This window comes from uncultured Aggregatibacter sp. (assembly GCF_938046485.1).
Lineage (GTDB): Bacteria > Pseudomonadota > Gammaproteobacteria > Enterobacterales > Pasteurellaceae > Aggregatibacter.
This window is the reverse complement of record NZ_CALIWN010000066.1, coordinates 1-53,118: the sequence shown is the minus strand read 5'-3', so window position 1 is coordinate 53,118 and position 53,118 is coordinate 1. Positions and strand designations below refer to the sequence as shown.

Genomic DNA, 53,118 nt, shown 5'->3' with positions numbered 1-53,118 from the left:
CATCGAGGTTAATTATTCGTGCAACAAGTTGCACGCTACGAGGGGTTAAATAATCATTCTATATGTTGAGTTTCGGTTGTCAGCCTTGTTCATTATGTAGCAGGGATTTTTTTCTGTTCATCGCTTAAGCTATTTAGCTCCATACGCATAGTCTTTAGCTGGCTATAATAAAAAGTGCGGTCAGTTTTTTTACGTTTACTTTCTGATATATATCAACGGATAACGGCTTATCACTTGAGCAAATTTTGCTCGACTCTATAATCTTAACGTAAACCTTGTTAAATAAAGGATAATGGATATGGTTAGAAAACAAGCCTGACAAAGAAGAAAAATCAATTTAGTCTTTTTTGTGTAATAGCATATAATTCATCTCCATCTTATTTTTAATTTAAGAGGTTGTTCAAATGCAAAAATGGTTTAAACAGAGTTTAGGTTTGGTGTGTCTTTCGTCTTTATTTTTTAGCCAACAGGTAGCGGCAGAAGGGCGTTTGACTGTGTATTGCACGGTGCAAAATGCCTTGTGTGAAAAAGTGACGACGCAGTTCGGGGAAAAGTATAATGTGAAAACTGAATTCGTACATGGCGGCACGGAAACCATTTTTGGCAAGATCAAAGCAGAGAAAGACAACCCACAGGCAGATTTTTGGTATGGCGGTACCATTGAGCCGCATTTCCAAGCGGGCGAGTTGGGTTTGTTAGAAGCCTACCGTTCGCCAAAACAAGCGGAAATCTTACCGCAGTTTAAGTCGCTCATGGCAGAAAAAGGTGATTTCACGTCTGCTGTCTATATGTTGGTGTTGGGCTTTGGTGTGAATACACAAAAATTGGCACAACTGGGTTTGCCCGCACCGCAAACCTGGGAAGATTTGCTCAAACCGGAATATAAAGGTGAAATTCAACTGCCGGATCCGCGCGCTTCCGGTACGACTTATACGATCATGGCAACCTTGATCCAACTTTGGGGCGAAGAGAAAGCCTTTGATTATTTGAAAAAGCTCAATGAAAACGTCTCGCAATATGTAAAAAGTAATTTGGTGACGGCGAATTTATCTCGTGGTGAAAGTGCGGTGAGTGTCGGTTTTGTGCATGCGTATGCCACCGAAAAGGAAAAGGGTGCGCCGGTGGAAACGGTGATCCCACAAGGAAAAACCGGTTATGCATTGGGTGGTGCGAGTATTATTAAAGGCGCACGCAACCTCGATAACGCCAAACTTTTTATGGATTTTGTGTTGTCGAAAGAGGTGCAGGAAATGCCATGGCGTGAATTTGGCTTATATCAAATCCCAACCAATGCCAATGCGGAATCTTCACCAAAATCCGTTGATCCGAAAAAATTAGATTTTGTTGAATTTGATTTTGTGAAATTCGGTTCTAAAGATGAAGGCAAGCGATTAATTAATAAGTGGCTGGCTGACATCAAATTATCGAAATAACCCATCCTATGCTCGGCATAAATATCGTGCCGAGCAAGATCTTATGCTGACGTATCCATGCTAAAACACCGCTTTCACCACCCCATCATTTGGATTTTGCTCGCTTTTCTGGCATTTGCCTGTTTGCCGGTACGTGCCTTGGATTATGGTCTTTTCGGAGCAACCGCCAAAGAATATTTTGCTGCGATGGGATGGGCTCAGGTCAATATCAGTTGGCTGTGGTTTGGTGCATTGTGGATTTTCCCCTTGTTTCAGCGACAGCCTGTTTCTCGCCACTCGGCAAAAATAACTGTTATTTTGACCGCACTTTTGGTCGCGTTTATTTGGTTCTCGGCGGAGGCCTATGCTTTCCGTTTCGGCTATGCGGTGATTTTCCTGTTTATTGCCATCGGCGCAGTATTCGTCAATGCCTTGGCGCGGTTAGGTTTTTTGCGTGGAGATCGTTTTTTATTGGCGGTCGCTACAGGGCTTGCCGTCTTGGTTATCGGCTTTATTTTTTATCCGATAAGCGCATTATTTACGATCTTTTTTACCGGCGAATCCGGTGAGTTTGGCAATGTTTTTACGTTATTAAACCACCTCGGCTTGTGGAAAGTCATTGGTAATTCCTTGGCGGTGTCCTCTGCCGTCGGTTTGTGTTCTGTTGCCTTTGCCCTTGTTTTGGCGTTATACACCACAAGAATCGCCAAACGCAGTTTGTTTATCAGTAAGATCTTTTCTTTATTGCCGATGGTGACGCCGCCATTTGTGGTGAGTTTAGGCGTGATGTTGATGTTTGGGCGCTCAGGCTATGTCACTCAATTTCTCGGGCAACATTTTGGTGTGAGTCCGAATTGGCTTTATGGCTTTAACGGTATTCTGATTTCCCACACGTTGGCACTCACGCCAATGGCCTTTATGTTGTTGGAAGGCGCATTAAAAAACCTTTCCCCAAAATTAGAAGAGGCCGCCGTCATGCTCGGCGCAAATCGTTGGCAGAGTTTCCGTTTTATCGTCTTGCCTTTATTAAAACCGGCACTCGCCAATGCTTTTTTAATTGTCATGGTGCAATCCTTGGCGGATTTCAGCTCGCCTTTTGTGTTAGGTGGCAATTTTGATGTGTTGGCAACGCAAATTTATTTTTACATTGTGGGGGCACAAAACGATTATTTCTCCGCAAGTGCCTTGGGGATTATTTTGTTAAGCATTTCCCTCGGGATTTTCTGGCTGCAATATCATTTTATCGGGCGTAAAAATTACGTTACGCTCTCGGGCAAAGGGTTTGAAGGTCGAAGCACGCCTTTATCTTTCGGTTTAAAAATTACCGTTGTGAGCATTTTTGCTGCCTGGGTTGGTTTCAATGCGTTATTGTATGGCAGTATTTTTTACGGCAGCGTGATGCAGAACTGGGGTGTTAATCACACCTTTACTTTACAACATTACATCACGTTATTCGGACAAGGCTGGAAGAACGGCGCGATTCCGTCTTTAATGCAAACCGTCTTGTTCGCCGTGATTGCTGCACCTTTTACTGCCATGAGCGGTTTTTTGTTGGCTTATTTCTTTTCTCGTCATCGCTTCTTCGGACAAAAACACATTGAATTTCTCACGCTACTCAGTTTTGCCGTGCCGGGAACGGTTGCCGGCGTGTCTTACATCCTTGCGTTCAATAATGTCCCGCTTTATTTAACCGGCACCGGGGCGATTATTGTGCTTTCGATGGTCACGCGCAATATGCCCATTGGTTTGCGTGCCGCATTAGTGAATTTTAAACAGTTAGATCCGGCATTGGATGAAGCCGCCTATTCTTTAAAAGCTAGCGCATTTCAGACACTACGTTTTATTACCTTACCTTTATTGAAGCCCGCTTTATTGTCCGCTTTGGTGACGAGTTTTGTGCGTGCCATGACGACCATTAGCGCGATTATTTTCTTAGTTACACCAAGCACCCGCGTGGCAACCTCGTTTATTTTAAATCGGGTGGAAGACGGCGATTACGGCTTGGCGGTGGCGTACGGTGCCAGTTTAATTGTGATTATGATGCTGGTTCTCGGCTTATTCGGTCGATGGGTCGGTGAGACAAAGTTAGGACGATAACATGACACAACATATTGAATTAAAACAGGTTTATAAAGCCTTTGGTTCAACCAAGGTATTGCAAGATTTCAATCTTTCTTTTGAAAAAGGCAAATTTACGACTTTGTTGGGCGCATCAGGGTGTGGCAAAACCACCATTCTGCGTCTGATTGCCGGATTGGAAGATCTCGATCAAGGGCAAATTTTATGTGACGGAAAGGACATCAGTCGGTTACCGCCACAACAGCGTGGTGTCGGCATTGTATTTCAATCCTATGCGCTTTTCCCGCATTTAACCGTCGGGGAAAATGTGGCATTTGGTTTGAAAATGCAGGAACCCCATTCCTCAGACATCGCCGAAAAAGTCAGTCAAGCATTAAAAATGGTGGAGCTCGAGGGTTTTGAACATCGCCGTATCGAACAACTTTCCGGTGGGCAACAACAGCGCGTTGCTTTGGCGCGGGCGTTGGTAATTGCGCCACAAATTTTATTATTTGATGAACCGTTAAGTAATTTGGATACCAATTTGCGCCGCGCCATGCGTGAGATGATTCGCCATTTACAACAAAAACTCGGTATTACGGTGCTTTATGTGACTCACGATCAAACAGAAGCTTTTGCTATTTCTGATGCAGTAGTGGTGATGAATCAAGGAAAAGTCGAACAGATTGGTTTGCCGAATACGCTCTATCATCATCCAACCTCTCGTTTTACGGCAAACTTCATGGGGGAGGTGTCTTTCTTTCCGGTGACGGTAAAAAACGGGAAATATATTTTGGCAGAAAATCCCTTATCGATTGAATCGAATGAGCTACCACAGGATGGAAATTATTTACTCGGTATTCGCCCGGAAGGCGTGTTATTGGCACTCACCGGCGAACCTGCGGAACGTTGTGATGTGCAATCGGCGATGTCTATGGGGAATTATTGGGAGATTCAGGTGCAATGGCATGGTTTCCCATTATTGGTGCATTTAAATCCGAATGATTACATACCAAATCAGCCTGAGTATTTTGTTAAGTTGCGACCTATTGGTTGGTTTGTGTTAGCGGAGGAGAACTTTTAATGCCATAAAAAAGGCGTTAAAATCCACCGCACTTTAAATGTTCCAGCCACAAAAAAAGATACCTAAGTGCGGTATCTTTTTTCAATGTTTTTTAATCTGGTGTTCGAGCCACTATTTCACAATACGTAAGTGGGATGTGGATTTCTCCGCCTTTTTCGGTTTATCCGTTTTATCGACGGCGTTCTCAAATCCAATAGGCTGTTCTTCTGTTTGCTCCGGATGATCATCATAAGCTTCTTCCGGCTCAAACATCACACCATCGCCATTCTCACGTGCATAAATTGCCAATGCTGCTCCCATTGGAATGTAAATATCCTGCGGCACGCCACGAAAACGAGCACTGAATTGAATAAAATCATTGGTTAACTGTAAATTTCCGGTGGCATTGGCAGACAAATTTAACACAATTTGTCCATCTTTGACATACTCTACCGGCACTTTCACGCCCCAATAAGTGGCATCAACCACCAAATACGGTGTGAAATCATTATCGACTAACCAATCGTAATAAGCTCTTAATAAATAAGGACGTTTCGGGGATGATTTATATTCCATTTAGCCGCCTATTATTTTTCATCCATTAAGTTTTTTGGCGCTAATTCGCCTACGGATTGCAAGAAAGAATCACGCGTAAATACACGGGACATATAGCTTTTCACAGCCTTGCTACCGGCACCGCTAAATTCCACACCCAATTCTTGCATACGCCACAATAACGGCGCGACATAACAATCGATAAGACTAAATTCATCGTTCATAAAATAGGTATTTTGACTAAAGATCGGTGCAATCGCCAGAATTTCTTCTTTGAGTTGTTTTAATGCTTGTGCTCGTTCAGCTTCTGATGCGGCATTTTGTGCAGTTTCTAACGTTGGATACCAATCTTGCTCAATACGTAACATCAGCAAGCGGCTTTTTCCGCGAGCCACCGGATAAACCGGCATTAATGGCGGATGCGGGAAACGCTCGTCCAAATATTCCATAATGATGCGAGAATTAAACAGCACTAAATCACGATCAACTAGCGTAGGCACAGTACCGTACGGATTGAGTTCCATTAAATCTTCTGATAATGCTTGCGGATCTACAATTTCCGTTTCATAAGCGACGCCTTTCTCAGCCAACACAATACGTACTTGGTGACAATAAATATCGGTTTTATTTGAAAATAGCGTCATTACAGAACGTTTATTTGCAGAACTTGTCATCTATTCCTCCGACGACTCAAAAATAAGAAAAATATTCGGTTGGTCTCTTGCCATACCAAGAAAAGCGGTCGTTTATTCTATCACAAAGCAAGTGGCTTTTTCCAAGAAAAAGCCGGATTTTAGCTTTATCGCCATAAAAAAATATCCGCTTCAGTAACGAAACGGATATTTTTAACGTTCTTTCTAAACGATAAGAAAGGATTATTTCCACTTATCGGCAGCCGCATAATCACTGTCGCGACCTTCAATCCAACGCTCCCCTTTTTCGGTTTGTTCTTTTTTCCAAAAAGGCGCTTTGGTTTTCAAATAATCCATAATAAATTCATTGGCGTGATAAGCATCGCCACGATGCGCAGAAGCTGTTCCCACTAACACAATTTCATCACCGGTGTTCAATTCACCTACACGATGAATGATGGAAATCTTTTGTAAATCCCACCGCGCTTTTGCCTGTTGAGCAATATCCATCAAGGCTTTATGGGTCATCGCCGGATAATGTTCCAAATACAAACTACTGACTTCATCCCCTAGGTTCATATCACGCACTTTGCCCACAAATATCACCGTAGCACCAACCGAATTTTCTTCGCTCAACCAACGATAAACGGCATTTTGATCGAACGTCTGCTCTTGCACGGAAATTTGAATATCGTTCATTTAGCCTCCGGTCACCGGTGGGAAAAAGGCAATTTCATCACCATTTTTGACCGCACTTTCTAACGGCATTAAAGTTTGATTAATAGCCACCAAAAGTTTATCCGATTGCAATGCCAACGCCCATTTATCGCCTTTCGCCGCAAGATGTTGACGTAATGCTTCTGCCGTGGCGAAATTTTCGTTCACTTCAATGGCATCCAAACCGATTAATTCTCGAGTTTGAGCAAAAAATAAAACACGTAACATTATTTTTCCTCCGCAATAAAATGCCCGGATTTTCCACCGCTCTTTTCCAACAAACGCACCGTTTCAATTACCATGTCTTTTTGCACCGCTTTACACATATCGTAAATGGTTAATGCGGCAACGCTTGCAGCCGTTAAGGCTTCCATTTCTACACCGGTTTTACCGCTTAATTTGCACAGGCTTTCAATGCGCACTTGATGGGTTTCAGGAAGTGCGGTCAAACTCACTTCGACTTTTGAAAGTAAAAGCGGATGACACAGCGGAATCAGTTCCCAAGTGCGTTTTGCGGCTTGAATACCGGCAATTCGAGCGGTAGCAAACACATCGCCCTTGTGGTGTTGTCCGGAGAGGATCATTTGTAAGGTTTCCGGCGCCATACGAATATAGGCTTCAGCACGCGCCTCGCGAACCGTGTCGGCTTTGGCGGAAACATCCACCATATTCGCCTCGCCATTCGCATTAATGTGAGTAAATGTGGTCATGATAATTTAAAAGTGCGGTTGGTTTTCTTGATGTTTTCAGTATCGGCGTAAATTAACCGCCGATACTGGCTAAATGATTACGCACGCCGCTATCGCCGACATGCAGATAATGGTGTTCACGCTTACCTTGTAACGCTGAGAAAATTCTTGATTGCAAAAGCATTTGTTGCTCATCAGATTGTAACAAATCACGCAAATCAATCCCTTCTTCACCAAATAAGCAAAGGTGCAATTTCCCTTTGGCAGAAACTCTCAAACGGTTACAGCTGGCGCAGAAATTTTTCTCATAAGGCATGATTAAGCCGATTTCGCCCATATAATCCGGGTGACGGAAAACTTTTGCCGGGCCATCAGAACGATTTTTTATCTGCAATTGCCAGCCGTCTTGCAAGAGTTTCTGTTCTAAAATCTGTCCCGATAAATGGTGTTTTTGGAAGAAAGAATTCATTTCACCGGTTTGCATCAACTCGATGAAACGCATTTGAATCGGTTTATTTTTAATCCATGCCAAGAAACCGGAAAAGTCCTTGTCATTCAAATCTTTCATTAAGACAGAATTGACTTTGACTTTTTGATAGCCACATTCAAAAGCGCGATCAATACCACGCATAATGTCATCAAACTTATCGACACCGGTAATGCGCTGAAACATTCTTGCATCTAGGCTATCCACACTGACGTTAATAGACGTCACGCCGGCTTGTTTCCAAGCAGCGACATCTTTAAGCAACCGAAAACCGTTTGTAGTCAGTGCGATTTGTTTGATACCGTCAATGCCACGAATGCTTTCGACAATTGGCAGGAAGTCTTTACGTAAGGTCGGTTCGCCACCGGTAATACGGACTTTTTCCGTTCCCATCAGCGCAAAGCTACTGACCAAGCGACGAATTTCGTCCAAGGTTAAAAAACTCGGCTTATTAGGTTCAGGCTGATAACCGTCAGGTAGGCAATAATTGCAACGGAAATTACACATATCGGTAATCGACAGTCGCAAATAATAGTATTCACGCTGGAACGAATCAACGAGTTGAGCCGCGCCAACATTTTTGATTGGAATGGTTTGCATTTGACACCTTTCTAAAAACGGAGAGGATAAATCGTTTCCAACGTATCCCTGAATAATACCGACTTCGTATTATTGGCATTACCACCCTATTTTGTGTTCAACATATTGCGCGCAAAACGTAGGTGAGTAAGCTCGGAGTTATATGCGATAAATAAATTTTGTTGCATTGTAAAAGATTCACGAAAACAAAAGCAATCAATTAATTTGATCTAGGCTATAAATTCATAAAATTCTTTAAAATTAATTATGCATACATTTATATAGCGTTAATAAAACACCCTAAAACAGCGATTCTCATACCCAATAATAATTAGCGAACTGTACTCTCTTTCAAAGCAGGTTATAATTGCGCACGAAAAAATGTAAGGATGTAACATGGCAGATTTTAAAGGCTATCAACAACACGAAAATCTCAACCGAATCAAAAAAATTGTCGCAATTGGTGGCGGGCATGGATTAGGTCGCGTCATGTCTGCGCTGAGTTTTATGAAAGAACGACTCTCCGCGATTGTGACCACCACCGACAACGGTGGATCAACTGGGCGAATTCGCATGGAACACGGCGGCATTGCCTGGGGTGACTTACGTAACTGCTTAAATCAAATCATTACCGAACCCAGTACTGCCTCCGCATTATTTGAATATCGTTTTGGTGGTAACGGCGAATTAGCAGGACATAACCTCGGCAATCTCATGCTCAAAGCCTTAGAAGATATGCATATTCGCCCGACGGAAGCCGTGAATCTTATTCGCGATTTGTTGCATGTAAAATCCTTTATCTTCCCGATGTCGGAGCAACCTATTCATCTCGCTGCCGTATTAAACGGCGGCAGTAGCGTTGTCGGTGAAGTCAGCGTTGATAGCTTAACCGAGCTCCCTAAATCCCTCTTTTTAGTGCCTTATGCCACAGCCACACCGGAGGCGATTCAAGCTTTACGGGACGCGGAAGTCATTTTATTCGGCCCCGGCAGTTTCCTCACCAGTATCATACCGCCGATTCTTTTACCGGAAATTGCCGAACAGCTTAGACAAAGCGAAGCCAAAAAGATCTTTATTGATAATTTAGGTACGGAACTTGGCCCTGCTTCAAGCCTTTCACTCACCGATCGCATTCAATGGATCCATGAAATCGTCGGTCAACCGATCATTGATGGTGCCATTGTGCCTACCGATACTCAACTCAATGAACAACTGAATTGCCGTATTATTGCCGGTCGCCTGAATGCCGATGACATCTCTTATCGTCATGATCGCACCCTCCTCTGCTCCGCTATTGATGAGTTATTAGGGATGTTATTCAAACCGCAAGAAGATGACGTTATGCACGCACTTGCCGAAATGTAACCGCCCACGCAACAATGAAAATCCATTTATTACGACGCCAACAAATTATTGAGCACGATAATCGTCTTCCCTTACTGGCGCGGTTAGAACAGCTCGGCATTCAACACGAATATCAATGCCGCAGCGGTTATTGCGGCGTTTGTCGGGTTAAATTAAAAAAAGGACGTGTTTCTTACAAAGAACCGCCCCTCGCCTTTTTGTTGGAGGATGAAATCTTGCTTTGTTGCTGCCACGTAGAAGAAGATTTAGAAATCGATTTATAAAATACCGCCAAAATCCACCGCACTTTTCAATTCTATCTCTGGAAGAATGTTCCCTCGCCTTTTTAAACGCACCGTGAACCGATTCCTTAACAAAAAATCGATTTCTCCTTGACTTTTAATTTTTGTACTAGTTTAATAGTGCAACTTGATTTTATGTTTTAAGGAAATGAGAATGTCATCTGCTTTTATTCAAACATTCACACAAAACGTTGCTTATCACAGTGACCCTACCGCTATTTTCGCCACCTTATGCGAAAACAAACCGAATACGCTACTGTTAGAATCTGCCGAAATTTCCAGCAAAAACAGTCTGAAAAGTTTATTACTCGTTAACGCAGCCATGAAAATTTCCTGTTTGGGGCAAAGTGTTACTTTTCATGCGTTAACCGACAACGGCGCCGCAGTGTTACCGTTAATTGCGCAAAAACTTTCAGCACAGGTCAACGTAATATCCCAAACAAGCACCGAACTGCAAGTGGAATTCAAACCTGCCGGCAATAATGCGGACGAAGACAGCAAATTATTGGCACCAGGCATTTTCGATGGTTTGCGTTGTTTCACCGATCTTTATCAGACAAGCTCGTTGCCGGTTTTTTTAGGCGGGTTATTCGCCTATGACTTGGTGGCAAATTTTATTCCGATGGAAAACATCACTTTGCAAGATGATGGCATTACCTGCCCGGATTATTGCTTTTATTTAGCGGAACAATTACTGGTGATCGACCATCAATTGCAACAAGCGGAATTACAAACCTTTTGTTTTGCACAAAATACGTTGGCGACATTGCAACAGAACGCCCAAGACATTGCCAAAAAACTCTTGGAAATTCGACCGCACTTGAGCCTCAAATCGGCTTCTACCGAGGTTGCCATTAATTTAGATGATGATAAATTCAAAAAAATTATTGAACGCCTGAAGCAGCATATTTATTGCGGCGATGTGTTCCAAATCGTGCCGTCCCGTCGTTTTTCCCTTGAATGCCCGAATACGTTGGCGACTTATCGTCAGTTAAAACAAAACAACCCAAGCCCGTATATGTTCTTTATTCAAGACGAGGATTTCACTTTGTTCGGCGCCTCACCGGAAAGTGCCTTAAAATATTCGCAAACTACCCGTCAGTTGGAGATCTACCCGATTGCCGGTTCCCGTCCGCGCGGTTTTGATGCCGACGGCAATATTGATCCGGAATTGGATTCCCGTTTGGAACTGGAATTGCGTTTGGATCATAAAGAACAAGCGGAACATTTGATGTTGGTGGATTTAGCCCGTAACGACATCGCCCGCGTGTGCGAAAGTAAAACCCGCCATGTGAAAGATTTAATGCAGGTGGATCGTTATTCGCACATTATGCACCTTGTTTCTCGCGTTGTAGGTAAACTTCGCCCTGAACTGGATGCGTTACACGCTTATCAAGCCTGCATGAACATGGGGACGCTAACCGGCGCACCGAAAATCAAAGCCATGCAGTTAATTTATCAGTTTGAACAACAAAAACGCCACAGTTACGGCGGCGCCGTGGGCTATTTACAATCTGATGGCAATTTTGACACCTGTATCGTGATTCGCTCTGCCTTCGTGCAAAACGGCATTGCCCATGTGCAAGCCGGTTGTGGCACGGTGTTGGATTCCAACCTGCAAATGGAAGCTGATGAAACCCGTCACAAAGCCCGTGCGGTCATCAACGCCATCGTACAAACTAATAAGAAAGCGAATCAATAGGAGTGAGATCATGGCAACCATTTTATTTTTAGATAACTTTGATTCCTTTACTTACAATTTAGTGGATCAATTTCGCGGATTGGGACATCAGGTTCACATTTACCGCAATGATTGCGATTTAGCGATTTTAGAAAAAAATGCTTTAGCACAGCCGGACACGATTCTTGCCCTCTCCCCCGGGCCGGGCACACCGGATGAAGCAGGAAATATGATTCCGTTAATTAAGCGATTAATCGGCAAAATACCGATGTTAGGCATTTGTTTAGGGCATCAAGCATTAATCGAAGCTTTCGGTGGCAAAGTCGTTCACGCAGGTGAAATTTTGCACGGCAAAGTGTCCAGAATTGAACACGACAATGAAGCCATGTTCAAAGGTTTGACTAACCCAATGCCGGTCGCACGCTATCATTCCCTCATGGGCATTAATTTACCCGATGAATTGATTCCGAACGCCTCTTATCATGGCATTAACATGGCAATTCGCCACCGCACTTTGCCAATTTGTAGCTTCCAATTTCATCCCGAATCAATTTTAACGGTACAAGGAGCACAGTTATTGGCACAATCGGTGGAATGGTTGTTGAATCGGAATTAATATCCCACTTCCTCTCTTTAGCAAAGAGGGGTTAGGGGAGATTTGGCAGTCGTCATAAAACTGAGTAAGTTAATAATCAAAATAGGGTTAATTTCATTTGATTTTTATTCAATAACAATATTTTTCCAATCTCCCCAGTTCCTCTTTTCTAAAGAGGGAGATTTTAAATAAAAAAGGACAAAACATGATCACAGTATATGGCTTAAAACGAACCCTCTCCCCGCGCAAATCTGCTGTAGCGGAGGTGATTTATAACTGCCTTGAACTTGGCTTAGATGTTGCCAAAGGCAAGCACGCGCTTCGTTTTATTTGTTTGGAAGACGATGATTTTTACTACCCGCATACCACAAACCGCACCGACAATTACATGGTGATTGAAATCAATTTAATGCAAGGTCGTTTAGAACAAACCAAAAAACGTTTAATTAAAATGTTGTTCAGTGAATTTGAATATAAATTAGGCATTAGCCCGTTTGACGTGGAAATTACCATCAAAGAACAGCCAGCGCATTGTTGGGGCTTCCGTGGCATGACCGGTGATGAAGCACGCGATTTGGATTACGATATTAATAAATAAGGACAAGTATGATGGAAAACCAAGCTCTATTAGAAAAACTTTATGGTGCACAAACCTTAACCGCCGCGGAAAGCGAAACCTTATTTAACGCCATCATGTTGGGGGAATTAAGCAACGAACAAATCGCCGCCATGTTAGTGGCACTAAAAGTGCGTGGCGAAACCATCGATGAAGTCAACGGTGCTGTATTAGCCACCGTTAAAAATGCCAAACCGTTTCCCACACCCGATTACCCCTTTGCTGACATCGTCGGCACAGGCGGTGACGGCGCCAATACCATCAATATTTCTACGGCGTCCGCTATTGTCGCAGCCGCTTGTGGTGCCAAAGTAGCGAAACATGGCAACCGTAGCGTTTCCAGTAAAACCGGTTCTAGCGATTTATTAACCGCACTTGGCGTCAATATTGCCATGTCTCCAGAACAAGCCCGCAAGGCATTGGACAACATCGGCATCTGCTTCTTGTTTGCACAGCAATATCACCCGGGCTTCAAATATGTGGTGCCGGTACGCCAAGCCTTAAAAACCCGCACGCTCTTTAATATTCTTGGCCCGCTTATTAACCCTGCACGTCCGAAACGTCAATTGCTCGGCGTTTATTCTCCTGAACTAATTGATATTTATGCTAAAACTGTTGCTCAATTAGGTCACGAACACACGATTATCGTGCACGGCTGTGGCTTAGACGAAGTGGCAATTCATGGCGCGACAGACGTGGCGGAAGTGCGTAACGGCGAAATTGAACGTTATACCCTAACTCCGCAGGATTTTGGCTTCCAAGTCAAACCGTTGGAAAGTTTGCGCGGTGGCGAACCGACAGAAAATGCTCAAATGATTACCGCACTTTTACAAGGCAAAGGCAAAGCGGAACACAACCAAGCCGTTGCCATGAACACTGCCCTCTTACTAAAACTGTTCGGACAAGAAGATATTAAAGATAATGCACAACGGGTATTAGATGTGATTGCGCAAGGCAAGCCGTTTGAAACCTTACAGAAATTGACGACCTATTAATTTAAAGCCCCGTTTTCAAAAAATAAGACATAAACATGATCATACAAGACTTTTCCAAACCACTTAAAACCGCCACAGTGTTACAAAAAATCGTGCTCGATAAAGCCGAATGGGTAAAAAACAAAGAAGCAGAATTTCCATTAAGTGAATTTGAAAAAAATATTCAAAAATCCGACCGCGCTTTTTATGCTGCGTTAGCAAAAGGCACGCACCAAAAACCGGTGTACATTTTAGAATGTAAAAAAGCCTCGCCTTCTAAGGGATTGATTCGCAGCGAATTTAAACCGACGGAAATTGCGCAGGTTTATAAACACTATGCCAATGCAATTTCTGTGCTGACCGATGAAAAATACTTCCAAGGTGATTTTGCCTATATCAAACAAGTTCGCGACGTTGTCACACAACCGGTGTTGTGCAAAGACTTTATGATCAGCGAATATCAGGTTTATTTGGCGCGTTTTTACCAAGCAGACTCGATTTTACTCATGCTTTCGGTGGTGAATGATGAGACTTATCGTATTTTGGCGGATTTAGCACATTCTCTTGGCATGGGCGTGTTGACCGAGACCAGCAACGAAGAAGAATTTGAACGCGCCTTGGCGTTAGGGGCGAAAATTATCGGCGTGAATAATCGTAATTTGCACGATTTAAGCGTGGATTTAAACCGCGTGGTGGCATTAACCACCCGATATGCCGACCACATTCCTGCCGATGTACGAATCATCAGCGAATCAGGCATTTACCATCATCAGCAAGTACGTGAATTGCAACACGTTGCCCACGGCTTTTTAATCGGCAGCAGTTTAATGGGCAGTCCCGACTTAAACAACGCCGTGCGTGAAGTTATTCTCGGCGAAAACAAAGTGTGCGGTTTAACCCGTACGCAAGACGTAAAAACCGTTTACGAAAGCGGCGCATTATACGGCGGGCTGATTTTTGTCGAAAATTCTAAACGTTGTGTCAGTTTACGCCAAGCCCAAGAATTAGTGACGGCCGCTCCACTTCGTTTTGTGGGCGTGTTTCAAAATCAAGACATTGATTTTATCGTGAAAATCGCACAGCAATTACAGCTCTATGCTGTTCAGTTGCATGGCGATGAAACAGCGGAATTTATCACCGCACTTCGCACCAAATTGCCTGAAAGCATTCGTATTTGGAAAGCCATTTCCGTGGAGGTAACCCATAAAAGTGCGGTGGTTTTTGACGACGTTTCTGCGATTGATCGTTTTGTTTTCGATAGCAAGTCAGGCTCGCAACAAGGCGGTACCGGTGAGACTTTCGATTGGTCATTGATTCCGGCGCAACTAAAACATAAAATCCTGTTGGCAGGCGGTATTAATTCAAATAATATTGACACTGCGTTAGCACAACATTGTGTCGGTGTGGATCTGAATTCCGGCGTGGAAAGCGCTCCCGGTGTGAAAGATGCTGAAAAAGTGCGGTCGATTTTTAAGGCAATTTTATAAAATCGGCAAACGTTAATAAGAATGGGCCACTTTTCAATTCATATCATCCTCAATCAGGAGATTTTATGAAAAAACTTTTTAATTTTTTTATCACGTTTATTCATCCATTTTCTTGCATACTGATGATATATTTTGTTGTGGCCACATTGATGTTAAGCAATGATCTTATCAATGCTGTAAAAGATGATGTCCCTTTAGAAAATTATCTAGAAACTAAAATTTATCACAATGTTAACGTGACAGTAGAAAAAGAAAAAATTTCAGGCAAATTAAATCAATATATTCAAACTAAAAACATGAACGACCGATGCTATGTCGAATATTGCGGTTTTCCCCAAGCCGGAAACTTTCAATTATCCAGCATTGAATTCATTCATGTAGATAGATATACTTTCTTAAATAAAAGCTGTTTAGATGCCGAGGAAAAACATTGCTTTCGTAATATTTCCGAGGCTTATATTGAACAGGCCACAAAACAAGCACGGCAAAAGCATGAAAGAGGCGGAATTTTATGGTTAATCTACAGTGCTTCCGCTTTGATTTTCCTCTTCCTACTAGGAAGAAAATATCGATTACCAGACGAATATAAAATATAGTCGCGGGTAAAATATCGCATTCATCGCTCTAAAAGCACGACACGCCTGATGCGTGCTTTTCTTTTGACTCACCCTGCGCCTCTAAATCCCCTTCCTCCCTCAAAATCTCCTGATAACAACCCAGCAAATGAGAAAGACTCTCAATCACCCACAAAAACAAAGGGTTACATCTTATATTCAGATAAAAAATAGGGATATTCTTGATGACGATCAAATAATGTTCCCCTTGATGAGCATATCATAACGCTGATAACCCTATATAAAATGTGTGATTTGGAGTGAATATATGCAACGAAGTGATGGATTATTTTCTGCCTTAGCCGATGTTTCTCGTCGGGATTTTATGAAATTATGTACCGCACTTGCGGCAACAATGGGGCTAAGTAGTAAAGCCGGTGCGGAGATGACCAACGCCTTAACGGCACCGGCACGCCCACCGGTGTTATGGATTGGTGCACAAGAGTGTACGGGATGTACGGAATCTCTGCTACGCGCGACCCACCCAACAGTAGAAAACTTGGTATTGGAAATGATTTCCTTAGAATACCACGAAACGCTTTCTGCAGCCTTTGGGGAACAAGCTGAAGATAATAAACACAACGCCATGCATAAATATTATGGCAAATATGTTTTAGTCGTCGATGGTTCCATTCCGGTGAAAGACGGCGGCGTCTATTGTATGGTAGCAGGTAAACCGATTGTAGAACACATCCAAGAAGCGGCAAAAGGTGCTGCAGCCATTATTGCCATCGGTTCTTGTGCAGCATGGGGCGGCGTACCTTCTAGCGGTGGTAACCCAACCGGTGCAAGCAGCTTGTCTGAAGTATTACCAAAAGGCACACCGGTGATTAACATTCCGGGCTGTCCACCAAATCCACACAACTTCCTTGCAACTGTCGCTTACATTCTGACTTATAAGAAATTGCCGGCAATGGACAAACTTAATCGTCCGCTATTCGCTTACGATCGCTTAATTCACGAAAACTGCTATCGCAGACCGCACTTTGATGCAGGTCGCTTCGCCAAAGAATACGGTGATTACGGTCACCGAAACGGTTGGTGTTTATATCACCTCGGCTGTAAAGGACCGGAAACTTACGGCAACTGCTCTACTTTAGAATTCTGTGATGTCGGCGGTAATAACTGGCCGGTGGGTATTGGTCATCCTTGTTATGGTTGTAACGAAAAAGGTGTGGGCTTTACCAAAGGTATTTTCCAATTAGCGGGCGTAGAAAACCCTACACCACGCGTTGAAAAACCAGATGTCAACAACACCGAAGGTTCAGGTGCAACTATGACCGCTATTGGTTTATTAGGTGGTGCCGCTGCAATCCTAGCCGGTGTCAGTGTCGTTACCTTACGCGAATTAAGCATTCAACATAAAGCCCGTGTCGAAGCCAAAGCGGCAGAAAAAGAACAACATACAGGTAAATAAGATGGATAGACGAAAATTTCTAAAAGCCGGTGTGCTTGGCGGAATTGCTTCCACCTTGCCTGTGTCGAGTGCACAGGCATCAGAAGCGGTTGAGCCTATTCCCGGTGCGCTTGGAATGCTTTACGACTCTACCCTTTGTGTAGGTTGTCAGGCATGCGTAGCTGAATGTCAAAATGTGAACCATACACCGGTAAACCCAAAAGGCGATCAGACTTGGTCAAATAACGACAAACTTACGCCGTTTACCCGCAATATCATTCAAGTTTGGAGCGATGGCGATGGTAAAAATAAAGACCAATCGGAAAATGGCTATGCTTACGTGAAAAAACAATGTATGCATTGCGTTGATCCTAACTGCGTTGCGGTTTGCCCGGTTCAAGCACTAACCAAAGATCCAAAAACCGGTATCGTGAAATACGATCCCGATATTTGTACCGGTTGCCGCTATTGCATGGTGGGTTGTCCTTTTGATGTACCCAAATACGATTACGACAATCCGTTCGGTGAAATCAGCAAATGTGAACTCTGTAACCAAAAAGGTGTTGAACGCTTAGATAAAGGCGAATTACCGGGTTGCTGTCATGTTTGCCCAACGGGTGCCATTATTTTTGGTACACGTGAAGAGTTATTGGCTGAAGCGAAACGTCGTTTAAGCTTATTACGTGGTACTGAATACGATTATCCACGTCAACACGTCAATAGCACAGATAAATACCGTGCTACCGTGCCGGCATATCAATATCACATCTACGGTGAAAAAGAAGGTGGTGGTACACAGGTACTCGCCTTAAGTGGTGTACCTTTTGCTAATCTTGGTTTACCAGACTTAGATGAAGTGGCGACAGGTTCTCGTGCGGCGCATTTACAACACTTCTTGTATCGCGGCTTGGCATTGCCATTAGTCGCACTGGCTGGTTTAACCTTTATGACTTACAAAAATATGCATGGCGATAAAATCGCTGAGCGTATTGCAGCACAAAAAGAAGCCATGCGTCAGGCACGCAAGGAAATCGAAGAAGCGGAGGATGAACATCATGAGTAATCCACGTCCGGTGGGCGGTCGCCTTGTTTCTGCCGCGATTCTCTTTTTTGCACCACTTGCCGTACTTTGCGTTTTATTAATTTTAAAACGTTTGGTTTTCGGTATCGGTTCCGTGACCGCACTTAATGGCGGTTATCCTTGGGGTTTATGGATTGCCTTTGACTTGCTTGTCGGTACAGGTTTTGCCTGCGGCGGTTGGGCATTAGCTTGGACTGTGTATATTTTCAATAAAGGGAAATATCACGCTCTTGTGCGCCCGGCACTGCTTGCCAGTCTCTTCGGTTATTCCCTTGGTGGTTTATCTATCACCATTGATATGGGACGTTATTGGCATTTACCGTATTTCTACGTTCCTGGCCAGTTCAACACGAATTCCGTGCTATTTGAAACAGCATTTTGTATGACGGTGTATATCATTGTCGTCACCTTAGAATTTGCCCCGGTATGGCTTGGTTTCCTCGGCTTGAAGAAATGGTTTAATAAACTCAATAAAATCATGTTCTTCATTATTGCCTTGGGTGCCTTGTTGCCGATGATGCACCAATCTTCCATGGGTTCCTTGATGATTGTAGCGGGACACAAAGTCCATCCGGTATGGCAAAGCTATGAAGCGCTACCAATTCTCTCCTTGCTGACAGCTTTCATTATGGGCTTCTCTATTGTGATTTTTGAGGGGTCTTTAGTGAAAGCGGGTCTTGCAGGAAAAACACCAGATGAACGTCATTTATTTACTCAATTGGCACGCGTTACCGCAGGATTAATTTTCTGTTTCTTAGCGGTGCGTTTTGGTGAGTTGATTTACCACGATAAACTGCAAATGGTTGTAGGTTTCGATAAATTAACCAAATTTGAAGCATGGATGTTCTGGATGGAAGTCTGGTTGATGGTATTACCATTACTGACCCTCTTCCTCGGTGAGAAAAAATCTGACTCCCGTTGGTTGTTTATTTCGGCACTTAGCATGTTACTCGGCGCCGCATTATGGCGGATGAACTACTCTCTCATCATGTATAATCCGGGCAACGGCTATCAATATTTCCCATCTGCGGAAGAATTGCTTATTTCAATTGGCTTCGTTTCTATTGAAGTATGTGCCTATATTTTAATCATTCGTTTATTCCCTGTATTACCGGTATTTAAAGAAAAACATACCGAAGACTCAGAAAAAATTATTGCCGAAAAAGCGGCATTCAGCAAAAAAGTTAGCGGAGCAGAATAATGTCAGAAAAAAAACGTATCTCAATTGACCCAATTACCCGTATTGAGGGGCATTTACGTATTGATTGCGAAATTGAAAACGGCGTCGTCACCAATGCTTGGTCCTCTGGTACCATGTGGCGTGGTATGGAAAATATCGTAAAAGGTGCCGACCCACGTGATGCATGGATGATTATGCAACGTATCTGTGGCGTATGTACCACAGTACACGCGATTATCAGCGTGCGTGCTGTAGAAGATGCTATCGGCGCTAAAGTACCCGTCAATGCACAGTACATTCGTAACATGATTCTTGCTGCACACAGCATTCACGACCATATCGTGCATTTCTATCAACTCTCTGCGATGGACTGGGTAGATATCACTGCTGCGCTACAAGCTGATCCTGAAAAAGCGGCAGATATGCTAAAAGGCGTTTCTACATGGTCATTAAACAGTGCTAACGAATTCCGCAACGTACAGAAAAAAATCCAAGCATTAGTGGATAGCGGACAACTTGGCATTTTCGCTAACGGTTACTTCGGTCATGCTGCAATGAAACTTCCACCAGAAGTCAACCTCATTGCCGTCGCGCACTATTTACAAGCGCTTGAATGTCAACGTGATGCTAACCGTGTAGTCGCATTACTCGGTAGTAAAACACCACACATTCAAAACTTGGCGATTGGTGGTGTAGCAAACCCAATTAACTTAGATTCCCAAGCGGTACTAAACCAAGAACGTCTCATGTTCGTGAAAGCTTGTATCGACCGCTTAACTGACTTCATTAACCAAGTGTATAAAGTAGATGCAGCAGTATTTGCGGCTTACTATCCTGAATGGTTAAGCTTAGGTAAAACATCTGGCAACTACTTATCTGTACCAGAATACCCAATTGATGCAGATAACTCTAAATTCATGTTAAAAGGTGGTTATATCGAAAACGGCGATTTATCGACTTTCCGCCCAATTGATCAACAAAAAGATGAGTTCGTTGTAAAAGGCATTAAAGAAAGCGGTAAACACGCTTGGTACGAAGACGATGAGCCATTAGAACCTTGGGCGGGTTTAACTCGTCCGAAATATACCGGCTGGCAAGATGATGGTAAATACTCTTGGGTAAAAGCGCCGACATTCTACGGTAAAGTTGTCGAAGTGGGGCCTCTCGCCTATTTAATGTGTGGTTTGGCAGCAAATGACACACCAACCGTTACCCATTTCAATGAATTGAAAGGCATTTATGAAAAATTAACTGGTAACACGTTAACCACCGATCAATTACATTCTACCCTTGGACGTATTATCGGTCGTACCGTGCATTGCTGTGCGATCAACGACATTTTAAGCGCTCAATGGCAAATGCTCATTGATAACATCGCGAAAGGTGATATGACGGCTTATATCAAAACGGATATTCCAGCAAACGGTGAATTCCGTGGTGTTGGTTTCGGTGAAGTACCACGCGGTATGCTTTCTCACTGGGTTGTGATCAAAGACGGTCGCATTGAAAACTACCAAGCGGTTGTACCATCCACATGGAATGCCGGTCCACGTAACGAACAAGACCAAATGGGCCCTTATGAGCTTTCCATTATTGGTACACCGGTGGCAGATCCGACTAAACCATTAGAAGTGGTTCGAACCATTCACTCTTTCGACCCTTGTATGTCCTGCGCCGTGCACGTTGTTAACACAGAAAACGGTGAAGTGACCGAAGTGAAGGTGTTGTAATGAAGCCATTAATTCTTGGCGTCGGCAATATTTTGTTAAGTGATGAAGGTGTCGGTGTGCGCGTTGTGCAGGAGCTTGAAAAACGCCCTGAAATTCAACCGCACTTTGACATCATCGATGGTGGTACTTGTGGCATGGAATTACTGGATGCGATGGCAAATCGCGAGCATTTAATTATTATCGATGCTGTGCTTGCTAACAAACAGCCAGGTGAGATTATTGTGTTACATGACGAACAAGTGCCTACCTTTTTCTCACGCAAAATTTCGCCACACCAACTGGGTATTTGTGATGTACTTTCCGCTCTCAAACTGACGGATGAATTTCCACAAAATCTTTGTCTCATCGGTATCCAACCGGAATCTTTGGAAGCCGGTATCGGATTAACGGAAACGATACAAAAAGCATTACCAAATGTTTTTGCCACTTTGAATCAAGTAGTCAAAGAATACGGTTTGAACTTAAACACCCCTCTTTAGAAAAGAGGGGCTGGGGGAGATTTGACCTAATTAATAATAGAGATAGGTGTTAAATCTCCCCTAACCCCTCTTTACGAAAGAGGGGAACTTTCTTTAAGATTTCACCTTCTATGCTTTAATCTTATTGATATTGACAAACACCCACTGATAGCGCGCGTCTCTGACGCGTGCTTATTTTATTAATACTTCTGGCACACGTTATAGAACGCACGCCACTATTTTGTGAAAAGTTAACCATGTACCGACACGAAAAAATACCTCAAAATGCCACCGCACTTTTAAACTCTGTTTCTGGCTTTGAAGAAAATCCAACGGAGACTTTCCTTGCTGAAATGCAAAAAATTGTTCCTGAAATGCAAGATCTCCCCTTCTTTCATCACAATATTGAATGTTTCTGCCCAAAATTCGCTTTATTTGAAGGACAATGGGTCGGCTCGGTGTTAACCCCATGGATGATTAGCGTCGTTATTCTGCCAGGCCCGCAACAAACGTGGGAACCGCGTGAATTAGGGGATAAAATCACTGTTCAACTGCCTTACAAAGCCCTTACTTTTACGGTCAGTGGCATTGAAACCGTACCGCAATATTTAAGCTGCTCCTTGCATTCCCCGCTTGATCCGAATCTTACCAATGAACAAGCCATCCAACTGACACAGGATTGCCTTCGCATGATTTTATCCATGCCGACCAAACAAACGACGTTTGATCCAGATCGCCGCAATTTATTTAAAGCAATGGTAAAATAAGCGCAAATTTTTAATCGGAGTAAATGAATTATGTGTTTAGGCGTGCCCGGTCAAATTGTCAAAATCGGCGACAGCGCATTACAACTTGCCACCGTGGATGTTTGCGGTGTGCAACGTGATGTGAATATTTCCCTTATCTGCAGCGATGACCCAAAACCGCTACTGGGCAAATGGGTTCTCGTCCATGTTGGTTTCGCGATGAGCATCATTGATGAAGAAGAAGCCAAACAAACTCAAGAAGCCCTTCTTGCTATGAGTCAGCTGGAACATGAAGTGGGGGATTTTAGGGGATTGAATCAGGGGTGATTTAAGGGAAAGTGCGGTCGGAAATTTAAGTATTTTTGTAGAAAATGGTTGGGAATTTGACCGCACTTTGTTAATCAATTAAAGAAGACCAAATCAGATAGCGCGCGTCTCCCGACGCGTGCTTGTAACTCCCTCCTGCTGGCGCAAGCGTCCTTCGCTTGTGCCTTTTTAATTTACACAAATATATATTTTCAGCATAAGCGTGGACGCTTGCGCTATCGTACGGAAGCCAAACAAACCCAGGAAGCCCTGCTTGCCATGAGCCAGCTGGAACATGAAGTGGGGGATTTTAGGGGATTGAATCAGGGGTGATTTAAGGGAAAGTGCGGTTGGGATGAGAAAATATTTTATGTAATTATTGAATATCCAAAGAAAAATTAATGTCCATCTTTCTCTTTATCTCTCTTTTCCTTTTGTAATTCTTTAATTTCCTTTAATTCATTAATAATTTGCTGCTCTGCAGGTGTGGGGCCCCATACAAGATCTGAATACAATGCTAAAGCAACGATGAAAAGGATAAATATTAATAAATAAATGAAAAAATCAGAAAATACAAAAAATATTAAACTTGTTAGTAAAAAAATGTACAACCACTTTAATAGCGTTGGATGTTGCCATTGTTTAAATTTAAGATATAACTTCCCTACTTTATATCCAAATTGCTGTTTATTTACCACAATTATCCTACTTTTCTTACTTTAATAAATGCTCGCCACCCAGTAAAAGTATCACTCGTTTAAGTACTTCATCATAAATCTGTGGCTCGGCTTGTTTGATAAATTTGATATGTCTCTCACGCCAATCCAATGTCTGAACTAATGTAGTTGCAACGACACTTGGACTTTCCAAGCCTTCAATCGGAACCTCGGTTGCTTTACCACGAATACTTGTACTAATAGGACAACAAATAATTAGCCCTGTCGATTTATTATAAATTTCATGGCTTAGAATGAAAGCTGGACGATATTTTCCAATTTCTTTTCCTTTTGTCGGCTCAAAATCCAACCAAACAATATCATTCCTCTTTGGTACATACATCACTAATATTCCAGTTCCTGCGCTAAAGTAGCCACAACTAACTCGTCTGCATGGGCATCATAAGCTGTTATATCTTTTAATAAATCGGCTTCAGTCAATTTTTTTTGGCATTTTGAAATGTATAACCCATTTGGGGATATCTCTATATCCACAGTATCTCCAGCAGAAAATTGAGGAACCGTACGAAGGTTTCCCGTCAATCTTAAGCCAATACATTTTCCCCAAACACCTAATGTAGCTTGTTGTCTTAATTGCATAAATACCTCCTTCATCGTTAAGGATGATGATATTACTTTAATATCACACTTTCAATCTTCTTTATTAAGATTTCCAGCGTGATTTTCCCCTACTGGCGCAAGCGTCTTTCGCTTGTGCCTTTTTAATTTACACAAATATATATTTTCAGCACAAGCGTGGACGCTTGCGCTATCGTATGGGTCGTGTATCAAGAAGCGAACGCTATTTATAAGTTAATCCATATTAAAAATCCACCGCACTTTTTTTAGTGCGGTGGATTTTTCCTCTTTTTTAGATTTCGTGCAACAAGTTGCACGCTACGTTTTTTACTGATTAAAGTGCGGTCGCGATTTTATCAATTTCGGCTTTGGCGTGTGCCTGTGCTTTGGCAATCGAATCAGCACCCAAGCCAATGCCTTCTGAATAAACAAATTGCACGTCGGTAATGCCAACAAAACCTAAAATGGTTTTTATGTATGCCGTAACAAGATCGGTCGATTGATTTTGATGGAAGCCACCAAATGCAGATAACACAATGGCTTTTTTACCTTTTAATAAACCTTGCGGGCCGTTTTCGGTATATTGAAATGTTACACGTGGACGCGCGATAAAATCAAAATAGCTTTTTAATTGTGTCGGGATGTTGAAATTATACATCGGCGCATTAATCACCACGATATCTGCCTTTTGAATTTCCGCGACCAATTCATCAGATAACGCCAATAAGGCATTTTCAGCTTCTGTGCTTGGTTGACCACGAACGGCTGTGGCTGCCGTTGCATCAAAATGCGGTAATGCGTTTTTAGCCAAATCACGCACAACAACATTATTGTTATCGCCAAGCTTGCTAACCAAATAATCGGATAATTGGTTGGTTTGTGAATTGTCTGCCAAAATACTGGATTTTAATACAAGAATATTGCGCATATTTTTTCCTCTTGAAATAGTGAATAAAAAGTGCGGTCATTTTAATGGGTATTTTCGAAAGATAAATAGGGCTTTTAGAAAAGCATTATTCATGATCAGTTAATAATCCGAATGACAATTTAAGAGCTATCATTCCCTCATTTATCACGAAAACTCACCGCACTTTTAAAGGATAGCGACCCTAAAAGATGACATCACACTGTCGTGCTTAGCTCACCATTGGCTTATGCCTTTTTCAAAAACTCTGATTTCAGCATAATTTTGCCGCAATCCACGTTGTGATCGCCGCGGGCGAGGCGGATGCCTTTAAATTTAGTGCCTTTCTTTAACACTTCGGAAGATCCTTTAAGTTTTAAATCTTTGATGAGCAGCACATCGTCACCATCGGCGAGGAGATTGCCGTTACTGTCTTTGACGATGAGTTGATCGTCATCATGCTCCTCGGCTTCATTGCCGGTCCATTCATGGCCGCAGTCCGGGCAGACAAATTGGATGGAATCGTGATACGTATTTTCGCCTTTGCAAGATGAGCAAATTGGATAGTCCATGTGTTTCCTTATTATTTAACAGTGGAATAAAAATTGAAATGCGCGCTATTGTAACGGAACAATACGCATTTTGGGGAATTATTTAGCCCTGCTTTATCTGCGTATTTTTGCCAATAGGCTAACGGAAACAATAATGACCAATGAGCCGATCCAGAAATTCAGCGTCGGCACGTTGTGCCAGAACAACCAGTCGCAAATGCTGGAGAAAATCACGCCGGTGAAAGCAAATGGTGTGATGATATTGGCCGGAGCATATTTGAAAGCGCGGGTCAGCAATAATTGGAAAATCAGGCCGAAACCGCCTACCAATAATAAAAGTACAAAACCCTGTGCGGAGGGGATTGTCCATTGTGTGGCGAAAAATAACGGTAACAAAAGGGAACCTAATAAATGGAAGTAAAACACGATATTTTTCGGCGAATTGTGCTTGTTGAGCTCTTGCAGGCTGATAAATGCCATGGCGGCGAGAAATGCCGCGCCCAAAGCATAACCGATGTGTTGTAGTTCAAAATGCTTGGAAGAATCCGTTAGCATGATAATGGAGACGCCCGCAAAACCAAGGAAACTGCACGCCAGCACTTTTAGCGGGGTTCTTGTTCGTAACACAAACAACAATAAAGGGACGAATAACGCCGAGGTATTCATCAATAACACGGCGATAGAAATCGGTAAGTATTTGATGGCGTAAAACGTCAGCAACATACTGGCAATGCCTGCTAGATTACGCATAACAAGAAACGGCCATTGGCTGAGTTCGACCTTAAAATCACCGTCACGAATCATAAACGGCAATAAAAAAATAAAACCGATCAAAAAGCGGGAAAATAAAATTTCGCTGGATGGCAATTCATCGGAAGCATATTTTACAAACACGCCCATTAAAGCGATGCTGATATAAGCCAACACCATGCAAATAATGGCTTTTTGATATGAAGTGGCTGTGAGTTTTTTCGGCATTGACAACATTCCTTGATTAGTAGCGCCAAAAGTGCGGTCACTTTTTAAAGTGTTTTTTCGTTTTCACTGTGAAGATGTTTTTCAATGTCATGCCAAAAACGTTGAAAAAAATCACCGCACTTTTGTGTATCTTTAAATTCGGGGCGAGTGTTAATTTGAACCGCCTCGCCGAAATAGTCAAATGATAATTGATAGGCGTGCAAATAGGTGCGGTCCGCCACCTCTCCGCCATATAATTCGTCACCTAAAATCGGACTCCCCAAACTTTTCATGGCAACACGAATCTGATGGGTTTTACCGGTTTTGGGATACAGAATGAATAAACGCAAATTCGGTGCCAAGCTGTGCGACACAAAATCGGTAATGGCGGGATTTTCTTTGCTTTGACAGAGTTTCCACGCACCACGACGGGCTTTTTGCATATCGCCGCTAATTCTGCCCTGCTTTTTCTTCGGTTTTTGGGTGGCTAGCGCTAAATAAGTTTTCTGGATCTGATGTTCGGCGAACTTACGCGACAACGTCATAGCCGCCTTTTCGTTTAGCGCCAATATCAACAAGCCGGACGTCACTTTGTCCAAACGATGAACCAACCAAACCTGTGGCACCCCCAGTTGCTGCGCCACAAGCCGAGTTAACCCCACATCGGCATCATCTTTATGTACGCTTATTCCGTTAGGTTTATTTATTACAATAAAATCAGGATGCTGAAATACAATTTGAAACGTCATGACAGAAAAACCTCAAGAAATGATGCGCTGAATGATACCATAAAAGGAACAACGGAAACTGCCTGCAATTAGGTGAGAAAACAGAAAAGTGCTATACTTTCCGCACTATACTCGTTTCATGCTGTCGTCAATTATGTTGGAAAGTTTGCTCATTATTTTAGTGCCGATGCTTATCGGTTACGCCTTTAAAATCAAAAATATAAAAATATTACAACAATTTGGCAAAATCACCATGCTACTGTTGTATATGATCTTGTTCATTATGGGCGTGTCCCTTGGGCAATTAGATAATTTGGCACAGCAATTGCCGCAAATTGGTGTTTATGCCCTGACATTTATTGTTTTCATTCAAGGGCTAACCTTTCTCGGTTTATTTATCTATGACAAACTTTCCCCACAGCCTTTAGCTAAAACAACGGAGAAAATGCCCTCCCGTTGGCGGATTGTGTTGGATTCGTTAAAATTATGTCTGGTGGTGATTGTTGGCTTTTTTATCGGGTTATGGGGCAAAGGTTGGGTGAACCTGCCGTTTGGTTCCAGCACTTATGTGTTAGTCGTGTTGATTTTTTGCGTCGGCATACAATTACGCAATAACGGTATTTCTATTCGTTCCGTGTTTTTTAATCAACGCGGCATGATAACCGGTGCCATTTTTGTTTTAACGTCGCTACTTGGTGGCATTATCGGTGCGCAAGTACTGAATGTGCCTATTGTGCAAGGTCTTGCAGTGTCTTCAGGGTTAGGCTGGTATTCGCTTTCCAGTGTCACCTTAAACAACGCATGGGGACCGATTTGGGGTAGCATTGCGTTTTTTAATGATTTATCCCGTGAATTGATGAGTTTATTTATTGTGCCGTTATTTATGCAACATTACCGCTCCACCGCAATAGGCTACACAGGTGCCACCGCCATTGATTGCACGTTGCCGATCATTCAAAAAGCCGGTGGCGTGGAAGTCTTACCATTGGCGTTTAGTTTTGGCTTTATTACCAATATTGCACCGCCTATTTTATTGGTCTTTTTTACCTCGGTTCCTTTATAGGGTTTTCATTTTTTTATGACAATTGAACAAATTCTCGCTTATATCATCCCCATTTTGGTTTGGATAGTCACCATCACCATCACCTTACGCTTAGTAATAAAAAAACAATCTGTCCCGACCATGCTCTCATGGTTGATTGTCATTTATGTGTTTCCTGTGGTGGGCATTATCGCCTATTTAATTTTTGGTGAAATCAATCTCGGCAAACATCGGGCTGCCATGTTTGAGCAACTCAAGCCTAAATACATGGATTGGTTCAAACACCTTTCTCATTGCGATAATTTGATCAATACGCAAACCAACCTGCTCTACCGCCCAATTTTTGATCTTGCCAATCAACGCCTTGGCGTGCCTTGTCTTTTAGGCAATGAATTGCATATTTTGGATACGCCCGAAAGCATTATGCGAAGCATCATTCATGACATCAATCAGGCAGAAAAATCCATTAATATGGTGTTCTATATTTGGTCTGCTCAAGGCTTGGTGAATGAGGTAACACAGGCATTAATCAACGCTCGACAACGTGGCGTGGCAATTCATATATTGTTGGACTCGGTAGGCAGCCGCCCTTTCTTAAAAAGCGCCGAATGCCAAGCCATGCGTAATAACGGCATTGAAGTGACGGAAACCTTGCACGTGAATTTATTCCGTATGTTCTTTAATCGCATTGATTTACGCCAGCATCGCAAGATTATTGTCATCGACAATCAAATTTCTTACACCGGTAGCATGAACATGGTGGATCCGAAATTCTTCAAGAAAAATAGCAATGTTGGCGAATGGATTGACATTATGGTGCGCATTAACGGCCCGGTATCTTCGGTGTTAAACGGCTTACACGCATGGGATTGGGAAATTGAAACCGGCGTTAAACTTCCGTTAGACGTGCCTGATTGCCCGCTTTTGCCGTTGGAACAAAACAACTCTCATGCAGTACAAATTCTCGCCACCGGTCCTTGTTTTCCTGATGATTTAATGGCGCAATCACTGTCGATTGCGATTTTCTCGGCGCGTAAAAGCATTGTGATCACTTCGCCTTATTTTGTGCCAAGCCATAATATTGCGGAAGCTTTGCGTATTGCGGCTTTACGTGGTGTGGAAGTTTCCATCATTCTACCCAAAGAAAATGACTCCCTCATGGTGCATTGGGCAAGCCGTACCTTCTTCGATGACTTACTCGCTGCCGGCGTGAAAATTTATAATTTCAACAAGGGTTTACTGCATACCAAAAGTATGTTGATCGACAACCGATTGGCCTTGGTCGGCACCGTAAACATGGATATGCGCAGTTTCTTGCTGAATTTTGAAGTCACCATGGTGGTGGAAGATCCGGCATTTGCAAACGAAATTTCTTTATTACATGAAAGTTATATTAAAAACGCGGAATTAGTCGATTATGTTACATGGAGCATGCGCTCCGTTTATCAGCGTATCATCGAAAAACTCTTTTTCTTATTTAGCCCGCTTTTGTAAAACATCGCGTCCAATATCACTTTATTCCGTCACCACGCATAATCTGCGCTATACTAAGCGCCTTTTGAGAAACAGGAGAAGAAAAAAGAATGAAAAGAATAGAACAACTCTTTGCAAACAACTACCAATGGGCTACACAAATGAAAGAGGAAAAATCCACCTACTTTCAAGAACTGGCCGAACATCAACAACCGCACTATTTATGGATTGGCTGTTCAGACAGCCGTGTACCGGCAGAAAAATTAACCAACCTAGAACCCGGCGAACTCTTCGTACACCGCAATGTGGCAAACCAAGTCATTCACACTGATTTCAACTGCTTATCCGTTGTGCAATATGCGGTCGATGTTTTAAATATCGAGCATATCATCATTTGTGGGCATACCAATTGTGGTGGGATCCATGCGGCCATGAATGATCAAGATTTAGGATTAATTAACAACTGGTTATTACATATTCGTGACATTTGGTTTAAACACAGCCATTTACTGGGTAATTTATCACCGGAACGCCGAGCCGATATGCTCACAAAACTAAACGTGGCAGAACAAGTCTATAACCTCGGAAGAACATCCATCATTAAAAATGCGTGGAAAAGCGGGAAAAAACTGTCCTTGCACGGTTGGGTATATGACGTAAATGATGGATTTTTAGTGGATCAAGGCGTCATTGCCACCAGCCGAGAATCCTTAGAGATTTCCTACCGCAATGCCATTTCGCGATTACTCAAATTAAATGAAGATGAAATGCTGAAAAAGCAGCATGAACAAGAATAATCTCTGATTGGGCGGTCTTAGCACGGCTTAAAGTGCGGTCATTTTTCGAGGCAAATCGTGGCAAATTTCAAGAACGGGTATATTCGCTAGAATATACCCAGAATATAGCTTAAAATTTAGCGTTTATTTTCATCTTTTAACTCATGTTTATTATGCGGTATAAAAAACTCGTTATGTCTGTTTGTTGGTTCGCGTTTATGGTGAATACGGTTGTTGCCGCACCGCGCGTGCCTGAAGAACTGACGGATAACGGATTAATTTATTGCACTCACGCTTCCGGTTTTTCCTTCAATCCGCAAACCTCGGATGCCGGCACAAGCATGAATGTGGTAACTGAACAGATTTATAATAAACTTTTCGAGATATCCAATACGGCGATTCCAACGCCCATTTTGGCACAATCTTATTCTATTTCACCTGACGGCAAGATTATTACGATTTATCTGCGCAAAGGCATTAAATTTCATCATACCGATTGGTTTAAACCGACCCGCGATTTTAATGCCGATGATGTGGTATTTTCATTAAATCGTGTGCTAGGCTATGAAACCTATTTGCCAACGCTGGAACAAAGTGCGGTGGACTATAAAAATCCGCAATATCGCATTTTTCATGAACAAGCGAAAAAAGTGCGTTTTCCTTATTTTGAAAGCATTAAGTTAAATCAAAAAATCGAATCGGTGAAAGCGTTAAATCCGCACACCGTGCAAATTACCTTATTTAAACCGGATGCCTCCATTTTGTCTCACTTAGCCAGCCAATATGCCATCATTTTCTCGCAAGAATATGCTGTGCAACTTAATGCGGACGATAATTTGGTGCAACTTGATTTATTACCAGTCGGCACCGGCCCATATAAAGTCAAAAATTATTTCCGGAATCAATATGTGCGGTTAGAAAAAAACGAGGATTATTGGAAAAAAGACGCCAAAATTAAAAATATTATTATTGATTTATCCACGGATCGTACCGGGCGCTTGGTAAAATTTTTTAATGGCGAATGCCAAATTGCGTCCTATCCTGAAGTCAGCCAATTAGGTTTATTGAAGGAAAACGACAAACGCTATTATGTCAAAAGTGCGGAGGGCATGAATTTAGCCTATTTAGCCTTTAATTTTCAAAATGCTGTCATTCAAGATGAACAAGTTCGCCGTGCTATCGCACAAGCCATTAATCGCCAACGCATTATCAAAACCATTTATCACAATACGGCAACTGTGGCGAATAACATTATTCCGAATATTTCTTGGGCATCCAGCGTAAATACGCCAGATTTTGCTTATGATTTTAATCCGAGCGAAGCCAAGAAAGTCTTACAAGATAAACAGCTCCATTTGAATATGTGGGTGTTAAATGAAGAGCAGGTTTACAATCCGGCGCCACTGAAAACTGCAGAATTGATTAAAGAAGATTTAAATAACGTTGGGGTGAACGTAACGATTCGTTCAGTAACGCGGACTTTTCTCATCGACCAGCTGAATAAAAAATCAGAAAACTACGACATGATTTTAACCGGTTGGTTAGCCGGAAACCTCGACCCTGATAGCTTTATGCGACCTATCTTAAGCTGTAACTCGGCCAGTGAAATGACGAACCTCTCCAATTGGTGTGATGAAGATTTTGATCAGTTGATGGATAAAGCATTAGACAGCCCTAATTTATGGGAGCGTGCCCACGCCTATAATCAAGCACAAGAACTTATTCTCTCCAAGCTGCCGATTGTCCCATTGGCGAATATGAAGCGGGTGCTGGTGGTAAATTCACGTGTTCGCCATATTGAAATGAATCCTTTCGGCAGTTTAAATTTCTCGACATTATCATTGCGTAAAGGAGAGAAATAATGTTGCATTCTTTTCTTCGACAAGGTGTTTTCCTGCTGTTAACGGCGTTTATGCTCTCTTTGCTAAGTTATGTGATTTTGATGCAAGATCCATTGAATGCCGAACTGGCTACGCCACACTTTTATCAGGGGTATATTCACTATTTAAACCGTCTTATGCACGGCGACCTTGGCATCAGTTATAACGGCGGTGATCCATTAAAATCCACCATTCTTACGGTGTTGCCGCCCACACTTGAGTTATGTTGTTGTGCGATTTTATTGGCCGTTATTTTTGGCATTCCCCTTGGGATACTGGGTGCTGCCTATCAAACGCATTTTATTGGAAAAACGATCCGCACTTTATCGGCTATTGGCACCGCCTTGCCGGTATTTTGGATAGCACCGATTTTATTGTATTTCTCCGCCATTAACGCTTGGCAAATTTCCGCCATCGGGCAATATAACCTCCTCTATGAAATCAAACCGCTGACCGGTTTCCCACTGATTGATGTCTGGTTTGTTGATGCTCCGTATCGCATTAAAATGATTCAAAACGTCTTACAACATTTGGCACTGCCAACGTTAGTTCTCAGCATTTTACCTATGATGGAAATCGTGCGTTTGGTGCAACAACGTGCCGAAATCGTGCTTCAACAAAATTATGTCAAAATCGTCACCACTCGGGGGTGGTCAAAATTGACCATATTGCGCAAATATGTGTTGCGTAATACGTTGCCCTTACTCATTCCACAAATGACTCGCCTGTTCACCTTGGTCATCACGCAATGTATGCTGGTTGAAAATACCCTCGGCTGGCCGGGCATTGGGCGTTGGCTAATTGATGCGGTCACACAACAGGATTACAACAGCATTTCTGCCGGTATAATTACTATCGGGCTTTGTATTATTTTTATCAAAATTCTTTCGGAAACGCTTATTTTCATTGCTGATCCGTTAAATAAGAAGGGATGGTATGCGAAGTAAAGATCCAAAAGACTTTCGTGAAACGGGCACACTAAAACACATTTGGTCACTGTTCCGCCAAGATCGCATTGCGCTCTTTAGTTTCTACGCACTTTTGTTATTAATTTCGACCGCACTTTTGAGCCCGTTCATTGCGCCTTATTCTGCAGAGACGCAATTTATCGGACAAGAATTAATGCCACCCTCTTGGGCAGCAAACGGAGAAATCGCTTACTTCCTCGGCACAGACGATATTGGTCGCGATGTGCTAAGCCGTATTATCGTTGGAAGTACTTATACTGTGGGGGCATCACTCATTGTGATGATCACAACGGCAATTCTTGGCGGCGGATTAGGCATTTGGGCAGGGATGTCACAAGGAATACAATCACGTATTTTAGGCCATTTATTAGATACGTTTCTTACCATTCCCGTCCTTCTCGTCGCCATTATTATTGCGACATTAATGGAACCCGGTTTGCTCAATGCGATGCTTGCCATTACCTTAGCGCTGCTGCCGTATTTTGTGCATGAAATTTACCGCAGTATTCAACTGGAATTAAAAAAAGAATATGTCTTAATGTTACGCTTAGACGGTATCTCAAAATGGGCTTTATTGAAAAGCACGATCTTGCCAAATATCGCCGTGCAATACATTCAAGAAACCTCTCGCGTCTTCACGATCGCCATTTTGGATATTAGCGCCTTAAGCTTTATCGCCTTGGGTGCTCAACGCCCGGCACCGGAATGGGGCGCAATGATCCGCGATTCTTTAGAATTGATTTATTTAGCGCCATGGACGGTACTCCTTCCCGGTTTTGCGATTATTTTCAGTATTTTAATTGGCTTGATGTTTTCTAACGGATTATGTCGTGCCATTACCAAATATTACGAGTAGGTCATCATGGTTCTTTTGGATATTCGCAATCTTCGGATTGATATTAAAACGTCAAACGGATTAATTCGCATCGTTGATAACGTCAGTTTCACACTGAACGAGGGCGAAATTTGTGGCTTAGTGGGTGAATCCGGCTCCGGCAAAAGCTTAATTGCCAAAGTCATTTGCAATGCCTTTAAAGATTCCTGGATTGTTACCGCCGATCGTTTCCGTTTTAACGATGTTGAACTGCTCAAACTCACGCCGACCCAACGCCGCCAAATTGTGGGCAAAGAAATTTCCATGGTTTTCCAAGATCCGCTCACCTGCCTCGATCCAAGCCAAAAAATCGGCAAGCAGCTGATTCAAAACATTCCGGGATGGACGTTCAAAGGGCATTGGTGGCAACGTTTATTCGGTTGGCGAAAACGCCGCGGTATAGAATTATTGCACCGTGTCGGCATTAAAGAACACAAAGACATCATGCGCAGTTATCCCCATGAGTTAACCGAAGGGGAAGGACAAAAAGTGATGATTGCCATTGCTGTGGCAAATCAACCGCGCTTGCTCATTGCTGATGAACCGGCCAATTCCGTGGAATCCATTACGCGCGTACAAATTTTCAAGCTATTATCCAGCATGAATCAAAACCAAGGCACATCCATTCTGCTGGCCAGCAATGACATCAACAGCATTAGCGAATGGTGTGATGCGTTTGTGGTGCTTTACTGTGGGCAAAATTCAGAGTCCGGCCCCCGAGAAGCGATTTTAGAGAATCCTCATCATCCCTACACACAAGCGTTGCTACATTCGATCCCCGATTTTACGCAGCCGCTGCCTTTTAAGAGCCAGTTAGGCACGTTAAAAGGCTCGGTTCCGCTACTTGAAGAAATGCCGCTGGGTTGCCGCCTTGGTCCACGTTGTCCTTTTGCGCAAAAAAAATGTATTACGAAACCGACCGCACTTCGGGTGAAACAACATGAATTTTATTGCCACTTTCCGATTAATTTACGGGAAAAGAAAATAAAAGAAGCCGAGGTGCCGCAGCCGTTAACGCTCAGCAATGACACGCAGGAATAAAAGAACGAAATGCACTTACTACACGTTGAAAACCTGACAAAAACCTTCAAAAAAGATCTTGACCTGTTTGGTGACGGTTACTTTCATGCCGTGGAAAATGTGAGCTTTACCTTGGATGCAGGCAAAACATTGGCTATTATCGGGCGTAACGGTTCAGGCAAATCCATGTTGGCTAAAATGATTGTCGGCATTACTGAACCCACTTCAGGCAAAATCTTATTTCAAAATCAGCCCTTGATTTTTGGTGATTATACTTACCGCGCCAAGCATATTCGTATGGTTTTCCAAGATCCTAATACCGCCTTTAATCCGCGGCTTAATGTTGGTCAAATACTCGATGCGCCGTTGCTGTTAACCACATCACTTAATGAGCAGCAACGTACTCAAAAAATTTTTGATATCTTAACCTTAGTCGGGATGCACCCTGATCACGTGACGATTAAAATCAATACGCTCTCTATTAGTCAGAAGCAGCGTATTGCCCTTGCCCGTGCGTTAATTCTAGATCCGCAAATTATCATTATTGACGATGCCCTTGGTTCATTAGATGCAACGGTCAAAACTCAGCTCACCAACTTAATGTTATCGTTACAAGAAAAATTCGGACTAACCTATATTTATGTGGGGCAACATTTAGGCATCATCAAGCATATTGCCGATGAAGTGTTAGTGATGGAAGAGGGTAAGATGATTGAATATGGCGACACTTATTCTTTATTTACTTCACCGCAAAGTGATGTGACCAAGCGCCTGATCGAAAGCCATTTTGGCAAAATTTTAGACGAAACCTCTTGGGGAGAGACGTTTTTACCGATGATCTAATCGCAAAGTGCGGTAGATTTTCACCGCACTTTCACTTGAGCCCAAGTTGCGACATCTTGCGCAAACTTAACCTTGCCAATACATCGCTTGCACGTATTAACGCAATAATTCCAAGCCAAACTGATAAAGCTGATTTTTCTTGTAGCCATACAATTCCGCCACAATGGCCGCGGCTTTTTTCAACGGCAATTCTTGGCTAATTAAGGTTAGCGCGTGCATGGCTTGCGAAGAGATCGCTTCCGCTTCATCTTCCTTTGGCGCGCCTTCAACAATAACCACCATTTCGCCTTTGGTACGATTCGGATCTTGCGCCAACCAAGCGATTAAATCGGCTAATTTGTCGCCATAGATTGTTTCCCATGTTTTGGTAATTTCACGCGCCAACACCACATAACGCTCGCTGCCAAAGACACTTTGCATATCCGCCAGACTGTCTAAAATGCGATGTGTGGATTCATAAAAAATCAAAGTGCGGTCTTCTTTTGCCACGTTTTTTAATTTATCCACGCGGGCTTTGCTTTTTGCCGGTAAGAAGCCTTCAAAACAAAAACGATCGGAGGCAATCCCCGAAGCACATAACGCCGTAATCGCCGCACAGGCACCCGGCAATGGCACAACCTGAATCCCCGCTTGCCGGCATTGACGCACTACATGAAAACCGGGATCACTGATTAATGGCGTACCGGCATCAGAAATCAACGCAATATTCACGCCTTGTAAAAGTTTTTCGACTAACGCACCGGCTTTTTGCTGTTCATTATGATCATGTAAGGCAAAAAACGGCTTTTTAATGCCGTAATGGGCTAATAATAAACCGCTGTGTCGGGTATCTTCTGCTGCAATGAGATCGACTTGTTGAAACGTTTCCAGCGCACGTTGTGTAATATCTTGTAAATTGCCAATAGGCGTTGCGACGATATATAAAGTTCCGTTTGAATTGCTCATTTAGACTTCTTTTATTTGCTTTTAGTTAGGGAGATAAGTAAGATCGCTCCAATTGTTTAACCAATGGAGTAATTATGTCTATTCTATTACAACGCATTAATTTAAAAAATCGATTAATGCCTTTTTTGTTCACGCTAATTTTAGCCGGCTGTAATGCCAATTTTATGGGGAATAGCTTCACCAGTGAACTCAAAAAAGATGCGAATGCAAGTTCTGAATTTTATATGAATAAAATTGGGCAAACACAAAAAATCGAAGATCAACAAACCTACAAATTATTAGCCGCGCGTGTACTCGTGACGGAAAACAAAGTGCCTCAAGCCCAAGCGCTATTAAACGAATTAAGCACACTCAATCCAGATCAATTATTGGATAAATCACTTATTGAAGCGCATATCGCTGCCGTACAAGGTAACAATCAACACGCTGAAGATTTATTACGCCGTGTGGATTTAACGCAATTAAGCAGTTCCCAGGTTGGTCGTTATTACGCGGTGAAAGCGCGCATAGCGGAAAACAAAAATGCCATTATTGATGCGGTGAAAGCACGTATTCAAATGGATCAAGTGCTCACCGATGTACCTCGAAAACAAGAAAATAATGACCGCACTTGGGCGTTATTACGTCAAGCGAATCGCGGTTTATTAAATAGTACGCCGGATGAGGGCAATTTAGCCTTAGCCGGCTGGTTGGCGCTCGCCCGTGCTTATAATGATAATTTAAGTCAGCCAACCCAATTAAGCCAAGCTTTGCAAAATTGGAAATCGGCTTATCCGAATCACTCTGCGTCTTATTTATTCCCAACGGAATTACAAGGCTTATTCAATTTCCAACAAACATCACTTTCTCAAGTCGCCTTGCTTTTACCGCTAAGCGGTAATGGTCAAATTCTCGGTAACACCATTAAATCCGGTTTTGATGCAGCCAAAGGCGACAATACCGCTGTTCAAGTGCAGGTTTATGATACCGTTGCGACCCCTATCAACGATATTATTGCGCAAGCTAAACAAGCCGGTGTTCGTGCGATTATCGGACCTTTGCTAAAACAAAACGTAGATAGCGTATTAAATAATCCGTCTGCTATTCAAGGCATGGACGTTCTTGCATTGAACTCTACACCAAATGCCCGTGCTATTGGTCAAGTTTGCTATTATGGCTTATCTCCTGAAGATGAAGCCGAATCCGCAGCCAATAAAATGTGGAAAGATGGCATTCAAGTGCCAATGGTTGCGGTGCCACAAAACGATTTAGGACAACGTACTGCGACAGCATTTAACATTCGTTGGCAACAACTTTCCGGTACTGATGCGAATATTAAATATTACAACCAAACCGGTGATGTCGGTGTCGCGTTACAAGGCCAAAACGTACAAGGCCTTTATGTTGTTGCAAAAAGTGAAGAATTGGCTGATGTAAAATCGGTGATTGATAATAGCGGCAGCAATATCAAATTGTATGCCAGCTCACGCAGCAACTCCTCCAATAACGGACCAGAATACCGCTTGTTAATGAACGGGCTACAATTTAGTGATATTCCGTTCTTCAAAGACACGGATTCTGCGCAATATCAAAAAATTGCCACCAATACTAACGGCGACTACTCGTTAATGCGTTTATACGCCATGGGAGCTGACGCTTGGTTGTTAATTAGTCATTTCAATGAACTACGCCAAGTGCCGGGTTATCAAATTGACGGTTTAACCGGTAAATTAAGCGCAGGTCCGAACTGCAATATCGAACGTGATATGACTTGGTTCCAATATCAAAATGGTGGCATTCAAGTATTAAACTAAGTTAAAAATGTTTTCTCTAAAACGTCAACAGGGGGCGAGATTTGAACACAAAGCTCGCCTCTTTTTAGAATCTCAAGGCTTAACTTTTCTCGCAGCCAATCAGAATTTCAAATGCGGTGAATTAGATCTCGTCATGTTAGATCAAGACACTATCGTGTTTGTCGAAGTCCGCCAACGTAAAAACGATCACTTCGGCTCTGCCATAGACAGTGTGGATTGGAAAAAACAACAGCGTTGGATGGATGCTGCTGCACTTTGGTTGGCACAGCGGAAACAAAGTTTAGAAGATACAGACTGCCGTTTTGACTTAGTCGCTTTCGGCAAAACCGACCAAGATATCCAATGGATCCCCAACTTTCTTGATTAATCACTATGCTAAATAAACTCAATGATTTATATGAGGAAAATATTAAAACTCATATTTACGCCAAAAGCCTGTTAAGTACACAAATTGTCGAGGCGGCACAACGCATGATCAGCTGTCTCTTGCAAGGCAATAAAGTGATTGTGTGCGGAGAGGGGCGTTCTTATATTAATGCCCAATGCTTAGTGGCGAATTTATTAAATCGTTACGAATTAAAACGCCCGAGCTTTCCTTCTGTTTTATTGAGCTTAGATAGTGCGGTCAGTTCTACCTTTATTTCTGATCTAGCCTTAGAAAAATTATATCAACACCAATTTAACGCCACTGCGCAAAAATGCGATATGCTGGTGGCATTCGCGCCTTTAGGTAATGAAAAGAACGTGCTTAATATTATTACGCATGCGGTTAATAAAGACATCACAACTCTTGTTTTAACCGGCAGTAGCCACGATCATATTCAAGGCATTTTGACCGAAAATGATTTACACATCGCGGTGCCAAGCGCAAAAGAAAGCCGATTGTTGGAAAATCACTTATTTATTATTAACAGTATTTGTGAACTTATTGATTTTAAACTCTTTTCTCATTCATAGCTTGACAAAAACCGTCCATTCAAGCCACACTAGCGCATAATTACCACACAGACAAAGGAGACAATGATGCTAACAAGTCCATTAAAAAAACTGGTTCTTGTGTTAACGACAGCCTGCTTACTACAAGGTTGTGTTGCCGCCGCGATTGGTGGTGCTGCGGTTGCCGGTGCGACAAAAGTTGCCACCGATCCTCGCACCATGGGAACGCAAATTGACGATGAAACGTTAGAACAACGCGTCTATTCCGCCATCAAAAAAGATCCTCAAATTAAATCGGAAGCGCGTATTAGTGTCACTGCGTATAGTGGTCGTATCTTATTAACTGGTCAAATACCAAATGAAAGTTTGCGCGACGTTGCCACAGGATTAGCCAAAGGCGTACAAAACGTCAACGATGTTTATAATGAAGTTCGTGTAGGAGAAAAAGTCAGTTTTACTCAAATGAGCAAAGATGCTTGGATTACCAGCCAAATTAAATCCAAAATGCTTGTTGATTCCAAAGTGAAAACCAGTGACATCAAAGTGGTAACAGAAAATAATGAAGCCTTTCTCATGGGCAATGTAACCCAAGATCAGGGCAATGCTGCCGCGGAAATTGCGCGTAATGTTTCGGGTGTAACCAAAGTTGTCAAAGTTTTTAATTACTTAAATTAACATTCAAGGGAACGTTATTTAACCCTTTCGGGCATTCACGATTTCGTGCAACAAGTTGCACGCTACAATTCTTATATGACAAAAAGGTGCATGACGCACCTTTTTATTTGCCTTTGATTTAAGTATTTAAGTGCGGTCAATTTTCGAGGTGAATTTCATTTTTGTGTTTCACAATCACCATATGATGATCCGCAAATTTCTGCGCAAGCGTTTGGATTGATTGTCCATTTGGCAACAGAAGATGCGGGGCGATCTCGACCAATGGAATGATCACAAACTCGCGCTGATGCATATCATAATGCGGCACGATAAGGCGTTCAGACTGAATAATGTGATCAGCGTAAAGCAGAATATCCAAATCTAATGTACGCTCTCCCCAACGGCGCAAACGAACACGCCCTTGTTCATGTTCAATGCGTTGCAATTCATCCAACAATGCCAGCGGCGCAAGTGAGGTTTCCAAACAGGCAACCGCATTCACATAATCCGGCTGATCTTGTGGCCCAAGTGGCTTACTTTGATAAAAAGAACTCACCGCCGTTAATCTTGAATCAGAAAGCTCATTTAACGCCTGCAATGCGGCTGTCAGTTGCGCCTGAGGATGATCAAGATTACTCCCTAAGGCAATATACACCTTATTCATGACTCACCTTTTTCGCAGAATGATGTCGCTTACGACGATGATATTTCCGTTTTTTAGGCTGACTCGGTAACTCTTTTACCAAATCTTGTCGTTGGCTTTCGTTGCTAAATTGGTATTCATGCCACCATGCCGCCAATTCCACCGCTTCACCACCCTCAATTTCTGCGCGTATAACCAATAAATCAAAGCCGGCACGGAATTTTGCTTGCTCAATGGCACGTTGTACAGATTTTGGCGTACGTTTTAAAAACTGTAATTGCAATAACCAAATTTCACGAATAACGGCCGTATGGCGACGCGGTACGGCTAAACTTTTACACAATTGCTCAAGTACATCATTTGAGGCTAACGCATAAGCATCGTAATTATTCAGCCCCCCTTCATTTTTTAACACCTCAACCCGTTCGCGTAAGGGATACCAAAAAAAGGCGGCAAATAAAAATGCCGGATTGATGGGGAGTTTGTCCGCCACGCGCTCATCCGTTGAAGTTAGCGCACGCAAAATCATTTTTTCCGTCATGCTATCTTCATACTCGGTAAAATAGGGCGTTAATAATGGGAAAAGTGGCTCAAACAAACCGTATTGACGTAATAGCCGATAAGTTTTGACACCGTAGCCACTTTGCAATAGCTTCAAGCTTTCTTCAAATAAACGTGCCGGTGGAATATTTTTGAGCAAATGGGCAAGGGATTTAATCGGCGCATCACTGGGTTTATCCAAGAACATATCCAATTTCGCCATAAAGCGAATAGAACGCAACATCCGCACCGGATCTTCCTGATAACGGGTAACCGGATCACCAATTAAACGCAACTTTCCATTTTTTAAATCGTCAATGCCGTTGAAATAATCTTTCAACGTGTTGTCTTGTGGATTGTAATACAGCGCGTTTACGCTGAAATCACGGCGTTCCGCATCTTGCTCTAAGGTGCCATACACATTGTCACGTAACAGCATGCCCTCTTCGCTTTGCTTGGCAAGTTTCTCATTATGATGCTCCGCATGGCCGGCGCGAAATGTCGCCACTTCAATAATCTCACGACCAAACATCACGTGCGCCAAACGGAAACGTCGCCCAACCAAACGGCATTGACGTTGAAAAACCGCTTGAATTTGTTCCGGACGCGCATTGGTCGCCACATCAAAATCTTTTGGTTTTTTACCCAACAATAAGTCACGCAAACAACCGCCGACCACATAGGCTTCATACCCTTGGCGTTGTAATTTTTCCACCACCGTTAATGCATTACGATTAAACATGCGCGGCGTAATGCCATGCACGGATGCCTTAATACTATGTTTGCAATCTGTTTTAGGGGTATTTCTTTTATTGTGGGATGAACCCTGAACCTTGTTTTTTACAGGTTCAGTCACTGTGATAGAGGGTCTTTTAGGTGAGGTTTTAACATCATGTTGAGTAGCCGAATGTTTTTGGCTTTTCTTACTCAAAAGATTTTTAATATAGGTAAAAATAAGACATCTCCGTTTATCAGAAAATAACGTGAAAGTGCGGTCGAAAAATAAGGTGTTTTTTGACCGCACTTTTATCTGTTTTGAGTCGAATTAACCGACCATTTGTTTTTCGCGAATTTCCGCTAAGGTTTTACAGTCGATACACAAATCTGCCGTTGGGCGCGCCTCTAAGCGTTTAATCCCGATTTCTACGCCACAAGATTCGCAATAACCAAAATCGTCGTTATCTAATTTTTTTAAGGTACTTTCGATTTTTTTCATTAATTTACGCTCACGATCGCGAGTACGCAATTCCAAGCTAAATTCCTCTTCTTGCGTTGCTCTATCAGAGGGATCCGGAAAATTAGACGCCTCATCTTGCATATGCGCGACAGTTCGAGACGCTTCATCTCTAATTTGATCATGCCAAGCTTGAAGGATTTTTCTGAAATGCAGCACTTGCTGCTCATTCATATACTCTTCGCCTTTTTTCTCTTTGTACGGCTCAACACCGGCTAACGCTAATAAGCTCAAAGACGCTTTACTCATTTGTATCTCCTAATAAAAAACGCATCCATTTAACACGTCTAAAACGCCACTTATCTGTGTTGCTTTTGCGGATTATCAAAGTAACACCAAAATTAAAACAGACCCTAGTTTTTGAAAGGCGTAATAAATAACAGAACTTCCTCAAATGATCAAATAAATTTACGTTTCATTTCATCGTTTTTACCTTAATTTTTCTAAATTTGCGATCTTGCACGCATTATTGATTCACCGGTTTATCTCGCACCTCGGTTTTCTTTCATATTACGCCTTGAGTTAAATAATAAAGTGCGGTTAAAAACGTGACTATTTCATTGGATAAATTCGCCGGTTGCCTGATTTTCAGCGGATTAACACTGCTCGTTTTACCGGATAATTGGCTTTTATCATGGGAAATGGGTGCCTATATCGCATTTCCGATATTACTTATAATGTTACTGTGTTATCGCCTTAAATTAACGCGTTTATCCACCTTCCTTGCCTATTGTTTATTGTGTTTAGGGCAACTGATTTATGTGCATTACCCTGCCCTGTCACTTCTTCAACAAGCGGATAATATCGCCCATCTGCCGACCCCCCTTCACACCGAATTCACCGTGCAAGAAATATTACATCAACAAGATTTTCAAACACTGGTCATTGTCGCCAAACTCGCTGAGCATTTGCCGGAACAGCGAATTTATGCGCAATGGAAAGCGCCACACAAAGTAAAAATTGGTGAGCGCTATGCAGGAGATTTACGTCTGCGCCCCCTTTCTTCTCGTTTAAATATGCACGGCTTTGATCGCCAACAATGGTACTTTAGTAAACGCATCACTGCGTGGGCAGAAGTGAAAAGTGCGGTCAAAATAGATCACGTTTTTTCATGGAGGCAAAACGCACTTCATCATGCGCTCAAGCAAACAGAACTGTTATCTCAACAAGGGTTATTATTAGCGCTTGGTTTTGGCGAACGGGCATGGCTTAAAAACGCCACATGGCAAATTTATCAAAAAACTAACACAGCGCACTTGATCGCGATTTCAGGATTACATATCGGCTTGGCGATGATGTTAGGCTTTGCCTTGGCACGCTTACTCCAATTTACGTTTCCAACCCATTACATCACCCCAACCTTTCCGATTTTCTGCGGCTTCATGTTAGCCCTGCTTTATAGTCAACTTGCAGGTCTGGCAATCCCCACGCTACGCGCCATCATTGCCCTCGCTTTGCTCTACGCTATTCAGCATTTAAGACTGCATTGGACGGTGTGGCAACTGTTATTACGAGTGGTCGCACTACTGATTTTTATCGATCCGCTCATGTTGCTTTCCACCAGTTTTTGGCTATCCGTGGGCGCGGTCACCTGTTTGATTATTTGGTATCAATGTTTCCCACTCTCCTTATTACACTGGCGCGGCAAACCACTCACGAGTTCCCCTTGGCGAAAAGTGCGGTACGTTTTCGGTTTATTTCATTTGCAACTCGGTTTGCTTTGGTTATTCACGCCGATTCAATTGTTCTTTTTTAACGGCATTTCCTTAAACAGTTTTATTGCCAATCTTATTGCCGTGCCACTTTATAGCTTCATTTTAGTGCCGTTGGTGCTGTTTGCTGTGCTCACACAAGGCAGTTGGAACACCTGGTGGCTTGCCAATGATCTGGCAGAAAAAATCACCGCACTTTTAGCCCCGTTGCAGGATCATTGGCTGGCTATTTCTCTTCCCCACAGTTTATGGATTACGCTTGTTTTAACCTGTCTGTTTTTAGGTTTACTGCATTACGTTTATAAACCCCAGAAACCCCTTTCTTCTACATTGGAATTAGCAAAACTCACTCGTTTAAAGGGATTTCACCTCGCTGCTGAACGCACATTGAGTTTGCCGTTACAAAAGGCAATTTACGGGTTAGGTTGCGGATTGATTGTTTTTTGCAGTACTACATTAGCGCACCACTACCTTTCCCGCCCAAATTGGCAATTGGATACCTTAGATGTCGGCCAAGGGTTAGCCACCTTGATCGTGAAAGATGGCAAAGGCGTGCTATACGACACCGGCTCAAGTTGGGAAAGCGGCAGTATGGCGCAGTTAGAAATTCTGCCTTATTTACAGCGACACGGCATTCAGTTGGAATGGCTGATTTTAAGCCATGATGACAACGATCATTCGGGCGGTGCTCGCGCGATGTTGGCCGCTTATCCCGACATTCAACTGACCACCGCGTCGCAAAAACGCTATGGCGAAAAAAACACAGCAGAAAACGACCGCACTTTTTGCCTTGCCGGCAAACAATGGGCATGGCAGGGCTTGCGCTTAACCGTACTCTCCCCCGATAACATCGTGCCCCGTGCGGAAAATCCCGATTCCTGTACGCTGCTCTTAACTGACGGCAAACACAATATTTTACTGACAGGCGATGCCGATCTCAGCGTGGAATACAACATTTTACCCAAGCTAGATAAAATCCACATACTACAAGTGGGACACCACGGCAGTAAAACCTCGACAGGAGAGGCATTAGTGCGCCACATTCAACCAGATATTGCGCTAATTTCCAGTAGCCGTTGGAATCCTTGGCATTTTCCCCATCAAACGGTTGTTGACCGATTAACACAACATCATGCTCAACTTTATAACACGGCAGAAGACGGACAAATCCGCTTATTATTTGAAAAAAATGACATCAAAATTCAAACGGCACGGGCGGAATTTTCGCCATGGTATCGCAGATTAATTGGCTTGAAGGGCAAATAAAGGTACAATGCGCCATTATTTTTGACCCAACGACAGATATTATGACGCAAGATCAAGATCTTTCTACCCTGCAAACCTTCAAACGATTATGGCCGACCATTAGCCCTTATAAAACCGGTCTTATTGCCGCCGGCATTGCATTGGTGCTCAATGCGTTAACCGATTCCGGTTTAATTTTCTTACTTAAACCCTTGTTAGATGAAGGCTTTGGCAAGGCAGATGCCTATTTCTTACAGCAAATGTCGGTTTTTGTGGTATTGCTGATCATTTTTCGCGGTATTTCCGGTTTTATTTCTAACTATTGTTTAGCGTGGGTATCCGGCAAAGTGGTGATGACCATGCGTCGCCGTTTATTTAAACACTTAATGTTTATGCCGGTCGGTTTTTTTGATAAAAATGCGACCGGAAAACTGCTTTCCCGCATCACTTATGATTCTGAGGTGATCGCCAACGCCTCTTCAGGTTCCTTGGTGACCATTGTGCGCGAAGGCGTATATTTGATTTCCCTATTGGGCATCATGCTTTATACCAGCTGGCAACTGTCGGTTGTGTTGCTGATTATCGGCCCGATTATTGGCGTGTTGATCAGTTTAGTGTCGAAGAAATTCCGTAATCTTAGCCGTAATATGCAAAACTCCATGGGTGATTTAACCTCCACCACAGAGCAAATGTTAAAAGGGCATAAAGTGGTGCTGTCTTTCGGCGGGCAAGTTATCGAGGAAGAACGCTTCAATCAAGTGAGCAACGATATGCGCCGTAAAGGCATGAAAATGGCGGCGGCCGATGCCATTGCCGATCCTGTTGTGCAAATCATTGCCTCCTTTGCCCTTGCCGCCGTGTTATACCTCGCGAGTTTTCCTTCTATCATGGATCAAAACTTAAGTGCGGGCACATTTACCGTTGTTTTCTCTTCCATGCTTGCCTTAATGCGCCCGTTAAAATCCTTAACGAACGTCAACGCCCAATTCCAACGCGGTATGGCAGCCTGTCAAACCTTGTTCGGCATTTTGGATATGGAAACGGAAAAAGATACCGGCACGCATAAAGCAGACAATGTGAAAGGCGACCTTGAATTTAAAAATGTCACCTTTCGCTATGAGGGCAAAGAAGAACTTGCCTTGGATAATATTTCTTTCCACATTCCTCATGGCAAAACGGTGGCATTGGTGGGGCGTTCCGGTTCCGGTAAATCTACCATCGCGAATTTAGTGACCCGCTTCTATGATGTGACTCAAGGTGAAATTCTATTAGACGGCGTGAATATTCAAGATTATCGCCTATCGGATTTACGCGAAAATTGCGCCGTTGTCTCCCAACAAGTGCACTTATTCAACGATACCATCGCCAATAACATCGCTTATGCAGCGAAAGATAAATATAGCCGTGAAGAAATCATCAACGCAGCAAAAGCGGCTCATGCCATGGAATTTATCGACCATTTAGAAAATGGTTTAGATACCGTTATCGGCGAAAATGGCGCCAGCTTATCCGGCGGTCAACGCCAACGTTTAGCTATTGCCCGTGCGTTATTGCGTAATTCACCGGTGTTAATTTTAGATGAAGCGACCTCCGCTTTAGATACGGAATCCGAGCGTGCGATTCAAGCCGCATTGGAAGAAATTCAAAAAGATCGTACCGTTTTGGTGATCGCGCATCGTTTATCCACCATTGAAAAAGCGGACGAAATTCTTGTCATTGAAAACGGACAAATTAAAGAACACGGCAACCACCAAGCCCTATTGGCACAAGGCGGTGCATATAAACAATTACACAGCATGCAGTTCAGTCAATAATTAACCTAAGGAGAAAGTATGCAGTTTTGGTATTCCCGTTCGTGGATCACATGGCTACTCTGCCCTTTCTCCTTGTTATTTTGGCTGATTAGTACTCTTCGTCGAGCGCTCTTTCGCTTTCATGTCTTAACATCCTATCGCGCACCAGTTCCCGTTGTGGTCGTTGGTAATTTGTCTGTGGGCGGAAACGGAAAAACACCTGCGGTGATTTGGTTAGTTGAGGAATTCCGCAAGTGCGGTCTGAATGTTGGGGTGATTTCCCGTGGTTATGGTAGCCAAACGAAAACCTATCCTTTGTTGGTTACGCCGAGCAGTGATCCGGTGCAAGCCGGTGATGAGCCGGTTTTAATTGCCACACGGACCCAAGCCCCGGTTTGCATTTCCCCTAATCGTCAACAAGCCATCGAATGTCTATTACAACATGCGCCTTGTGATGTCATCATTAGCGATGACGGCTTACAACACTACAAATTACAGCGTGATATTGAAATTGTGATCATGGATGCTCAGCGTGGTCTAGGCAACGGTTTCTTGTTGCCGGCAGGCCCGTTACGCGAATTGCCAAGCCGTTTACAATCCGTCGATTTCATTATTACCAACGGTGCAAAAAATCAATACAGCGATGCGGTGATGTACTTAAAACCACAATACGCCGTCAATTTGGTGACCAATGTGCGACGTCCGTTAAATGAGTTTAACCACGCCACGGCTATTGCCGGCATCGGCAATCCGCCACGCTTTTTTGCAATGTTAGAACAACAGGGAATCACCTTAAGCGAAACCCAAGCCTTCCAAGATCATCAGGCTTTTACCGCCTCTTTGTTTGATAAATTCGATAAAAATCAACCGCTCTTCATGACCGAAAAAGATGCGGTGAAGTGTCTCGCCTTTGCGCAAGAAAATTGGTGGTATGTGCCGGTAACCACGGAAATCCAAGGGACTAAAATGCAGCAACTGATTCAAAAAATCGTGCAAAAGTGCGGTCCAAAATCAAAGTAAAATACCATGAACAAACAATTATTGGATATCCTGGCTTGCCCAACTTGCCATGGACATTTGGAATACGATGAGCAACATCAACGTTTAATTTGCCGCGTTGAAAAGCTTGCCTACCCGATCAAAAACGGTATTCCGATATTATTAGCAGAACAGGCAGAAACATTAAGCCAATCAGAGGAACAATAACATGACCCAATTCACCGTAATCATTCCCGCCCGTTACGCCTCCAGCCGTCTGCCGGGCAAACCGTTAGCAGACATTGCCGGCAAACCGATGATTCAACATGTTTTTGAACAAGCTAAGCAATCCGGCGCCAGCCGAATCATTATCGCGACCGACAATGAACAGGTGGCAACCGCGGCTAAAAATTTTGGTGCGGAAGTGTGCATGACGGCAGAAAGCCACAACTCCGGCACAGAACGCTTGGCGGAAGTGGTTGAAAAACTGGTGATTCCCGACAACGAAATCATCGTAAACATTCAAGGCGATGAACCGCTTATTCCGCCGGCGATCGTCAAACAAGTGGCAGAAAATCTCGCTAAATACCCTGTCAACATGGCAAGCCTTGCGGTTAATATCGACGAGCCTGAAGAATTATTTAATCCCAACGTGGTGAAAGTGCTAACGGATAAAGACGGCTATGTGCTTTATTTCTCTCGCGCCGTGATTCCTTGGGATCGCGATCAATTTGCGCAAATGAACGACGTAGCAAAATTGCAACTGAACACACAATACCTACGCCATATTGGGATTTATGCTTATCGCGCCGGTTTCATAAAACAATATGTGCAATGGCAACCGACCGCATTAGAACACATCGAAAAACTGGAACAGTTACGCGTGCTTTGGAACGGCGAAAAAATTCATGTAGAACTCGCCAAAGAAGTGCCGACTGTGGGTGTGGATACCGCCGAAGATTTGGAAAAAGTGCGGTCGATTTTAGCGAAGAAATCGCATTAAAGAAGACATCCCCCTCTTTAGAAAAGAGGGGCTGGGGGAGATTTGACAGACGGAATTAACGGAAAAAATAATGTATTTCTCAACGCAATTAAGTAATTTACAATTTTGTGTTGCTATCAGGAATAACAAATCTCCCCTAACCCCTCTTTACTAAAGAGGGGAATTTGCTTTAAAAAAGCAAAGACGATAATGTTTAAAATCATTTCAATATAAAATCCAACTTAATTATTCATGATGACTTTTGACGCCAAAAAATTCCTCGCTAACGTACCGCACTTACCGGGCGTTTATCGTATGTATGACGATAGCAACACGGTGATTTATGTAGGCAAGGCGAAAGATCTGAAAAAACGCTTATCCAGTTATTTTCGTAAGCAGTTAAACAGCAAAAAAACGGAAGCATTGGTGGCGTCAATTCATCATATTGAAACCACGATTACCACCTCGGAAACAGAAGCACTCCTGCTTGAGCACAATTACATCAAAACCTATCAACCGCGTTATAACGTGTTGCTACGGGATGATAAATCCTATCCATATATTTTATTAACCAAAGAAACGCATCCTCGTATTACGTCTTATCGCGGCTCGAAAAAAATCCAGGGGGAATATTTCGGCCCTTATCCCAATGCCGGCGCAGTGCGTGAGACCTTGTCTTTGTTGCAAAAACTGTTCCCTATTCGGCAATGTGAAAACTCCGTGTATAACAACCGCTCTCGCCCTTGTTTGCAATATCAAATCGGGCGTTGCCTTGCCCCCTGCGTAAAAGGTTATGTGACAGACGAAGCCTATGCGCAGCAGGTAAATTTTGCCCGCTTGTTCTTACAGGGCAAAGATCAACAAGTGTTGGATCATTTAGTCAAACAAATGGAACAGGCAAGTCAGCAACTGAATTTTGAAGAGGCGGCACGGATTCGCGATCAAATTCAGGCGGTGCGCGCGGTAATTGAAAAACAATTTGTCGCCAACGATCGCCATGATGATATTGATATTATCGCCATCGCCTACCAACTTGGTGTGGCTTGCGTTCAGGTGTTGTTTATACGTCAAGGTAAGATTTTAGGAAATCGTAGCTACTTCCCGAAAGTACCAAGCAATACCAATCTGGCAGAACTCACTGAAACCTTTGTTGGGCAATTTTATTTACAGGCACACCAAGGCAGAACCATTCCGAACACCATTATCGTGGATCAAAAACTGGAAGAAAAAGCGGATTTGGAAGTTTTGTTAAGCGACCAAGCGGGGCGAAAAGTTACCATTCAAGATCATGCCAAAGGCGATAAAAGCAAATACCTACAGCTGGCCCAAATGAATGCCAAAGCAGCATTGGTCACCAAATTAAAACAATCTACCTTGCAACATGATCGCTATGCCGCCCTGCAGGAGTTACTCGGCATTGATGTTATCAAACGCATGGAATGTTTTGACATCAGCCACACCATGGGCGAACAAACCATTGCTTCCTGCGTGGTGTTCAATCAAGACGGACCGCTAAAATCCGATTACCGTCGTTTTAACATCAGCGGCATCACCAAAGGCGATGACTACGCTGCCATGGAACAGGCACTGTTAAAACGCTACGACAAAGATCTAGAAGAAGACAAAATCCCCGACATTATTTTTATTGACGGCGGCAAAGGGCAACTCAATCGTGCATTACAGGTGTTTGAAAATCTCAAGGTAAAATGGAATAAAAACCGACCGCACTTAATTGGTGTTGCCAAAGGCGTCGATCGTCGTGCCGGCTTGGAAACCCTAATTTTAAGCAAATGGGACAAAGAATTGCATTTACCATCGGACAGCCTCGCGCTCCATTTAATCCAACATATCCGCGATGAAAGCCACAATCACGCCATCAGCGGACACCGTAAGAAACGCCAACAACATTTCACCCAAAGCGGCTTAGAAAGCATCGAAGGCGTAGGCGCCAAACGCCGCCAAGCGCTCCTCAAATACCTCGGCGGCTTACAAGGCGTTAAAAACGCCACCCTCGATGAAATTGCCTCCGTCCCCGGCATTTCAAAAGCCCTGGCAGAAAAGATTTTTGAGACGTTGCAGCATTAAGACTTGCCACGCAAAATAAAGAATGATTTGCTAAAAAGATAATTTTTATGCAAAATCCGTTTATATTTATCTTGCTGGAATTCGTATGCTTAACAAACCTAACTCGCTTCTACAGGCGTTTAAAGACTTATTGCGTCAAGAAAAATTCGGCTCGCAGAGCGAAATTGTGACTGAATTGCAAAAACTCGGATTTCATTCGATCAATCAATCGAAAGTCTCCCGAATGCTCACCAAAGTCGGGGCGGTACGCACGCGTAATACTCGCATGGAAATGGTGTATTGCCTTCCCACTGATCTCACCGTGCCACAAGCCGCCAGTTCACTGAAAGATTTGGTGTTGGATATTGATCATAACAATATGTTGATTGTGATTCATACCAGCCCCGGCGCGGCACAACTCATTGCTCGTTTATTGGATTCGATCAGCAAAGCCGAAGGTATTTTAGGCAATATTGCCGGGGACGATACCATTTTTGTCACCCCAACCCGCGATACCGACATTCATCGATTATTTGCCAAAATACAGGCATTATTTGATCATTCAAATGAATCCATTTAGACGCTTATGAGAATTCTTATTACCGGTGCAACCGGCTTTATTGGCACAGCCCTCGTGCCGCAACTTTTGGCGCGAAATCATCACCTCACCGCATTCGTGCGCGATATTTCAACTGCGCAAGCCAAACTCCCCTCTTCTCCCAATATCGAATACATTAATACGCTAGATTATTTTCAACATTTAGATCAGTTTGATGCCGTCATTAATCTGGCCGGTGAACCGATTTTTCACCGTCGTTGGACGGATGAACAAAAACGCCGCCTAAAAGACAGTCGCGTTGCTTTAACGCAACAACTCGCGGACTTAATTAATCGCAGTACGACACCACCTTGTTTTATCTCCGGTTCCGCGACCGGTTATTATGGCGATGGTCAAGAGCAGGTTTTACATGAGGGAAGCGCACCGGCAACAAACTTTATCGGTGAATTATGCCAAGCTTGGGAAGCAGCGGCATTACAGGCTCGCACGCGCGTTTGTATTATGCGAACCGGCATGGTCCTTGGCAAACAAGGCGGGGCATTGGCTAAAATGCTGCCGCTCTATTCTTGTTGTCTCGGTGCGAAACTAGGTTCCGGGCAGCAATATTGGGCGTGGATCGCCCTTGAGGATATGGTAAACGCGATGTTATTTTTACTCGAACAGGATGCTTGCCAAGGCGTATTTAATCTCGTTGCGCCACACGCCATTCGTCAAAAAGACTTTCACACTATGCTAGGACGTGCGATCAAACGTCCTCAACAGCCCTTTGCCGCACCGGCATTGATGTTGAAATGTCTTCTTGGGGAACGCGCCTCGCTATTACTGGACAGCCAGCATATTCAGCCTCAACATTTACTTGCGCAAGGCTTTCAATTCCGCTATCCGACATTGTCATCTTATTTGCCTGACCTGATTTAAGTGTTGCTTCAAACGTCATGGTGGGTATTTATGGTCGCACAGTGGAAATTATCTCATTCCGTCAGAATACGCGGATCCTATTGTAGCGTGCAACTTGTTGCACGAAATC

Annotated in this window: 55 protein-coding genes, 1 pseudogene and 1 riboswitch; of the genes and pseudogenes, 39 read left to right on the top strand and 17 right to left on the bottom strand. The window is 43.1% G+C overall.

Features of this window, described 5'->3' with window-relative positions; translation table 11 throughout:
* Positions 1–404 precede the first annotated feature (404 nt).
* Genes Q0203_RS08390 through Q0203_RS08380 form a run of 3 tightly spaced genes read left to right on the top strand, consistent with a single transcriptional unit; the run spans position 405 to position 4,554 of the window.
* Positions 405–1,433, top strand: coding sequence for an ABC transporter substrate-binding protein (locus tag Q0203_RS08390; RefSeq protein ID WP_297931411.1), 1,029 nt, complete (start codon positions 405–407; stop codon positions 1,431–1,433).
* Positions 1,434–1,490: 57 nt separating this feature from the next.
* Complete coding sequence (locus tag Q0203_RS08385; protein ID WP_297931408.1) at positions 1,491–3,509, top strand: iron ABC transporter permease; 2,019 nt, start codon at positions 1,491–1,493, stop codon at positions 3,507–3,509.
* Between the two features lies 1 nt (position 3,510).
* Complete coding sequence (locus Q0203_RS08380) at positions 3,511–4,554, top strand: ATP-binding cassette domain-containing protein (protein ID WP_297931405.1); 1,044 nt, start codon at positions 3,511–3,513, stop codon at positions 4,552–4,554.
* 111 nt (positions 4,555–4,665) lie between these two features.
* Here Q0203_RS08380 and Q0203_RS08375 read toward each other — a convergent pair whose 3' ends face one another.
* The 6 genes from Q0203_RS08375 to moaA form a co-directional block, all read right to left on the bottom strand.
* Positions 4,666–5,109 (bottom strand): ClpXP protease specificity-enhancing factor, encoded by a 444-nt coding sequence (locus Q0203_RS08375; protein ID WP_297931403.1) that lies wholly within the window; start codon positions 5,107–5,109, stop codon positions 4,666–4,668.
* Between the two features lie 11 nt (positions 5,110–5,120).
* Positions 5,121–5,762: a stringent starvation protein SspA gene (gene sspA / locus Q0203_RS08370; RefSeq protein ID WP_296027682.1), complete on the bottom strand. Its 642-nt coding sequence runs from the start codon at positions 5,760–5,762 to the stop codon at positions 5,121–5,123.
* Between the two features lie 201 nt (positions 5,763–5,963).
* On the bottom strand, positions 5,964–6,419 hold the full coding sequence (gene moaE, locus Q0203_RS08365) for a molybdopterin synthase catalytic subunit MoaE (RefSeq protein WP_297931399.1): 456 nt from the start codon (positions 6,417–6,419) through the stop codon (positions 5,964–5,966).
* Positions 6,420–6,665 (bottom strand): molybdopterin synthase sulfur carrier subunit, encoded by a 246-nt coding sequence (moaD, locus tag Q0203_RS08360; RefSeq protein WP_021615328.1) that lies wholly within the window; start codon positions 6,663–6,665, stop codon positions 6,420–6,422.
* Positions 6,665–7,147 (bottom strand): cyclic pyranopterin monophosphate synthase MoaC, encoded by a 483-nt coding sequence (gene moaC / locus Q0203_RS08355; protein ID WP_021615329.1) that lies wholly within the window; start codon positions 7,145–7,147, stop codon positions 6,665–6,667. Before moaC ends, moaD begins: the two co-directional genes overlap by 1 nt.
* A 52-nt stretch (positions 7,148–7,199) precedes the next feature.
* A complete protein-coding gene (gene moaA, locus Q0203_RS08350) occupies positions 7,200–8,213 on the bottom strand; it encodes a GTP 3',8-cyclase MoaA (RefSeq protein WP_295973598.1) in 1,014 nt (337 codons plus the stop codon).
* Positions 8,202–8,363: riboswitch (molybdenum cofactor riboswitch) on the bottom strand. It overlaps the preceding gene by 12 nt.
* A gap of 225 nt (positions 8,364–8,588) precedes the next feature.
* Here moaA and yvcK point away from each other — a divergent pair.
* The 16 genes and pseudogenes from yvcK to Q0203_RS08270 form a co-directional block, all read left to right on the top strand.
* Positions 8,589–9,557, top strand: a complete 969-nt coding sequence (gene yvcK / locus Q0203_RS08345; protein ID WP_295973595.1) for a uridine diphosphate-N-acetylglucosamine-binding protein YvcK — start codon at positions 8,589–8,591, stop codon at positions 9,555–9,557.
* A gap of 14 nt (positions 9,558–9,571) precedes the next feature.
* Entirely contained in the window at positions 9,572–9,820 is a 249-nt protein-coding gene (gene yfaE / locus Q0203_RS08340) for a class I ribonucleotide reductase maintenance protein YfaE (RefSeq protein WP_297931392.1), read from the top strand.
* A gap of 172 nt (positions 9,821–9,992) precedes the next feature.
* Positions 9,993–11,540 (top strand): anthranilate synthase component I, encoded by a 1,548-nt coding sequence (gene trpE / locus Q0203_RS08335; protein ID WP_297931389.1) that lies wholly within the window; start codon positions 9,993–9,995, stop codon positions 11,538–11,540.
* 10 nt (positions 11,541–11,550) lie between these two features.
* Positions 11,551–12,135 (top strand): aminodeoxychorismate/anthranilate synthase component II, encoded by a 585-nt coding sequence (locus Q0203_RS08330; RefSeq protein ID WP_297931386.1) that lies wholly within the window; start codon positions 11,551–11,553, stop codon positions 12,133–12,135.
* A gap of 184 nt (positions 12,136–12,319) precedes the next feature.
* Positions 12,320–12,712, top strand: coding sequence for a tautomerase family protein (locus Q0203_RS08325; protein ID WP_005700510.1), 393 nt, complete (start codon positions 12,320–12,322; stop codon positions 12,710–12,712).
* Between the two features lie 11 nt (positions 12,713–12,723).
* Positions 12,724–13,725: an anthranilate phosphoribosyltransferase gene (gene trpD, locus Q0203_RS08320; protein WP_297931424.1), complete on the top strand. Its 1,002-nt coding sequence runs from the start codon at positions 12,724–12,726 to the stop codon at positions 13,723–13,725.
* 35 nt (positions 13,726–13,760) lie between these two features.
* Positions 13,761–15,191, top strand: a complete 1,431-nt coding sequence (trpCF, locus tag Q0203_RS08315) for a bifunctional indole-3-glycerol-phosphate synthase TrpC/phosphoribosylanthranilate isomerase TrpF (protein ID WP_297931382.1) — start codon at positions 13,761–13,763, stop codon at positions 15,189–15,191.
* A gap of 65 nt (positions 15,192–15,256) precedes the next feature.
* Positions 15,257–15,787, top strand: coding sequence for a hypothetical protein (locus Q0203_RS08310; protein WP_295973571.1), 531 nt, complete (start codon positions 15,257–15,259; stop codon positions 15,785–15,787).
* A 286-nt stretch (positions 15,788–16,073) separates the two neighbouring features.
* Positions 16,074–17,222, top strand: a complete 1,149-nt coding sequence (gene hybO / locus Q0203_RS08305; RefSeq protein WP_297931379.1) for a hydrogenase 2 small subunit — start codon at positions 16,074–16,076, stop codon at positions 17,220–17,222.
* A 1-nt stretch (position 17,223) separates the two neighbouring features.
* Positions 17,224–18,264, top strand: coding sequence for a hydrogenase 2 operon protein HybA (gene hybA / locus Q0203_RS08300; RefSeq protein ID WP_297931377.1), 1,041 nt, complete (start codon positions 17,224–17,226; stop codon positions 18,262–18,264).
* Positions 18,257–19,483: a Ni/Fe-hydrogenase cytochrome b subunit gene (gene hybB / locus Q0203_RS08295; protein ID WP_049372990.1), complete on the top strand. Its 1,227-nt coding sequence runs from the start codon at positions 18,257–18,259 to the stop codon at positions 19,481–19,483. The genes hybA and hybB overlap by 8 nt, the downstream gene beginning before the upstream one ends.
* On the top strand, positions 19,483–21,192 hold the full coding sequence (gene hybC / locus Q0203_RS08290) for a hydrogenase 2 large subunit (protein WP_295663125.1): 1,710 nt from the start codon (positions 19,483–19,485) through the stop codon (positions 21,190–21,192). The genes hybB and hybC overlap by 1 nt, the downstream gene beginning before the upstream one ends.
* On the top strand, positions 21,192–21,671 hold the full coding sequence (locus tag Q0203_RS08285; protein ID WP_297931372.1) for a HyaD/HybD family hydrogenase maturation endopeptidase: 480 nt from the start codon (positions 21,192–21,194) through the stop codon (positions 21,669–21,671). The genes hybC and Q0203_RS08285 overlap by 1 nt, the downstream gene beginning before the upstream one ends.
* A 236-nt stretch (positions 21,672–21,907) precedes the next feature.
* Positions 21,908–22,417: a hydrogenase-2 assembly chaperone gene (hybE, locus tag Q0203_RS08280; protein WP_297931369.1), complete on the top strand. Its 510-nt coding sequence runs from the start codon at positions 21,908–21,910 to the stop codon at positions 22,415–22,417.
* Between the two features lie 30 nt (positions 22,418–22,447).
* Positions 22,448–22,723, top strand: coding sequence for a hydrogenase maturation factor HybG (hybG, locus tag Q0203_RS08275; RefSeq protein WP_297931366.1), 276 nt, complete (start codon positions 22,448–22,450; stop codon positions 22,721–22,723).
* Between the two features lie 225 nt (positions 22,724–22,948).
* Positions 22,949–23,035 (top strand): annotated as a pseudogene (locus Q0203_RS08270) (hydrogenase); the annotation flags it as partial.
* A 65-nt stretch (positions 23,036–23,100) separates the two neighbouring features.
* Here Q0203_RS08270 and Q0203_RS08265 read toward each other — a convergent pair.
* The 7 genes from Q0203_RS08265 to Q0203_RS08235 all read right to left on the bottom strand — a co-directional run bounded on the left by Q0203_RS08265 (position 23,101) and on the right by Q0203_RS08235 (position 27,158).
* Positions 23,101–23,400: a hypothetical protein gene (locus tag Q0203_RS08265; RefSeq protein WP_296027290.1), complete on the bottom strand. Its 300-nt coding sequence runs from the start codon at positions 23,398–23,400 to the stop codon at positions 23,101–23,103.
* A 16-nt stretch (positions 23,401–23,416) separates the two neighbouring features.
* On the bottom strand, positions 23,417–23,761 hold the full coding sequence (locus Q0203_RS08260; RefSeq protein WP_297931421.1) for a type II toxin-antitoxin system PemK/MazF family toxin: 345 nt from the start codon (positions 23,759–23,761) through the stop codon (positions 23,417–23,419).
* A 2-nt stretch (positions 23,762–23,763) separates the two neighbouring features.
* Positions 23,764–24,018, bottom strand: a complete 255-nt coding sequence (locus Q0203_RS08255; protein ID WP_297931363.1) for a transcriptional regulator — start codon at positions 24,016–24,018, stop codon at positions 23,764–23,766.
* Between the two features lie 313 nt (positions 24,019–24,331).
* Positions 24,332–24,925 carry an FMN-dependent NADH-azoreductase gene (locus Q0203_RS08250; protein WP_297931361.1) on the bottom strand — a complete coding sequence of 198 codons (594 nt, stop codon included), beginning with the start codon at positions 24,923–24,925 and terminating at the stop codon, positions 24,332–24,334.
* Between the two features lie 224 nt (positions 24,926–25,149).
* The gene (locus tag Q0203_RS08245; protein WP_297931358.1) at positions 25,150–25,473 is read right to left on the bottom strand and encodes a zinc ribbon domain-containing protein YjdM; all 324 of its coding nucleotides are present in this window, start codon (positions 25,471–25,473) and stop codon (positions 25,150–25,152) included.
* Between the two features lie 93 nt (positions 25,474–25,566).
* Complete coding sequence (locus Q0203_RS08240; RefSeq protein WP_297931355.1) at positions 25,567–26,430, bottom strand: DMT family transporter; 864 nt, start codon at positions 26,428–26,430, stop codon at positions 25,567–25,569.
* A 44-nt stretch (positions 26,431–26,474) separates the two neighbouring features.
* Positions 26,475–27,158 carry a TIGR01621 family pseudouridine synthase gene (locus Q0203_RS08235; protein WP_297931353.1) on the bottom strand — a complete coding sequence of 228 codons (684 nt, stop codon included), beginning with the start codon at positions 27,156–27,158 and terminating at the stop codon, positions 26,475–26,477.
* Positions 27,159–27,291: 133 nt separating this feature from the next.
* Here Q0203_RS08235 and Q0203_RS08230 point away from each other — a divergent pair, with 133 nt between their 5' ends.
* From Q0203_RS08230 to Q0203_RS08195, 8 genes are all read left to right on the top strand, one after another.
* Complete coding sequence (locus tag Q0203_RS08230) at positions 27,292–28,200, top strand: lysine exporter LysO family protein (protein ID WP_297931419.1); 909 nt, start codon at positions 27,292–27,294, stop codon at positions 28,198–28,200.
* A 15-nt stretch (positions 28,201–28,215) separates the two neighbouring features.
* Positions 28,216–29,673, top strand: coding sequence for a cardiolipin synthase (gene cls / locus Q0203_RS08225; protein ID WP_297931350.1), 1,458 nt, complete (start codon positions 28,216–28,218; stop codon positions 29,671–29,673).
* An 89-nt stretch (positions 29,674–29,762) separates the two neighbouring features.
* Entirely contained in the window at positions 29,763–30,449 is a 687-nt protein-coding gene (can, locus tag Q0203_RS08220) for a carbonate dehydratase (RefSeq protein WP_021615355.1), read from the top strand.
* Between the two features lie 152 nt (positions 30,450–30,601).
* Positions 30,602–32,290 (top strand): ABC transporter substrate-binding protein, encoded by a 1,689-nt coding sequence (locus Q0203_RS08215; RefSeq protein WP_295976009.1) that lies wholly within the window; start codon positions 30,602–30,604, stop codon positions 32,288–32,290.
* The gene (locus tag Q0203_RS08210) at positions 32,290–33,255 is read left to right on the top strand and encodes an ABC transporter permease subunit (protein WP_209362187.1); all 966 of its coding nucleotides are present in this window, start codon (positions 32,290–32,292) and stop codon (positions 33,253–33,255) included. Before Q0203_RS08215 ends, Q0203_RS08210 begins: the two co-directional genes overlap by 1 nt.
* A complete protein-coding gene (locus Q0203_RS08205) occupies positions 33,245–34,132 on the top strand; it encodes an ABC transporter permease subunit (protein WP_297931345.1) in 888 nt (295 codons plus the stop codon). The genes Q0203_RS08210 and Q0203_RS08205 overlap by 11 nt, the downstream gene beginning before the upstream one ends.
* Positions 34,133–34,138: 6 nt before the next feature.
* Entirely contained in the window at positions 34,139–35,191 is a 1,053-nt protein-coding gene (locus Q0203_RS08200) for an oligopeptide/dipeptide ABC transporter ATP-binding protein (RefSeq protein ID WP_297931342.1), read from the top strand.
* Between the two features lie 9 nt (positions 35,192–35,200).
* Positions 35,201–36,013 carry an ABC transporter ATP-binding protein gene (locus Q0203_RS08195; RefSeq protein WP_021615360.1) on the top strand — a complete coding sequence of 271 codons (813 nt, stop codon included), beginning with the start codon at positions 35,201–35,203 and terminating at the stop codon, positions 36,011–36,013.
* 96 nt (positions 36,014–36,109) lie between these two features.
* Here the strand turns inward: Q0203_RS08195 and rsmI are convergent, their stop codons facing one another.
* Positions 36,110–36,958 carry a 16S rRNA (cytidine(1402)-2'-O)-methyltransferase gene (gene rsmI / locus Q0203_RS08190; protein WP_297931338.1) on the bottom strand — a complete coding sequence of 283 codons (849 nt, stop codon included), beginning with the start codon at positions 36,956–36,958 and terminating at the stop codon, positions 36,110–36,112.
* 74 nt (positions 36,959–37,032) lie between these two features.
* Between rsmI and Q0203_RS08185 the strand changes: the two genes are divergently transcribed.
* The 4 genes from Q0203_RS08185 (at position 37,033) to dolP (ending at position 40,362) form a co-directional block, all read left to right on the top strand.
* Positions 37,033–38,751: a penicillin-binding protein activator gene (locus Q0203_RS08185; protein WP_297931335.1), complete on the top strand. Its 1,719-nt coding sequence runs from the start codon at positions 37,033–37,035 to the stop codon at positions 38,749–38,751.
* A gap of 7 nt (positions 38,752–38,758) precedes the next feature.
* The gene (locus Q0203_RS08180) at positions 38,759–39,118 is read left to right on the top strand and encodes a YraN family protein (RefSeq protein ID WP_296027268.1); all 360 of its coding nucleotides are present in this window, start codon (positions 38,759–38,761) and stop codon (positions 39,116–39,118) included.
* Between the two features lie 5 nt (positions 39,119–39,123).
* Positions 39,124–39,708, top strand: coding sequence for an SIS domain-containing protein (locus tag Q0203_RS08175; protein ID WP_297931331.1), 585 nt, complete (start codon positions 39,124–39,126; stop codon positions 39,706–39,708).
* A 66-nt stretch (positions 39,709–39,774) separates the two neighbouring features.
* On the top strand, positions 39,775–40,362 hold the full coding sequence (gene dolP / locus Q0203_RS08170; RefSeq protein WP_295976019.1) for a division/outer membrane stress-associated lipid-binding lipoprotein: 588 nt from the start codon (positions 39,775–39,777) through the stop codon (positions 40,360–40,362).
* A gap of 136 nt (positions 40,363–40,498) precedes the next feature.
* On the opposite strand, the gene folK is transcribed toward dolP, so the two are convergent.
* From folK to dksA, 3 genes are all read right to left on the bottom strand, one after another.
* A complete protein-coding gene (folK, locus tag Q0203_RS08165) occupies positions 40,499–41,005 on the bottom strand; it encodes a 2-amino-4-hydroxy-6-hydroxymethyldihydropteridine diphosphokinase (RefSeq protein ID WP_297931328.1) in 507 nt (168 codons plus the stop codon).
* Positions 40,998–42,455, bottom strand: coding sequence for a polynucleotide adenylyltransferase PcnB (pcnB, locus tag Q0203_RS08160; protein ID WP_297931326.1), 1,458 nt, complete (start codon positions 42,453–42,455; stop codon positions 40,998–41,000). Before pcnB ends, folK begins: the two co-directional genes overlap by 8 nt.
* A gap of 114 nt (positions 42,456–42,569) precedes the next feature.
* Positions 42,570–43,007 (bottom strand): RNA polymerase-binding protein DksA, encoded by a 438-nt coding sequence (dksA, locus tag Q0203_RS08155; RefSeq protein WP_021615370.1) that lies wholly within the window; start codon positions 43,005–43,007, stop codon positions 42,570–42,572.
* 299 nt (positions 43,008–43,306) lie between these two features.
* Between dksA and Q0203_RS08150 the strand changes: the two genes are divergently transcribed.
* The 8 genes from Q0203_RS08150 to Q0203_RS08115 all read left to right on the top strand — a co-directional run bounded on the left by Q0203_RS08150 (position 43,307) and on the right by Q0203_RS08115 (position 53,009).
* The gene (locus tag Q0203_RS08150; RefSeq protein ID WP_297931321.1) at positions 43,307–45,736 is read left to right on the top strand and encodes a DNA internalization-related competence protein ComEC/Rec2; all 2,430 of its coding nucleotides are present in this window, start codon (positions 43,307–43,309) and stop codon (positions 45,734–45,736) included.
* Between the two features lie 41 nt (positions 45,737–45,777).
* Positions 45,778–47,529 (top strand): lipid A ABC transporter ATP-binding protein/permease MsbA, encoded by a 1,752-nt coding sequence (msbA, locus tag Q0203_RS08145; protein ID WP_297931416.1) that lies wholly within the window; start codon positions 45,778–45,780, stop codon positions 47,527–47,529.
* Between the two features lie 18 nt (positions 47,530–47,547).
* Positions 47,548–48,528, top strand: coding sequence for a tetraacyldisaccharide 4'-kinase (gene lpxK / locus Q0203_RS08140; RefSeq protein WP_297931316.1), 981 nt, complete (start codon positions 47,548–47,550; stop codon positions 48,526–48,528).
* A gap of 6 nt (positions 48,529–48,534) precedes the next feature.
* On the top strand, positions 48,535–48,714 hold the full coding sequence (locus Q0203_RS08135) for a Trm112 family protein (protein WP_109858931.1): 180 nt from the start codon (positions 48,535–48,537) through the stop codon (positions 48,712–48,714).
* A 1-nt stretch (position 48,715) separates the two neighbouring features.
* Positions 48,716–49,489, top strand: coding sequence for a 3-deoxy-manno-octulosonate cytidylyltransferase (kdsB, locus tag Q0203_RS08130; RefSeq protein ID WP_297931310.1), 774 nt, complete (start codon positions 48,716–48,718; stop codon positions 49,487–49,489).
* A gap of 234 nt (positions 49,490–49,723) precedes the next feature.
* A complete protein-coding gene (gene uvrC, locus Q0203_RS08125) occupies positions 49,724–51,553 on the top strand; it encodes an excinuclease ABC subunit UvrC (protein WP_297931414.1) in 1,830 nt (609 codons plus the stop codon).
* A gap of 85 nt (positions 51,554–51,638) precedes the next feature.
* Positions 51,639–52,112, top strand: a complete 474-nt coding sequence (gene argR / locus Q0203_RS08120) for a transcriptional regulator ArgR (RefSeq protein ID WP_297931306.1) — start codon at positions 51,639–51,641, stop codon at positions 52,110–52,112.
* 6 nt (positions 52,113–52,118) lie between these two features.
* Entirely contained in the window at positions 52,119–53,009 is an 891-nt protein-coding gene (locus tag Q0203_RS08115; protein ID WP_297931303.1) for a TIGR01777 family oxidoreductase, read from the top strand.
* Positions 53,010–53,118: the final 109 nt, after the last annotated feature.

Coding starts and splice junctions, on each gene's coding strand:
- Q0203_RS08390 (WP_297931411.1), top strand. CDS start 405: ATGCAAAAATGGTTTAAACAGAGTTTAGGTTTGGTGTGTCTTTCGTCT.
- Q0203_RS08385 (WP_297931408.1), top strand. CDS start 1,491: ATGCTAAAACACCGCTTTCACCACCCCATCATTTGGATTTTGCTCGCT.
- Q0203_RS08380 (WP_297931405.1), top strand. CDS start 3,511: ATGACACAACATATTGAATTAAAACAGGTTTATAAAGCCTTTGGTTCA.
- Q0203_RS08375 (WP_297931403.1), bottom strand. CDS start 5,109: ATGGAATATAAATCATCCCCGAAACGTCCTTATTTATTAAGAGCTTAT.
- sspA (WP_296027682.1), bottom strand. CDS start 5,762: ATGACAAGTTCTGCAAATAAACGTTCTGTAATGACGCTATTTTCAAAT.
- moaE (WP_297931399.1), bottom strand. CDS start 6,419: ATGAACGATATTCAAATTTCCGTGCAAGAGCAGACGTTCGATCAAAAT.
- moaD (WP_021615328.1), bottom strand. CDS start 6,665: ATGTTACGTGTTTTATTTTTTGCTCAAACTCGAGAATTAATCGGTTTG.
- moaC (WP_021615329.1), bottom strand. CDS start 7,147: ATGACCACATTTACTCACATTAATGCGAATGGCGAGGCGAATATGGTG.
- moaA (WP_295973598.1), bottom strand. CDS start 8,213: ATGCAAACCATTCCAATCAAAAATGTTGGCGCGGCTCAACTCGTTGAT.
- yvcK (WP_295973595.1), top strand. CDS start 8,589: ATGGCAGATTTTAAAGGCTATCAACAACACGAAAATCTCAACCGAATC.
- yfaE (WP_297931392.1), top strand. CDS start 9,572: ATGAAAATCCATTTATTACGACGCCAACAAATTATTGAGCACGATAAT.
- trpE (WP_297931389.1), top strand. CDS start 9,993: ATGTCATCTGCTTTTATTCAAACATTCACACAAAACGTTGCTTATCAC.
- Q0203_RS08330 (WP_297931386.1), top strand. CDS start 11,551: ATGGCAACCATTTTATTTTTAGATAACTTTGATTCCTTTACTTACAAT.
- Q0203_RS08325 (WP_005700510.1), top strand. CDS start 12,320: ATGATCACAGTATATGGCTTAAAACGAACCCTCTCCCCGCGCAAATCT.
- trpD (WP_297931424.1), top strand. CDS start 12,724: ATGGAAAACCAAGCTCTATTAGAAAAACTTTATGGTGCACAAACCTTA.
- trpCF (WP_297931382.1), top strand. CDS start 13,761: ATGATCATACAAGACTTTTCCAAACCACTTAAAACCGCCACAGTGTTA.
- Q0203_RS08310 (WP_295973571.1), top strand. CDS start 15,257: ATGAAAAAACTTTTTAATTTTTTTATCACGTTTATTCATCCATTTTCT.
- hybO (WP_297931379.1), top strand. CDS start 16,074: ATGCAACGAAGTGATGGATTATTTTCTGCCTTAGCCGATGTTTCTCGT.
- hybA (WP_297931377.1), top strand. CDS start 17,224: ATGGATAGACGAAAATTTCTAAAAGCCGGTGTGCTTGGCGGAATTGCT.
- hybB (WP_049372990.1), top strand. CDS start 18,257: ATGAGTAATCCACGTCCGGTGGGCGGTCGCCTTGTTTCTGCCGCGATT.
- hybC (WP_295663125.1), top strand. CDS start 19,483: ATGTCAGAAAAAAAACGTATCTCAATTGACCCAATTACCCGTATTGAG.
- Q0203_RS08285 (WP_297931372.1), top strand. CDS start 21,192: ATGAAGCCATTAATTCTTGGCGTCGGCAATATTTTGTTAAGTGATGAA.
- hybE (WP_297931369.1), top strand. CDS start 21,908: ATGTACCGACACGAAAAAATACCTCAAAATGCCACCGCACTTTTAAAC.
- hybG (WP_297931366.1), top strand. CDS start 22,448: ATGTGTTTAGGCGTGCCCGGTCAAATTGTCAAAATCGGCGACAGCGCA.
- Q0203_RS08260 (WP_297931421.1), bottom strand. CDS start 23,761: ATGTATGTACCAAAGAGGAATGATATTGTTTGGTTGGATTTTGAGCCG.
- Q0203_RS08255 (WP_297931363.1), bottom strand. CDS start 24,018: ATGCAATTAAGACAACAAGCTACATTAGGTGTTTGGGGAAAATGTATT.
- Q0203_RS08250 (WP_297931361.1), bottom strand. CDS start 24,925: ATGCGCAATATTCTTGTATTAAAATCCAGTATTTTGGCAGACAATTCA.
- Q0203_RS08245 (WP_297931358.1), bottom strand. CDS start 25,473: ATGGACTATCCAATTTGCTCATCTTGCAAAGGCGAAAATACGTATCAC.
- Q0203_RS08240 (WP_297931355.1), bottom strand. CDS start 26,430: ATGCCGAAAAAACTCACAGCCACTTCATATCAAAAAGCCATTATTTGC.
- Q0203_RS08235 (WP_297931353.1), bottom strand. CDS start 27,158: ATGACGTTTCAAATTGTATTTCAGCATCCTGATTTTATTGTAATAAAT.
- Q0203_RS08230 (WP_297931419.1), top strand. CDS start 27,292: ATGTTGGAAAGTTTGCTCATTATTTTAGTGCCGATGCTTATCGGTTAC.
- cls (WP_297931350.1), top strand. CDS start 28,216: ATGACAATTGAACAAATTCTCGCTTATATCATCCCCATTTTGGTTTGG.
- can (WP_021615355.1), top strand. CDS start 29,763: ATGAAAAGAATAGAACAACTCTTTGCAAACAACTACCAATGGGCTACA.
- Q0203_RS08215 (WP_295976009.1), top strand. CDS start 30,602: ATGCGGTATAAAAAACTCGTTATGTCTGTTTGTTGGTTCGCGTTTATG.
- Q0203_RS08210 (WP_209362187.1), top strand. CDS start 32,290: ATGTTGCATTCTTTTCTTCGACAAGGTGTTTTCCTGCTGTTAACGGCG.
- Q0203_RS08205 (WP_297931345.1), top strand. CDS start 33,245: ATGCGAAGTAAAGATCCAAAAGACTTTCGTGAAACGGGCACACTAAAA.
- Q0203_RS08200 (WP_297931342.1), top strand. CDS start 34,139: ATGGTTCTTTTGGATATTCGCAATCTTCGGATTGATATTAAAACGTCA.
- Q0203_RS08195 (WP_021615360.1), top strand. CDS start 35,201: ATGCACTTACTACACGTTGAAAACCTGACAAAAACCTTCAAAAAAGAT.
- rsmI (WP_297931338.1), bottom strand. CDS start 36,958: ATGAGCAATTCAAACGGAACTTTATATATCGTCGCAACGCCTATTGGC.
- Q0203_RS08185 (WP_297931335.1), top strand. CDS start 37,033: ATGTCTATTCTATTACAACGCATTAATTTAAAAAATCGATTAATGCCT.
- Q0203_RS08180 (WP_296027268.1), top strand. CDS start 38,759: ATGTTTTCTCTAAAACGTCAACAGGGGGCGAGATTTGAACACAAAGCT.
- Q0203_RS08175 (WP_297931331.1), top strand. CDS start 39,124: ATGCTAAATAAACTCAATGATTTATATGAGGAAAATATTAAAACTCAT.
- dolP (WP_295976019.1), top strand. CDS start 39,775: ATGCTAACAAGTCCATTAAAAAAACTGGTTCTTGTGTTAACGACAGCC.
- folK (WP_297931328.1), bottom strand. CDS start 41,005: ATGAATAAGGTGTATATTGCCTTAGGGAGTAATCTTGATCATCCTCAG.
- dksA (WP_021615370.1), bottom strand. CDS start 43,007: ATGAGTAAAGCGTCTTTGAGCTTATTAGCGTTAGCCGGTGTTGAGCCG.
- msbA (WP_297931416.1), top strand. CDS start 45,778: ATGACGCAAGATCAAGATCTTTCTACCCTGCAAACCTTCAAACGATTA.
- lpxK (WP_297931316.1), top strand. CDS start 47,548: ATGCAGTTTTGGTATTCCCGTTCGTGGATCACATGGCTACTCTGCCCT.
- Q0203_RS08135 (WP_109858931.1), top strand. CDS start 48,535: ATGAACAAACAATTATTGGATATCCTGGCTTGCCCAACTTGCCATGGA.
- kdsB (WP_297931310.1), top strand. CDS start 48,716: ATGACCCAATTCACCGTAATCATTCCCGCCCGTTACGCCTCCAGCCGT.
- uvrC (WP_297931414.1), top strand. CDS start 49,724: ATGACTTTTGACGCCAAAAAATTCCTCGCTAACGTACCGCACTTACCG.
- argR (WP_297931306.1), top strand. CDS start 51,639: ATGCTTAACAAACCTAACTCGCTTCTACAGGCGTTTAAAGACTTATTG.
- Q0203_RS08115 (WP_297931303.1), top strand. CDS start 52,119: ATGAGAATTCTTATTACCGGTGCAACCGGCTTTATTGGCACAGCCCTC.